This window comes from Arthrobacter sp. MYb221 (assembly GCF_002979835.1).
Taxonomy (GTDB): Bacteria; Actinomycetota; Actinomycetes; order Actinomycetales; family Micrococcaceae; genus Glutamicibacter.
The window spans coordinates 113,472-169,606 of the sequence record NZ_PCPW01000003.1 but is presented as its reverse complement, the minus strand read 5'-3'; the positions used below and the strand labels follow the sequence as shown (position 1 = coordinate 169,606).

Annotated in this window: 53 protein-coding genes, 7 tRNA genes and 1 riboswitch (2 of these 61 cut by a window edge); of the genes, 36 read left to right on the top strand and 24 right to left on the bottom strand. The window is 64.5% G+C overall.

Features of this window, described 5'->3' with window-relative positions:
* The 5 genes from CQ015_RS05345 to msrB form a co-directional block, all read right to left on the bottom strand.
* Nucleotides 1–603, bottom strand: the 5' portion of a protein-coding gene (locus CQ015_RS05345; protein ID WP_105552367.1) for a DUF3000 domain-containing protein. Its footprint begins 39 nt before the window's first position; 603 of the gene's 642 nt are visible here — the first part of the coding sequence; the start codon lies at nt 601–603; the stop codon falls past the left edge of the window.
* 55 nt (nt 604–658) lie between these two features.
* Nucleotides 659–1,720: a low specificity L-threonine aldolase gene (locus tag CQ015_RS05340; RefSeq protein ID WP_105568897.1), complete on the bottom strand. Its 1,062-nt coding sequence runs from the start codon at nt 1,718–1,720 to the stop codon at nt 659–661.
* Between the two features lie 81 nt (nt 1,721–1,801).
* On the bottom strand, nt 1,802–2,491 hold the full coding sequence (locus CQ015_RS05335) for an SDR family oxidoreductase (protein WP_181148233.1): 690 nt from the start codon (nt 2,489–2,491) through the stop codon (nt 1,802–1,804).
* Between the two features lie 10 nt (nt 2,492–2,501).
* Nucleotides 2,502–3,875 (bottom strand): DUF6421 family protein, encoded by a 1,374-nt coding sequence (locus CQ015_RS05330; protein ID WP_105568899.1) that lies wholly within the window; start codon nt 3,873–3,875, stop codon nt 2,502–2,504.
* A gap of 147 nt (nt 3,876–4,022) precedes the next feature.
* On the bottom strand, nt 4,023–4,430 hold the full coding sequence (gene msrB / locus CQ015_RS05325; protein ID WP_096286355.1) for a peptide-methionine (R)-S-oxide reductase MsrB: 408 nt from the start codon (nt 4,428–4,430) through the stop codon (nt 4,023–4,025).
* Between the two features lie 62 nt (nt 4,431–4,492).
* Here msrB and CQ015_RS05320 point away from each other — a divergent pair, with 62 nt between their 5' ends.
* Nucleotides 4,493–5,710, top strand: coding sequence for a S9 family peptidase (locus tag CQ015_RS05320; protein WP_096286353.1), 1,218 nt, complete (start codon nt 4,493–4,495; stop codon nt 5,708–5,710).
* Here CQ015_RS05320 and ybaK read toward each other — a convergent pair.
* From ybaK to CQ015_RS05305, 3 genes are read right to left on the bottom strand one after another with little or no spacing between them, the layout of a single operon-like run.
* The gene (gene ybaK / locus CQ015_RS05315) at nt 5,701–6,207 is read right to left on the bottom strand and encodes a Cys-tRNA(Pro) deacylase (protein WP_105649548.1); all 507 of its coding nucleotides are present in this window, start codon (nt 6,205–6,207) and stop codon (nt 5,701–5,703) included. The two genes, CQ015_RS05320 and ybaK, sit on opposite strands and share 10 nt — an antisense overlap.
* Nucleotides 6,208–6,243: 36 nt before the next feature.
* Nucleotides 6,244–6,678 (bottom strand): SufE family protein, encoded by a 435-nt coding sequence (locus CQ015_RS05310; protein WP_096286349.1) that lies wholly within the window; start codon nt 6,676–6,678, stop codon nt 6,244–6,246.
* Nucleotides 6,675–7,589, bottom strand: a complete 915-nt coding sequence (locus CQ015_RS05305) for a sulfurtransferase (RefSeq protein ID WP_096286347.1) — start codon at nt 7,587–7,589, stop codon at nt 6,675–6,677. Before CQ015_RS05305 ends, CQ015_RS05310 begins: the two co-directional genes overlap by 4 nt.
* A 215-nt stretch (nt 7,590–7,804) precedes the next feature.
* Here CQ015_RS05305 and zapE point away from each other — a divergent pair, with 215 nt between their 5' ends.
* On the top strand, nt 7,805–8,845 hold the full coding sequence (zapE, locus tag CQ015_RS05300; protein WP_096286345.1) for a cell division protein ZapE: 1,041 nt from the start codon (nt 7,805–7,807) through the stop codon (nt 8,843–8,845).
* 22 nt (nt 8,846–8,867) lie between these two features.
* Here zapE and CQ015_RS05295 read toward each other — a convergent pair whose 3' ends face one another.
* The 8 genes from CQ015_RS05295 to CQ015_RS05260 all read right to left on the bottom strand — a co-directional run bounded on the left by CQ015_RS05295 (nt 8,868) and on the right by CQ015_RS05260 (nt 11,217).
* Nucleotides 8,868–10,055: a benzoate/H(+) symporter BenE family transporter gene (locus tag CQ015_RS05295; protein WP_181150359.1), complete on the bottom strand. Its 1,188-nt coding sequence runs from the start codon at nt 10,053–10,055 to the stop codon at nt 8,868–8,870.
* A 146-nt stretch (nt 10,056–10,201) separates the two neighbouring features.
* The gene (locus CQ015_RS05290; RefSeq protein WP_105552360.1) at nt 10,202–10,423 is read right to left on the bottom strand and encodes an antitoxin; all 222 of its coding nucleotides are present in this window, start codon (nt 10,421–10,423) and stop codon (nt 10,202–10,204) included.
* 163 nt (nt 10,424–10,586) lie between these two features.
* Nucleotides 10,587–10,662: transfer RNA gene (locus CQ015_RS05285), tRNA-Gly, on the bottom strand.
* Between the two features lie 28 nt (nt 10,663–10,690).
* A tRNA-Val gene (locus tag CQ015_RS05280) sits at nt 10,691–10,762 on the bottom strand.
* Nucleotides 10,763–10,816: 54 nt separating this feature from the next.
* Nucleotides 10,817–10,889 (bottom strand) — tRNA-Gly (locus CQ015_RS05275).
* A 34-nt stretch (nt 10,890–10,923) separates the two neighbouring features.
* Nucleotides 10,924–10,995 (bottom strand) — tRNA-Val (locus tag CQ015_RS05270).
* 23 nt (nt 10,996–11,018) lie between these two features.
* Nucleotides 11,019–11,089: transfer RNA gene (locus CQ015_RS05265), tRNA-Cys, on the bottom strand.
* A gap of 55 nt (nt 11,090–11,144) precedes the next feature.
* Nucleotides 11,145–11,217: transfer RNA gene (locus CQ015_RS05260), tRNA-Gly, on the bottom strand.
* A gap of 194 nt (nt 11,218–11,411) precedes the next feature.
* Between CQ015_RS05260 and CQ015_RS05255 the strand changes: the two genes are divergently transcribed.
* From CQ015_RS05255 to hisF, 13 genes are all read left to right on the top strand, one after another.
* Nucleotides 11,412–12,275, top strand: coding sequence for a PD-(D/E)XK nuclease family protein (locus tag CQ015_RS05255; protein ID WP_146114023.1), 864 nt, complete (start codon nt 11,412–11,414; stop codon nt 12,273–12,275).
* Nucleotides 12,276–12,347: 72 nt separating this feature from the next.
* Nucleotides 12,348–12,911 carry a peptide deformylase gene (gene def, locus CQ015_RS05250; RefSeq protein ID WP_105552358.1) on the top strand — a complete coding sequence of 188 codons (564 nt, stop codon included), beginning with the start codon at nt 12,348–12,350 and terminating at the stop codon, nt 12,909–12,911.
* Between the two features lie 3 nt (nt 12,912–12,914).
* The gene (fmt, locus tag CQ015_RS05245; RefSeq protein ID WP_105649545.1) at nt 12,915–13,847 is read left to right on the top strand and encodes a methionyl-tRNA formyltransferase; all 933 of its coding nucleotides are present in this window, start codon (nt 12,915–12,917) and stop codon (nt 13,845–13,847) included.
* Entirely contained in the window at nt 13,844–15,358 is a 1,515-nt protein-coding gene (locus CQ015_RS05240; RefSeq protein WP_105649544.1) for an RsmB/NOP family class I SAM-dependent RNA methyltransferase, read from the top strand. Before fmt ends, CQ015_RS05240 begins: the two co-directional genes overlap by 4 nt.
* Nucleotides 15,359–15,399: 41 nt before the next feature.
* On the top strand, nt 15,400–16,062 hold the full coding sequence (gene rpe / locus CQ015_RS05235; RefSeq protein WP_105649543.1) for a ribulose-phosphate 3-epimerase: 663 nt from the start codon (nt 15,400–15,402) through the stop codon (nt 16,060–16,062).
* Nucleotides 16,063–16,094: 32 nt separating this feature from the next.
* Nucleotides 16,095–16,232: riboswitch (FMN riboswitch) on the top strand.
* A 113-nt stretch (nt 16,233–16,345) separates the two neighbouring features.
* Nucleotides 16,346–17,056: a nicotinamide riboside transporter PnuC gene (pnuC, locus tag CQ015_RS05230; protein ID WP_105552510.1), complete on the top strand. Its 711-nt coding sequence runs from the start codon at nt 16,346–16,348 to the stop codon at nt 17,054–17,056.
* Nucleotides 17,053–18,111: a bifunctional diaminohydroxyphosphoribosylaminopyrimidine deaminase/5-amino-6-(5-phosphoribosylamino)uracil reductase RibD gene (gene ribD, locus CQ015_RS05225; protein ID WP_105552354.1), complete on the top strand. Its 1,059-nt coding sequence runs from the start codon at nt 17,053–17,055 to the stop codon at nt 18,109–18,111. The genes pnuC and ribD overlap by 4 nt, the downstream gene beginning before the upstream one ends.
* A 13-nt stretch (nt 18,112–18,124) precedes the next feature.
* Complete coding sequence (locus CQ015_RS05220) at nt 18,125–18,748, top strand: riboflavin synthase (protein WP_105568905.1); 624 nt, start codon at nt 18,125–18,127, stop codon at nt 18,746–18,748.
* On the top strand, nt 18,748–19,971 hold the full coding sequence (gene ribB / locus CQ015_RS05215; RefSeq protein ID WP_105552352.1) for a 3,4-dihydroxy-2-butanone-4-phosphate synthase: 1,224 nt from the start codon (nt 18,748–18,750) through the stop codon (nt 19,969–19,971). The genes CQ015_RS05220 and ribB overlap by 1 nt, the downstream gene beginning before the upstream one ends.
* Before the next feature lie 30 nt (nt 19,972–20,001).
* Nucleotides 20,002–20,502 (top strand): 6,7-dimethyl-8-ribityllumazine synthase, encoded by a 501-nt coding sequence (gene ribH, locus CQ015_RS05210; RefSeq protein ID WP_105649542.1) that lies wholly within the window; start codon nt 20,002–20,004, stop codon nt 20,500–20,502.
* Between the two features lie 47 nt (nt 20,503–20,549).
* The gene (locus CQ015_RS05205) at nt 20,550–20,813 is read left to right on the top strand and encodes a phosphoribosyl-ATP diphosphatase (protein ID WP_096285317.1); all 264 of its coding nucleotides are present in this window, start codon (nt 20,550–20,552) and stop codon (nt 20,811–20,813) included.
* Nucleotides 20,814–20,948: 135 nt separating this feature from the next.
* Complete coding sequence (hisG, locus tag CQ015_RS05200) at nt 20,949–21,797, top strand: ATP phosphoribosyltransferase (RefSeq protein WP_096285257.1); 849 nt, start codon at nt 20,949–20,951, stop codon at nt 21,795–21,797.
* Between the two features lie 26 nt (nt 21,798–21,823).
* Complete coding sequence (gene hisF, locus CQ015_RS05195) at nt 21,824–22,594, top strand: imidazole glycerol phosphate synthase subunit HisF (RefSeq protein ID WP_096285255.1); 771 nt, start codon at nt 21,824–21,826, stop codon at nt 22,592–22,594.
* Between the two features lie 77 nt (nt 22,595–22,671).
* On the opposite strand, the gene CQ015_RS18710 is transcribed toward hisF, so the two are convergent.
* The 3 genes from CQ015_RS18710 to CQ015_RS05185 form a co-directional block, all read right to left on the bottom strand.
* Nucleotides 22,672–23,604, bottom strand: a complete 933-nt coding sequence (locus tag CQ015_RS18710; RefSeq protein ID WP_146114022.1) for a hypothetical protein — start codon at nt 23,602–23,604, stop codon at nt 22,672–22,674.
* Nucleotides 23,601–24,239, bottom strand: coding sequence for a DUF6318 family protein (locus CQ015_RS05190; RefSeq protein WP_146114021.1), 639 nt, complete (start codon nt 24,237–24,239; stop codon nt 23,601–23,603). Before CQ015_RS05190 ends, CQ015_RS18710 begins: the two co-directional genes overlap by 4 nt.
* Nucleotides 24,240–24,373: 134 nt before the next feature.
* Nucleotides 24,374–25,015, bottom strand: a complete 642-nt coding sequence (locus CQ015_RS05185) for a TIGR03085 family metal-binding protein (RefSeq protein WP_105552509.1) — start codon at nt 25,013–25,015, stop codon at nt 24,374–24,376.
* Between the two features lie 134 nt (nt 25,016–25,149).
* Between CQ015_RS05185 and hisI the strand changes: the two genes are divergently transcribed.
* From hisI to pyk, 11 genes are all read left to right on the top strand, one after another.
* A complete protein-coding gene (gene hisI, locus CQ015_RS05180; RefSeq protein ID WP_096285251.1) occupies nt 25,150–25,551 on the top strand; it encodes a phosphoribosyl-AMP cyclohydrolase in 402 nt (133 codons plus the stop codon).
* 75 nt (nt 25,552–25,626) lie between these two features.
* On the top strand, nt 25,627–27,189 hold the full coding sequence (locus CQ015_RS05175; RefSeq protein ID WP_105649540.1) for an anthranilate synthase component I: 1,563 nt from the start codon (nt 25,627–25,629) through the stop codon (nt 27,187–27,189).
* Nucleotides 27,186–27,770: a Trp biosynthesis-associated membrane protein gene (locus tag CQ015_RS05170; RefSeq protein WP_181148234.1), complete on the top strand. Its 585-nt coding sequence runs from the start codon at nt 27,186–27,188 to the stop codon at nt 27,768–27,770. Before CQ015_RS05175 ends, CQ015_RS05170 begins: the two co-directional genes overlap by 4 nt.
* 146 nt (nt 27,771–27,916) lie before the next feature.
* Nucleotides 27,917–28,165 (top strand): HGxxPAAW family protein, encoded by a 249-nt coding sequence (locus CQ015_RS05165; protein WP_105552347.1) that lies wholly within the window; start codon nt 27,917–27,919, stop codon nt 28,163–28,165.
* Between the two features lies 1 nt (nt 28,166).
* Nucleotides 28,167–28,991, top strand: a complete 825-nt coding sequence (gene trpC, locus CQ015_RS05160; protein ID WP_105568911.1) for an indole-3-glycerol phosphate synthase TrpC — start codon at nt 28,167–28,169, stop codon at nt 28,989–28,991.
* Between the two features lie 86 nt (nt 28,992–29,077).
* Nucleotides 29,078–30,340: a tryptophan synthase subunit beta gene (gene trpB, locus CQ015_RS05155; RefSeq protein ID WP_105552345.1), complete on the top strand. Its 1,263-nt coding sequence runs from the start codon at nt 29,078–29,080 to the stop codon at nt 30,338–30,340.
* Nucleotides 30,341–31,123: a tryptophan synthase subunit alpha gene (gene trpA / locus CQ015_RS05150; protein WP_096285238.1), complete on the top strand. Its 783-nt coding sequence runs from the start codon at nt 30,341–30,343 to the stop codon at nt 31,121–31,123.
* A 2-nt stretch (nt 31,124–31,125) separates the two neighbouring features.
* Nucleotides 31,126–32,088, top strand: a complete 963-nt coding sequence (lgt, locus tag CQ015_RS05145) for a prolipoprotein diacylglyceryl transferase (protein ID WP_105568912.1) — start codon at nt 31,126–31,128, stop codon at nt 32,086–32,088.
* Nucleotides 32,089–32,597: 509 nt separating this feature from the next.
* Nucleotides 32,598–37,211, top strand: a complete 4,614-nt coding sequence (gltB, locus tag CQ015_RS05140) for a glutamate synthase large subunit (protein ID WP_374955681.1) — start codon at nt 32,598–32,600, stop codon at nt 37,209–37,211.
* Nucleotides 37,204–38,673 carry a glutamate synthase subunit beta gene (locus CQ015_RS05135; protein WP_105552343.1) on the top strand — a complete coding sequence of 490 codons (1,470 nt, stop codon included), beginning with the start codon at nt 37,204–37,206 and terminating at the stop codon, nt 38,671–38,673. Before gltB ends, CQ015_RS05135 begins: the two co-directional genes overlap by 8 nt.
* 83 nt (nt 38,674–38,756) lie before the next feature.
* On the top strand, nt 38,757–40,268 hold the full coding sequence (gene pyk / locus CQ015_RS05130; protein WP_105552342.1) for a pyruvate kinase: 1,512 nt from the start codon (nt 38,757–38,759) through the stop codon (nt 40,266–40,268).
* Nucleotides 40,269–40,451: 183 nt separating this feature from the next.
* On the opposite strand, the gene CQ015_RS05125 is transcribed toward pyk, so the two are convergent.
* A tRNA-Leu gene (locus CQ015_RS05125) sits at nt 40,452–40,533 on the bottom strand.
* A 188-nt stretch (nt 40,534–40,721) separates the two neighbouring features.
* Between CQ015_RS05125 and CQ015_RS05120 the strand changes: the two genes are divergently transcribed.
* From CQ015_RS05120 to CQ015_RS05105, 4 genes are all read left to right on the top strand, one after another.
* Nucleotides 40,722–41,339, top strand: a complete 618-nt coding sequence (locus tag CQ015_RS05120) for an ANTAR domain-containing response regulator (RefSeq protein ID WP_096285230.1) — start codon at nt 40,722–40,724, stop codon at nt 41,337–41,339.
* A gap of 310 nt (nt 41,340–41,649) precedes the next feature.
* Nucleotides 41,650–42,891 carry an inorganic phosphate transporter gene (locus CQ015_RS05115; RefSeq protein WP_105552341.1) on the top strand — a complete coding sequence of 414 codons (1,242 nt, stop codon included), beginning with the start codon at nt 41,650–41,652 and terminating at the stop codon, nt 42,889–42,891.
* Complete coding sequence (locus CQ015_RS05110; RefSeq protein WP_105552340.1) at nt 42,888–43,124, top strand: hypothetical protein; 237 nt, start codon at nt 42,888–42,890, stop codon at nt 43,122–43,124. Before CQ015_RS05115 ends, CQ015_RS05110 begins: the two co-directional genes overlap by 4 nt.
* A 71-nt stretch (nt 43,125–43,195) precedes the next feature.
* Nucleotides 43,196–43,741, top strand: coding sequence for a dihydrofolate reductase family protein (locus CQ015_RS05105; RefSeq protein ID WP_105552339.1), 546 nt, complete (start codon nt 43,196–43,198; stop codon nt 43,739–43,741).
* Nucleotides 43,742–43,748: 7 nt separating this feature from the next.
* Here CQ015_RS05105 and CQ015_RS05100 read toward each other — a convergent pair whose 3' ends face one another.
* On the bottom strand, nt 43,749–44,234 hold the full coding sequence (locus tag CQ015_RS05100) for a hotdog fold thioesterase (RefSeq protein ID WP_105649539.1): 486 nt from the start codon (nt 44,232–44,234) through the stop codon (nt 43,749–43,751).
* Here CQ015_RS05100 and polA point away from each other — a divergent pair.
* The 5 genes from polA (at nt 44,233) to CQ015_RS05075 (ending at nt 52,566) form a co-directional block, all read left to right on the top strand.
* The gene (gene polA, locus CQ015_RS05095; RefSeq protein WP_105649538.1) at nt 44,233–46,935 is read left to right on the top strand and encodes a DNA polymerase I; all 2,703 of its coding nucleotides are present in this window, start codon (nt 44,233–44,235) and stop codon (nt 46,933–46,935) included. The genes CQ015_RS05100 and polA overlap by 2 nt on opposite strands.
* A gap of 101 nt (nt 46,936–47,036) precedes the next feature.
* Nucleotides 47,037–47,939, top strand: coding sequence for a polysaccharide deacetylase family protein (locus CQ015_RS05090; protein ID WP_105568916.1), 903 nt, complete (start codon nt 47,037–47,039; stop codon nt 47,937–47,939).
* A gap of 67 nt (nt 47,940–48,006) precedes the next feature.
* On the top strand, nt 48,007–49,320 hold the full coding sequence (locus tag CQ015_RS05085; RefSeq protein ID WP_105649537.1) for a GNAT family N-acetyltransferase: 1,314 nt from the start codon (nt 48,007–48,009) through the stop codon (nt 49,318–49,320).
* Between the two features lie 218 nt (nt 49,321–49,538).
* Nucleotides 49,539–51,020: a 30S ribosomal protein S1 gene (gene rpsA, locus CQ015_RS05080; protein WP_105552334.1), complete on the top strand. Its 1,482-nt coding sequence runs from the start codon at nt 49,539–49,541 to the stop codon at nt 51,018–51,020.
* A gap of 232 nt (nt 51,021–51,252) precedes the next feature.
* Nucleotides 51,253–52,566, top strand: a complete 1,314-nt coding sequence (locus CQ015_RS05075; protein WP_105649536.1) for a hypothetical protein — start codon at nt 51,253–51,255, stop codon at nt 52,564–52,566.
* Here CQ015_RS05075 and CQ015_RS05070 read toward each other — a convergent pair.
* From CQ015_RS05070 to CQ015_RS05060, 3 genes are all read right to left on the bottom strand, one after another.
* Nucleotides 52,563–54,182, bottom strand: coding sequence for an HNH endonuclease signature motif containing protein (locus CQ015_RS05070; protein ID WP_105649535.1), 1,620 nt, complete (start codon nt 54,180–54,182; stop codon nt 52,563–52,565). The two genes, CQ015_RS05075 and CQ015_RS05070, sit on opposite strands and share 4 nt — an antisense overlap.
* A 62-nt stretch (nt 54,183–54,244) precedes the next feature.
* Nucleotides 54,245–55,363 carry a class I SAM-dependent methyltransferase gene (locus CQ015_RS05065; protein WP_181150358.1) on the bottom strand — a complete coding sequence of 373 codons (1,119 nt, stop codon included), beginning with the start codon at nt 55,361–55,363 and terminating at the stop codon, nt 54,245–54,247.
* Entirely contained in the window at nt 55,360–56,031 is a 672-nt protein-coding gene (locus CQ015_RS05060; RefSeq protein WP_105649533.1) for a YigZ family protein, read from the bottom strand. Before CQ015_RS05060 ends, CQ015_RS05065 begins: the two co-directional genes overlap by 4 nt.
* A 26-nt stretch (nt 56,032–56,057) precedes the next feature.
* On the opposite strand from CQ015_RS05060, the gene coaE reads away from it, so the two are divergent.
* Nucleotides 56,058–56,135: the start of a dephospho-CoA kinase gene (gene coaE, locus CQ015_RS05055; RefSeq protein WP_105649596.1), read on the top strand. 513 nt of this gene lie beyond the right edge of the window; the window shows 78 of its 591 coding nt (coding positions 1–78); it begins with the start codon at nt 56,058–56,060; its stop codon lies off the right edge, out of view.

Genomic DNA, 56,135 nt, shown 5'->3' with positions numbered 1-56,135 from the left:
GGGAAGCGGCGGCATGCCGGCAAAAGTGCACACCATATCGGCCCAGGCGCTCAGATGTGCCCCGAGCTCCTCGCTCTGCTGCGGGGTCCAAGAAGCGCGCAGTTCGATGTCGATATGGTCTTGCTCGCCTTCCAAATTGCCAAAGGACTCTGAGATGACCCGGGTGGCGGTGCCACCGGCAGAATGGTAGGAGGCCTGGCGTTCGCGCAAGGCATCTTCAAGCCAGCTCCAGGCAACCGAGGCAAGCATCGAGTCCTGGCCCATTTCGTGATCCAGGCGCGCCCGGATGTAGCTCACGACGCGGAACTGGCCGCCCCATAATTCCTGGCCTGCCGGGTCGAAGAGCAACACGAAGCGTCCGGTCGCCAGCGGGGCTTCGGGCTGCAAAAACGGGGTGCGCGAGTACTCCTGGCCGTGCTCTCCGTGGCCGGGCCCAGAGCCTTCCAGCACATCACCGCTGAGCGCCAAGGCGAACGGCGCCAGCCGCGCCGGAGCAGGGATTTCGGTGATCTTCAATTCCTTGCGAACGGCGGCATGCGAAAGTTCGCCCAGGGCCTTGGAAAACGCCGGTGGGATAGCTGCAGAAGCACGATCGTTGGTCACAGGTCGAGTCTAAAACGCGCCGCACCGCGGTAGCGGTACGGCGCGCCGAGACGGCTCAAGCTGCGCGGTAGGCAGCCAGCAGCTCGCGAAGTTTTGCGGTGAATGCGCTGACATCTTCCTCGGTGGTGTCGAAGGAGCACATCCAACGCACGTGACCTGCTGCGCGGTCCCAATCGTAGAAGCGGAAGTGCTCACGCAGCTGATCGGATACCTCGGTAGGCAACTGCGCGAAAACCCCGTTGGCCTGGGCCGGGTAAACCAGCTCTACGCCGTCGAGCTCTTCCACGGCGGAAGCCAACTTCGCAGCCATCGCATTCGAATGCCCGGCCAATTCGCGCCACAGCCCGGTCCCGTAGAGTTCGAGCAATTGCGCTGAGATGAAACGCATCTTGCTGCCGAGCTGCATGTTCATCTTGCGCAGGTACTTGAGATCTTGGGCCAACGCGGGATCAAGGGTCAAGATCCCTTCGCCAAGCAGCAACCCGTTCTTGGTGCCGCCGAGCGAGACGATGTCGACCCCGACGTCGGTGGTCAGCTCCCGCAACTCCACACCGAGCGCGGCGGCGGCATTGCCCAAGCGTGAACCGTCCAGGTGAACCTTCATGCCCAGTTTGTGGGCGTGCTCGGTGATGGCTCGAATTTCATCCGGGGTGTAGATCGTGCCTAATTCGGTGCCCTGGGTGATCGACACCGCCAGCGGCTGTGCCCGGTGCTCATCGCCCCAACCCCAGGCCTCCTGATCGATCAGTTCGGCGGTGAGCTTGCCATCGGCCGAGTCGACCTGCAACAGCTTAAAACCGCCGATGCGTTCCGGCGCGCCATTCTCGTCGACATTGATATGCGCGGTGCTCGCGCAGATCACCGCACCCCAGCGGGGCAGCAAGGACTGCAGGGCGGTGACATTTGCGCCGGTGCCGTTGAAGACCGGGAAGATCGCGGCCTGCGCACCGAACAGTTCTCCCGCCATCGCGTCCAGCGCGGCGGTGTATTCGTCATCGCCGTAGGCGCTCTGGTGCCCGCCATTGGCGCGGGCAATTGCCTGGAGGATGCGTGGGTGCACGCCGGAGTAGTTATCGGAGGCGAATCCGCGCACCGCAGGGTCGTGGCTAAAAGTCATGAGATTTTTGGTCCTTCGTAATGGTGCTGAGCAGGTGATGTGCCCAGTGGAAAACGCTACACCAGCAGCGCCAAATCGCGCTTAGGCCTGGGCCAGCGGTAGTCGCTGTCCGTTGTGCTCGAGCGCCGCGGCGTCCAGAAGCTGCACCGCTGCCTGCGCGACGGTGTCGACGGAGGTATGCCCTGTCGGAATCTCACCGGCAGACTTGTCGCTCAGTGCCTTGACAACCCAACTCACGGCGGCTGCCTGCGGGGCCTGCTTGCTAAATAGCCGGGCGATCGCATTGATCCAGTGCTCGGCGGCGGCCTTCACCGCGCCGTAGTTCGCGTTCGACGGGGTCGGATTCGTCACCGCCTGGGCGCTGATGATGGCCAGCCGGCCGGCCTCCGAAGCCACCAGGTCATCAACGAAGGCGCGGGTGGTGTTGCGCAGCGTGGTCAACACGTTGGTGTGCAAGAAGTCCCAGTCGGAGTCTGTCTGCCCGGTGATCGACTTGCCGCCGCGCCAGCCGCCGACCAGATGCAGCAGCACATCGATCTGGCCGTGCTGCGCATGGACCTTCTCGGCCAGGTCATCGACGGCTTGGCGGTCGGCCAGGTCGCATTCGTAGCGTGCGGTGGCGAAGCCAAGGCGTTCGTCCAGGCGTGCGGCGTTGCTGCCGACCACCAGCACGCGCGCCCCGGCGTTGAGGAGTTGGCGGGCCGTTGCGACCCCGGCGGCCGAGGTGGCCCCGGCGATCAGCACCAGCTGATTGTTCTGTACTTTGCTCACGGTATCGATCCTAGATGCTGGTGGCGCCGGTCATGCCGCGGGTGGACTCGATCACCGCCGCCATTTTCTTGTTCAACGCCTCGTAGAACATCGACAGGGGGAACTCATCGTCCAGCACCTGGTCGGTGATTTCGCGCAGTGGCGCGGTCAGCGGCAAGGCTTCGGGACCCTTGGCCCACGCCGAGGCCGGGTTCGGGGTGACGGTGGCAGAGACCAGCTCATAGGCCGCCAGCCAATGGGCGAGCTTCGGGCGGTCGATGGACTTCCAGTACAGTTCGTCGATCGCTTCCCCCAAGGCCGCAACCACCTCGGGCACCTGATCCCAGTCGATGCTCAGCTTGGTGTCGGTCCAGTGCAGGACGTGGTGCTGGTGCATCCAGGCGAAGAGCAGCTGCCCGCCCAGCCCGTCGTAGTTGCGCACCCGCGAGCCGGTAATCGCGAAGCGGAAGATCCGGTCGAAGATGACCGCGTACTGCACCAGCTTCGCGGTCTGTGCTGCCTTCGGATCGCTTGCCGGGTCCGCGGCGATCTTCATGGATTCGCGGAAAGCCGTCAGGTCGCAGCGCAGCTCTTCGAGCGAGTAGAGGAAGAACGGCATGCGCTGCTTGATCATGAATGGGTCGAAGGGCAGGTCCCCGCGCATGTGCGTGCGATCGTGGATCAGGTCCCACATGATGAAGGTTTCTTCGGTCAGCTGCTGGTCGGTGAGCAACTGCGCCGCATCGGCGGGCAGCTGCAGGTTGGTGATCGCCGCGGCTTCCTTGAGCACCTTGCGGAAGCGGGCCGCCTCGCGGTCCTGGAAGATGGCGCCCCAGGTGAAGGAGGGAGTTTCGCGGATGGCGACCGATTCGGGGAAGAGCACCGCGGAATTGGTATCGTAGCCGGCGGTGAAATCGATGAAGCGCAGCGGCACGAACAGCGCGTTGGAGTAGCTGCCCGCCTCCAGCTGCGCGATGAAGTCAGGCCACATGACCTGCACCAGCACGGCTTCGAGGTGCCGGTTGGTCGAACCGTTCTGCGTGTACATCGGGAAGAGCACCAGGTGCAGGAGCCCGTCTTCACGCTGGGTCTGCGGCTGGAATTCGAGCAGCGCATCCAAGAAGTCCGGCGCGCCGAAGCCGCTGGCCTCCCACTTTTTCAGATCTGCGACCAGCGCCTGCAGGTAGTTCGCGTCATGGGCGAAATGCGGCAGCAGGTCATCGATGGCCTCGACGATGGTGCCGATCAGTTCGCCCGCGCGTGGCTGCATCGCGGCCTCGGCGAGGGAGCCGTCCTTGGACTGCAGCGTCTGGAATTCACTGGCAGACGCCTTCAGTGCCAGCCATGCCTCGTGGGTGGCGAGCATCTGTGCGGTTGCCTGTGGGCTGTGGGAGATCTGGGTCATCGTGGGGCACCTCTTCAAGTTCTTTGGTCGTTTGCGTTGCTTAGCTATCACGCTACGCCCAAAGAACAGAATTAGTGTTGCTCAGCCAATCATGACTAAGCATTCCTAATGCTTAGTGTGAGGTGCGACCCACGACGGTCAGAGCTTTTAGCCCTCCGTTTCCCGCAGGGTCAGGCTCAACGAATTCATGCAGAAGCGCAGGTCCGTCGGCGTCTTGAAGCCTTCCCCCTCGAACACGTGGCCCATATGCGAATCGCAATTCGCGCAACGCACCTCAACGCGTTTCATGCCCATCGACTCGTCGGTTATGTAGCGCACCCGATCCTCGGCCAGCGGCGCATAAAATGAGGGCCACCCGCAGCTGGCATCGAACTTCGTGCTGCTGGCGAACAGCTCCGCCCCGCAGGCGCGGCAGGCATACACGCCCTCGGTCGTGGTATCCCAGTATTCACCCGTAAAGGGTCGTTCGGTTCCGGCCTGGCGCAAGACATGGAACTCCTGCGGGGAGAGGATCTGCTGCCAGTCGATTTCGGTCTTCTTCGATTCTTCGCTCATACTGATGCAAACGAATTGCGTCGCGAGATGATTCCCGAGACCGCATTTGAGAGTATGGAATCATGGCCCGGAACATTGTTGAAACCTTAGAACCGCGCAAAACGGTGCCCGCGACGCTGATCGGCGTGGGCCTAGGCGTTGCCGCCGGCTCGTTGCTGGCCGCGAGCGTTTCCGCGCTGGCCGGGTATTTTGCCCGGCGCGTGGTCACTCCCGAAGAACGCCGCACCGGCAACGCGGTGATCCGCGAGATCGTGACCGACGCGGAAGGCCAGCTTTGGCTGCACTTCCTGAAGGATGCCGACACCGCCGATCCCGGCGGGTGCACGCTGATCTCCGAAGCCGATACCTGTGCCGCCCGGCTCTCGGCACCCCGCGCGGTGCCCGGCAAACCGCGGCTGATCGCCCGCAAGCTGGAGCATATCTACCGCGGGAGCCTGGACGGGGTGCGCCGCGGCTACCTCTCCGGGGCGATCTACGAACATCCCGAAGACCTCGGCATCGCCGCGCAAGATATCGAACTGGCGCTGGAAGGCGGCCCGGGACCGGCCTGGCTGGTGCCGGGCACCAGCCACAAGAACCTCTGGGTGATCGGGGTGCACGGGCGCGGGGCACGGCGCAACGAAACCATCCGCGCGCTGCCGGTGCTCACCGAGATCGGCGCCACGGTCCTGCTGATGAGCTACCGCAATGACGGGCTCGCCCCGAATGCGGCCGATGGCCGCTATGGGCTGGGGGATACCGAATGGCACGACGTGCAAACCGCCGTGCATTACGCCCGCGAGCACGGGGCCACGCAGATCGTCTTGCTCGGCTGGTCCATGGGCGGGGCGATCAGCCTGCAAACCGCGGACCGCTCCGAGCTGGCCCAGTGCATCGATTCGCTGATGCTCGTCGGCCCGGTGATCAACTGGGTGGACGTGATCTCCCACCAGGCGCGGCTCAATAAGATCCCGCAGACGGTGGGGCTCTTTGCCGGCTGGCTGCTGACCAACCGGGCCGGGCGCTGGGTCACCGGGCTCGCGGCGCCGGTGAACCTCAAGCGGCTGAATTGGGTGGAGCGGGCCAGCGAACTGAAGCACCCGACGCTGATCATGCACAGCCAGGACGACCAATTCGTCCCCTACGGACCTAGCCTGAAACTGGCTGCGCTGCGCCCGGACCTGGTCACCCTGCGGGTCTTCTCCGGGGCCGGGCATACCCGCGAGCCCAATAGCGACCCACAGGGATTTGCCGCCGCGATCCGCGAATTCCTCACCGAACGCCTGGCCGCTCAGCGCTGAGTGGAGATCGGCGCCAGCAGCGCGCCGAGGACCTTCACCGCATCCTGCGGGCGCAGCTGCAGGCTGAAGCCGCGCCGCCCGCCGGAAATGAAGATGCTCTCGAACCGCTGCGCACCGGCATCGAGCACGGTCGGCGAGCTCTGCCGCTGGCCGAAGGGGGAAATCCCGCCGAGCACATAGCCCGAACGGCGCTGCGCGGCCGCCTTATCGGCCATCTGCGCCTTCTTCTTGCCCAGCGCCGCGCCGACCGCCTTCAGATCCAAGGCCGCATCCACCGGCACGATCGCCACCGCCAACTCCAAGCTGGCATTCGCGCCGGTGGAGACCATCAGCGTTTTGAACACCCGATCCCCGCCGACGCCCAGCGCCGCGGCGGCCTGCGCGCCATAGCCCTCGGCCGAATCGCCCGGGCTGTAGCTGTGCGCCACATAGCTGATGCCCGCCGCGTCCAGCGCGAGCGTTGCCGGGGTGGAGGCCCCCTTCGATTTCTTCGCCATTTTCCTGTCTTTCGCTGCGCGCCGAGCCCCGCGCGGCTACGCGGCCAGCTGCTCGGAGACCTGGCGCTTGATCCGGGCGAGCATCGCGGTCATCCCACGCATCCGCAACGGCGACAACGCCCGGGACAGGCCCAGCAGCGCCGGCATATCCTCGGGAACCGCCAGGATCTCGGCGGCCGGGCAGCCATCCAGGCCGGCGGCCAGCACCGAGGCGAACCCGCGGGTGGTCGGCGCCTCCGGCGGCGCGGAGAAGAACAGGTTCACCACCCGGTCGGCGTCCACCTCGACGATCAGGAACAGCGGCGACTGGCACTCCACCACCTGCTCGAACAGTTCCGGGTGCTCGGCCAGACGCGTTGGCAGCTCGGGCAGCTCGCGGGAGAAGTCCAGCAGCAGTTCCAGCCGATCGGCCTCCGGGACCTCGGTGAACTCCTCGACGATCTCGGCCAGCGCCGGAGTCAGCGCGCTCATGCGCGGGCCCCGCGCTTGGCAGGTAGTGCGCCGCCAGCTTCGCCGCGAACGATCGGCACGCCCACCGCGTTGCCCCACTCGGTCCACGAACCGTCATAGTTGCGCACGGTCTCAAAGCCCAGCAGGTGCTTGAGCACGAACCAGGTGTGGCTCGAACGCTCACCGATGCGGCAGTACGCAACCACCTCATCGCCCGGCTTCAAGCCGGCCTCGTCCAGGTAGATGGCTTCCAGCTCCGCGCGCGGCTTGAAGGTGCCATCGGCCGCCGCGGCCCTGCCCCAAGGCACCGAGGCGGCGGTCGGGATATGCCCGCCACGCATTGCGCCCTCTTCGGGGTAGTTGGGCATGTGGGTGCGTTCGCCGGTGTATTCCTCCGGGGAGCGCACGTCGATCAGCGGGTTGCCCAGGTGCTCCAGGACCTGCGGCAGGTAGGCGCGAATCACCGAATCGTCGCGTTCGACCACCGGGTAGTCGGTGGCCACCACCGCGGGCTTGCCGGTGGAAAGCTCCCGGCCCTCGGCGATCCACTTATCGCGGCCGCCATCGAGCAGGCGCACGTCTTCGTGGCCGAAGAGGGTGAAGACCCACAAGGCGTAGGCAGCCCACCAGTTGGACTTGTCGCCGTAGAGCACCACCGTGGTCTCGCGGCCAATGCCCTTCGCCGACATCAGCGCGGCAAAGTCCTCGCCTTCGACGTAGTCGCGGGTGACCTCATCGTTCAGCTCGGTGAACCAATCGATCTTCAGGGCGCCGGGGATATGGCCGGTGGAGTACAGCAAGATGTCTTCGTTGGATTCGAGCACCACCAGGTTCTCGGCCCCCAGATTCTCGGCCAGCCAACCGGTGGAGACCAGCCGTTCGGGGTGGGCATACTGTGCGTAACTTGGGTTGTGCTCAACAGGCAGCGACATGCGCGATCACGTTCCTCATAGTTCGGTTTCCGGCCGACGCGCGAAGCGGCGGCCGCATTCTCACCTTCTAGCCTAGTCCCCGTGGCTGCGCATTCGTGTGGGGTGCGACATTCTTCTCCATTTTCGCGCCCCCGCCAAGGTAAACTGGCCGATGGGCCAAGGCAGCGGCCCCGCATCATCACCCGCACGCCAACCTAAAGGACACCTTCGAACGCATGGCCAAGATCATCCACCTGACACAGACCACACCGAACCTTTCGGTCGATGAACTGCTGGCCGGCTTCCACCCGTCCTACCGTTTCGGCGAGGTGTCCTTCGATACCTACCGCCCGGACCCGAACCAGCCCTCGCAGGCCGAAGCGGTCACCAAGTTGAGCAACTTCGCCCAAACCGTGGGCAAGAACAACGGCGGCGGCCTGTTCTCCAAGCTCTTCGGCAAGAAAACGGCCACCAAGAACGGCTACTACCTCGACGGCGGCTTCGGGGTGGGCAAAACCCACCTGCTCGCCTCGCTCTGGCATGCCAGCCCCGGCCCGAAGGCCTTCGGCACCTTCGTGGAATACACCAACCTGGTCGGCGCGCTTTCCTTCCGCCGCACCGTCGACGTGCTCAGCGAGTACAAGCTGGTGTGCATCGATGAATTCGAGCTCGACGACCCGGGGGACACCGTGCTGATGTCCCGGCTGATGCGCGAGCTCTCCGATGCCGGAGTGAAGCTCGCCGCCACCTCCAACACCCTGCCCGGGGCGCTGGGCGAGGGCCGCTTCGCCGCGGTCGACTTCCAGCGCGAAATAAAGACCCTCTCCGAGCAGTTCGACGTGCACCGCGTGGACGGGGTGGATTTCCGCCACCGTGGCCTGCCCGATGCGCCGGCGCCGTTGGAAGACGAGACCATCGAGGACTTCGCGGCCGAACGCTATGCGGATCAGACCCTCGCGGTTGATGACTTCGCCGAGCTGGTCGCCCACCTGCACAAGGTCCACCCCTCGCGCTACCGCCAGCTGCTGGCGGAAACCGACGCGCTGGTGCTGCACAATGTGGACACCATCACCGATCAGTCGGTGGCGCTGCGCTTCGTGGTGCTCGCGGACCGGCTGTATGACAAGGACGTGCCGATCATCGCCTCGGGCAAGCCGTTCAGCGAGCTGTTCACCGACGAAATGATGTCCGGCGGCTACCAGAAGAAGTACTACCGCGCGGTCTCCCGGCTGACCGCCCTGGCCCGCGAGGGGCAGGCCGGCGAGCCGGCCCTCTAGGCCTAGCGCAGCGCCAGCAACTTCATCGTCGAGCCTCGCGCTCGACGATGAAGTGCGTTAACAGCCCGGCCACCAGCGCCCAAAATGCGCCGCCGATTCCGAAGAGCGTGAGATTGCCGGCAGCCACCAGGACGGTGACCAGTGCGCTCAGCCGCCAGGACGGATCGGCCACCGCCCCGAGGAGCGAATTGCCCAGCGTGGCCAGCAGGGCCAAGCCCGCCGCCGCCTGGAACAGCCCCTCCGGAGAGGCGCTGGCCACGGAGACGATCAGCGCGCTGAGCGCCGCGAAAATGAGATAGAACACCCCGGAACTGGTGGCCGCCCGCCAGCGCCGCGAGGCGTCCGCTCCGGCCTGCTCGCCCGCCGCGAGCGCCGCGGTAATCGCCGCCAGATTAATTGCATGCCCGCCAAAGAAGGCGCCGAGCGAGGAACCTGCCCCGGTGACCAGCATCGAGGAGCGCCACGGCAACGCATAGCCGAAGGACCCGAGCACCGCGACCCCCGGAATATTCTGCGAGGCCATGGTCACGATGAACAGCGGCACGCTGATGCTCGCGATCGCCTGCCAGGAGAATTCGGGGGAGACCCACTGCAGGTGCGGCAGCAGCTCAAGCTGGCCCCACAAGCCGGTGCGTGCGATATGCCACAGCCCGAAGCCGAGCGCGGCCAGCATGCTCAGCGCGACGGCGAACTTGGGCAGCAGCCGCAGCCCGAGGAAAAACACCAGCAGGATTCCCAGCGCCGGGACCGGAATCGTGCCCAGGGCGGTAAAAGGCGTCAGGCACAGCGGAATCAGCACGCCGGCGAGCATGCCTTGCGCGATCGGCACCGGAATGCGCGTGAGCAGCCGATGCAGCACCGGAACCAGCCCGGAGAGCATGATCATCACGCCGCCGACGATGAACGCGCCCACCGCCTGGGCAAAGCCGAAGGCCCCGGGAGCCAGCGCCGCGAGCATCGCCGCACCGGGGGTGGACCACGCAACGCTGATCGGCACGCGGTGGCGCAAGGACAGCACGATGGTGCTCAGGCCCACGCACAGGCAGAGGATCAGCAAACCGGAGGCCGCCTGCCCAACGGTTGCGCCTACCTGGAATAACCCCGCCAGCACCACCGCGAAGGATGCAACAAATCCCACCATGGTGGTGATCAAACCGGCGATGATCGCCTGGGCTATGCCATCGGCCTGAGTCGCAGTGCTTCGAGTCATACTCATTTTCTACAGGCTGCGGCTACCCCTGCGGTAATCGCCGCACGTCACGGCCCGAAGATGACGTTAAAACAAGAAAGGCACCGACCAGCGGTCGGTGCCTTTCCAAGATGCTCGGGCAAGGCCAAAGCACAATCACAAGGGGATTAGCCCTGGTTGTTCTCGCCTTCGTTTTCCTCGGCGTTGCCACCGAGTCCACCTAGGAAGTCTCCGGCGCCCTGCTGGACCCCGTCAACCTGATCAGCGAACTTGCCACCGGTCTTGTCGTCGACAAAGTCGCCGGCCTTTTCGATGCCTTCTGAAACCTGATCCGGGTTCTGCTTCGCGAATTCCTCTGCCTTGCCACGCAGATCATCAAATCCTGCCATGCTGCACCTCCATTCGACGGTGGGAACCCCTTTTAGCTCCACAACTGCTCTCCACACTAAAGCGAAACGGCCGCGCAGGGAAGTGTTGGAGCAATCCCGGGCGTGTTGTTCATCTGGAAGTTAAACAAAAATGGGAATCACTTGGAGTGATTCCCATTTTTTATGGAGCGGTCAACGAGGTTCGAACTCGCGACCTCAACCTTGGCAAGGTTGCGCTCTACCAGCTGAGCTATGACCGCATGAATACCAGTAAAAACCAATATCCAGTGCGCGATACTGGGATCGAACCAGTGACCTCTTCCGTGTCAGGGAAGCGCGCTACCGCTGCGCCAATCGCGCCGAAGGATTCCGAAGAATCTCGACAGAAAACAAAGTAAAACTCTGATTTCTCAGAGCGGACAACGAGGTTCGAACTCGCGACCTCAACCTTGGCAAGGTTGCGCTCTACCAGCTGAGCTATGTCCGCATATTTGAGTCTTGATCCGAAAACCAAAACTCCGTGCGCGATACTGGGATCGAACCAGTGACCTCTTCCGTGTCAGGGAAGCGCGCTACCGCTGCGCCAATCGCGCAAAAAGATTTTTACCTCTTTGCGAGGTGGGGACGGGATTCGAACCCGCGTAAACGGCTTTGCAGGCCGCTGCCTCGCCTCTCGGCCACCCCACCATACTCGGCCGAAGCCGAGCTGACTAATGTTACTTAGTCGATGAATCTTTCTGCGAGCGGACAACGAGGTTCGAACTCGCGACCTCAACCTTGGCAAGGTTGCGCTCTACCAGCTGAGCTATGTCCGCAAAAAGTGCTTGTTTTCGCGCCGTTTCCGTTCGCTCCAACGAGTAAAAACTCTATACGAGTTTCCGCAAGCTGCCAAATCGAGAGCGTGAGATCTGGTTCACAAGCCCGGAAACCCGCGGAACTACGCGGAAAATTAGTTATTCTCGTGCGGACTAGGAGCAAAGCGTCCGCGGCCCGTGCCATGATCGTGTGCATGACGTCACCAAAACTTGCGATTCAAACCGATCTAGGACGAATGTACAGCCGTCAGGTGGGAGGAGAAGCCACGGTCCCGTCGATCACCACGGTGATCGGGATGGACAAGATGGATCTTTCTGGCTGGGCCGGATATATGGCCGCCAAGTCCCTATCCGAAGATCAGCGTTTGTCCGATGCGTTGTCGCAACCGGGCAAGATGCGTTCGCTGGTGCGCGACTCCGCGGCCGCCGCAGAACGCTACCGCGATGCCGCCGCCGAACGCGGGGACCGCGTGCATAACTACGCAGAGCACTTTGCGTTGCGCGCGCTGGGCAAGCCCGATGAACTAGCTGCCGTGCGCTCGGCCCTCGAGGCCAACGACGAGCTGGGCTTCGCGACGCACTTCGAAAAATGGTGGGAACAGTACCAGGTGGAACCGCTGGCAACCGAGGTGACCGTCTGGAACGAAAGCGTAGGTTATGCCGGAACCATCGACCTGGTCGCCCGCATCGGAGGGAAGGTGTGCCTGCTGGACTACAAGACGAAGGGCAGCGATCGCGAGGGATTGGTGAAAACCCCGGACGACAAGGTCATCATGCAGCTCGCTGCCGCGGCCAAAGCCGAAGAGCGTGTAGCGGACGCCGAGACGGGCAGCTGGGAGCCGTGGCCCTACGGCACCGATTCGATGCTGCTCGCGGTGGCCCTCGGGCAGAGCGGTACCCGGACTTTCATGGCGCCACCGGCCGCCTTGCCCGATTATTGGTCCAAGTTCTATGCGCTGCGCCGCAATTGGGAGGCGCAGTTCAAAATCTCCAAGGCACGAGCCGCGCTGGTCGAGATCACCCCGCCACCTCATGCCTCGGGGCCCGTGGCACCGTAGACTGGTGTGGTTAGTGTCGGTCCGCCCGAGACTGAGCGATAGTTGACCAACCGAGAGGGAGCCACACGTACCATGGCGATTTTGGGAATTCGGATCATCGGCGATCCCGTTCTACGCACACCAGCGCAGGAGGTGACCGAGTTTGGACCGGAAATTCAAAAACTGGTCGACGACATGGAGCAGACCATGGAAAACGTTGACGGTGCAGGCCTCGCCGCGCCCCAGGTCGGGGTCTCGCTGCGCGTGTTCACCTACCAAATTGGCAAGGAACGCGGACATATCATCAACCCGGTGCTCGAACTGAGCGAGGACTTCCAGCCCGACGAAATCGAAGGGTGCCTCTCGATCCCGGGTATTTCCGCTCCGGTGCCGCGCCGCCGCCAGGTGGTTGCCAGCGGCGTGGACAAGTTCGGAAAACCGGTCCGCATCGCCGGCGAAGGGATGCTGGCGCGCTGCGTGCAGCATGAGACCGATCACCTCGACGGCATCCTCTTCCTGGATCGCTTGGCCCCCGAGGAGAAGAAGGCCGCCTGGCGCACCTTGCGTGCCGGCAACTACGAACAGACCGCCACCGCCACCGTGGCGCAACGCGCAGGATTCCTCGGATCCAGCTTCGGCGCCGGAATGGGGAACTAACCCATGCGCATCCTCTTCGCCGGCACCCCGCAGGTCGCCGTCACCTCGCTGGACCACCTGCACGCCGCCGGTTTTGACATCGCCGCCGTGCTGACCCGCCCCGACGCCCCGCTGGGACGCAAACGCGTGCTCACCGCCTCGCCGGTCGCCGCCCGCGCCGAGCAGCTGGGCCTGCGCACCATCAAGTCGAATAAGATCGACGCCGAGGTCACCGGGCAGCTGGCCGAGCTCAACCTGGACGCCGCCGCCATCGTCGCCTTCGGCGGGCTGGTTCCGGCCGCCGCGCTGAACGTGCCCAAACACGGTTGGATCAACCTGCACTTCTCGCTGTTGCCCGATTGGCGTGGCGCCGCCCCGGTGCAGCACTCGATCATCCACGGCGATGACATCACCGGCGCGGTGACCTTCCAACTGGAAACCGGGCTGGATACCGGCCCGGTGTTCGGGCAGGTCACCGAGCGGATCGGCGAGCTGGACACCGCCGGGATCATGCTCGATCGGCTCAGCGAATCCGGTTCCACCTTGCTGGTGCAGACCCTGCAGGCGCTTGATGCGGGTCAAGCGGTGGCGATACCGCAAAGCGGATCGCACACCTATGCGCCGAAAATTACCGACGTCGACGCGCAGTTGGACTTCACCCGCACGGCCACCGAAATCCGTCGCCGCGCCCATGGCACCAGCCCCTTTCCGGGCGCCTGGGCCACCGCGGATGAGGCACGCTACAAATTCGGCCCGCTGCGTGAGCGGCGCGAGATGGCCGAGCTGGCACCCGGCGAGGTGCACATCGAACCGGGCAAGCACCCGGTGGTTTATGTGGGCACCAGCACCTGGGCGCTGGAACTTTCAACCATCCAGCCGCCAGGCAAAAAAATGATGAACGCCTCCGACTGGGCTCGCGGCGTATTGACCCAGGGAACGAAAGTGAGCTTCGCATGAGCGGGCACGAACCAGTAAACGAACCACGACGCAATGAATCCGGCCGCACCCGCAACCGCGGCCAGGGCGACCGCCCGCGCAAGTACAGCCAGTCCGCCCCCGGCCAGCGCAAGCGTGCGGCCGATCCGGCCCGGCTGGTGGCTTTCAAGGTATTGCGCGAGGTCTCCGCCAAGGACGCCTACGCCAACCTGGTCCTGCCCAAGCTGATCCGCGAGCACCAGCTGGAAAAGCGCGATGCGGGATTCGCCACCGAACTTGCCTACGGCGCACTGCGCTCCCAGGGCTTCTACGACGCAATCCTCACCACCTTGGTGGACCGGCCGCTGGCCGAGCTGGACCCGGCGATCCTCGACGCCCTGCGCCTGGGCGCCCACCAGCTGCTGGCCATGCGCGTGCCCAAGCACGCCGCGCTCGATGAGACCGTCTCGCTGGCCCGCGCGCAGATCGGCGCCGGGCCCTCCGGGCTGATCAACGCGGTGCTGCGCAAGGTGAGCGTGAAGGAACCCGAAGAGTGGATCGCGCTGCTGACCGCCGCAGCTGGCAGCGCGTCCGAAAAGCTGTCGATCGAGCATTCCCACCCGGACTGGATCGTCCGCGCCCTGCGCGGCGCGCTCATCGCCGACGGACGGGATGCCGCGGAGCTGCCCGAGCTGCTCCAAGCAGATAACCTGGCTCCGGTGGTCAACCTGGTCGCGCTGCCCGGGCTGGGCACCCTGGAATCGGCCCTCGAAGCCGGCGCCGAGCCGGGCACCGTGGTCGAGGCCTCGGCCACCTACAAGCACGGGGACGTGGCCCGGGTGCCCGGAGTGCGCGAAGGGACCGTGCGCGTGCAGGATGCCGGAAGCCAGCTCATGGCCCGCGCGCTGGCCGCGGTGGAACTCCCGGTGGACGGCGAAGACAAGTACTGGCTGGATCTGTGCGCCGGCCCCGGCGGCAAGGCCGCGCTGCTCGGCGCGCTCGCGGTGCAACGCGACGCGCGGCTCACGGCGAACGAACCCACCGAACACCGTGCACGGCTGGTCGAGCAGTCGATGTCCGCGGTCCCCGCGGACTACTGGATGGTCACCACCAAGGACGGCCGCGAGTTCGGCACCGCCGACTTCGCCGGGGACTACGACCGGATCATGGTCGATGCCCCCTGCTCCGGGCTCGGTGCGCTGCGCCGCCGCCCGGAATCGCGCTGGCGCAAGCAGCCACGGGACATCCCGGAGCTGACCAGCCTGCAGGGCGAACTGCTTGCCGCCGCCTTCAACGCGGTCCGCGTCGGCGGGGTCATCGGATTTGTGACCTGCTCGCCGCATATGGCCGAAACCCGGCTGGTGGTCGAAGATTTCCTGAAGTCGAACCCCGCCGCCACGCTGCTGGACACCGGGGCCGCGGTGTCCGCCGTGGCCCTGGATGGCACTCCCGCCGCCGGGCACGAGCTGGCCGGCGGCAGCACCGCCCAGCTGTGGCCGCATATCCACGGCACCGACGCCATGTTCATGGCGATCATCACCAAAAGCGCGTAGCCCGCGCGCCGGAATCCAGCGCCCACCCCCAAGGAGCACCGATGAGCAACCCGCGTATTAATCCGTCGATCTTGTCCGCCGACTTCGCGAACCTGGCCAGCGAACTGGCGCGCATCCACACCGCCGACGCGGTGCACGTGGACGTGATGGACAATCACTTCGTGCCGAACCTGACCCTCGGGCTGCCCGTGGTCGATGCGCTTGAAAAGGTCAGCGACCTGCCCATCGACGTGCACCTGATGATCGAAGACGCCGATCGCTGGGCCCCGGAATACGCCCAGCTGGGGGTGGACTCGGTCACCTTCCACGCCGAGGCCTCCGCGGCGCCGATCCGCCTGGCCCGCGAACTGCGCGCGGCTGGTTCGAAGGCGGCGATGGCCCTGCGCCCGGCCACCGCCATCGAACCGTACCTGGATATGCTCGGCGAGCTGGACATGGTGCTGCTGATGACCGTGGAGCCGGGCTTCGGCGGGCAGAAGTTCCTCGACCTGGTGCTGCCCAAGATCAAGCGCACCCGTGCGGCCATCGCCGGAACCGGCAAGCCGATCGCGCTCCAGGTGGATGGGGGCATCTCGCGGGATACGATTCTGCGCGCCGCCGAAGCCGGAGCGGACGTGTTTGTCGCCGGTTCGGCCGTCTACTCCGCGCCGGAACCGGCGGCGGAAATCGACGCATTAAGAAATCTTGCACGCATCGCGCATTAAAATATGCCAAACTAGTCACTAGTAAACACGAATACGTGCTCCGGGGTCGGTGTAAGTCCGAACCGGCGGTTATAGTCCGCGACCCGCAACCAAGGCCACAAGCCAAGGAAGCGGTTGAGCCGGTGAAATTCCGGTACCGACAGTTAAAGTCTGGATGGGAGAAGCACGGGTTTGATTTGCCATGGCCTAGCCAACCGTTCCGCTCGAGCGAGCCGAACGAACGCCTGGCCATAGGCCCATCAACTGCACACCCCCGGAGCCGCCGCTTCGAGAAGGGTGAATGATGGATATTCTGCGGTGGCTCATTGAAGCTTTTAACTCACAAATTGCGATCGGCTCCTCGGCACTTCTGGTGCGCGAAGTCGTCGGCAATATCTTTGGCCTAGCCAGTGCGCTAGGCGGCATGCGCCGCAAGGTCTGGGCCTGGCCCGTCGGCATTGTCGGCAACCTGCTGCTCCTGACGGTCTTTTTGGGCAGCATCTTCGACACCGGCTACACCGCCAACCTATGGGGCCAAGCCGGACGCCAGATCATGTTCATCGCCGTGTCATTCTATGGCTGGGTGCGCTGGAAGCAGGCCCGCGACGGGGTTGACGGCGGCCACGCGGTCACCCCGAAATGGGCCACGACCAATGAACGCATTGGCTTGATCGCCGTGCTCATCGTCGGCACCATCGCGGTGACCCCGCTGTTCCGGATGCTCGGATCCTACGATCCGGTGTGGGCCGACGCGTGGACCTTCGTCGGTTCGCTGCTGGCCACCTATGGCATGGCCAAGGGCTGGGTCGAATTCTGGCTCATCTGGGTGGCCGTGGACGCGGTCGGCGTGCCGCTGCTCTTCTCCGCCGGCTACTACGCCAGCGCCTTCATGTACCTGTTCTACGGCGGCTTCACCATCGTCGGCTTCTTCGTCTGGATGAAGGCGAAAAAGGGCGAAAAGCCGCAGATCGAAACCGAAATGCTAGATCCTACGATCAAAGGAAAGCAGCCATGATCGGGCAGAGCGAATTGGACCAGGCGCTGCGCACCGCGCTGGAAGCGGCGCAACGCGGAGCCCGCGGCGCAAATCCGCTGGTCGGCGCGTGTGTGCTCGACGGGGCCGGGCGCGTGATCGCCACCGGATTCCACCTGGGCGCCGGCAACCCGCACGCGGAGATCGATGCGCTGCGCCGGCTGGGCCGCATGGACCGCAGCCAGGCGGCGGAGCTGACCATGGTGGTCACCCTGGAGCCATGCAACCACCGCGGGCGCACCGGCCCCTGCGCGCAGGCCATCGCCAACGCCGGCATCGGGCAGGTGCATTACGCGATGAGCGATGAAACCGCCACCGCCAGCGGGGGAGCGGACTACCTGCGCTCGCGCGGGGTCGCCGTCAGCCAGAGCGAGCAGCATCTGGCCGCCTGGGAGTTGAATCACCGCTGGTTCCGCGCCAAGGCGCAGGGCCGTCCGTTCATCACCGTGAAAACCGCGCAGTCCCTGGACGGGCGGATCAACGCCCCCGACGGCAGCAGCCAGTGGATCACCGGAGACGCCTCGCGCAACCACGCCCATGGGCTGCGCTCCCGGGTGGACGCGATCGTCGTGGGCACGAATACCGTGATCGCCGACGACCCGCGGCTGACCGCGCGCACCGCCGCCGGGGGACTGCACGAGCACCAGCCCTACCGATTTGTGCTGGGCCACCGGGCGCTGCCCGAGGACCTGGCGCTGGCCTACGATGATCGTTGGGAGCAGCTGCGCACCCACGAGGTCAACGACCTGGTCAACCGCGCCACCGAACTGGGCTTCAACCACCTGCTCATCGAGGGAGGTTCGATCATCGCCTCGGCATTTATCGAGGCCGACCTGGCCGATGAGATCTACTGCTACCAGGCACCGGTGATCATCGGCGCCGGCGGCACCTCGGTGAATATCGGCTCGGTGACCACCCTGTCCCAGGCCCGCCAGTTCAGGCTCGACGCCCACCAACCCGACGCGCTCACCCGCCTCGGCGCGGACGTGCTGATGCATCTGGAACCGTTGCCCGAGCGCACATCCCACACACTTTAAAGGACCCCAAAAAATGTTTACCGGAATTATCACCGGCACCGGCACGGTGCTGGGCATCGAGAACCACCCGAACGAAGATCTTGCCGTGCTCACCTTGAAGGCACCGGGCCATACCGAGGCGCTGGGCCTCGGCGGCTCGCTGGCGGTCAACGGCGTCTGCCTGACCGCCACCGAACTGGAGGGCGAAACCCTGAGCGTGGACGTGATGGGCGAGACCCTGCGCCGCACCAGCACCGGGGAGCTGCGCGCCGGCTCGATCGTGAACCTGGAGCGCTGCACCCCGGCCGGCGGCCGGCTCGACGGCCACGTCGTCCAGGGCCACGTTGATACCGTCGGCACGGTGCTGGCCCGCGAAGATCACGGCCAGTGGACCACCTTCCGCATCGGGCTGCCCGATGAATACGCCCCGCTCACCGCGGAAAAGGGCTCCATCGCGCTGGACGGCATCTCGCTGACCATCACCGCGGTCTCCGCGGCAACCGCCACCGGAGCCCACTGGGTGGAGGTCGGCATCATCCCGATCACGCTGGAGGAGACGACCATGGGTTCCCGCCAGGTCGGCGACGCCATCAATATCGAGGTGGACGTGCTCGCAAAATACGTGGCCCGGCTGAACGCGTTTGGAGGCGGCAAGTAATGGCCCGCAAGGAACTGGACTCGATCCCCACCGCCCTGGCCGCCCTGGCCGCGGGCAAGGCTGTGGTCGTGGTGGACGATGAAGACCGCGAAAACGAGGGCGACATCATCTTCGCCGCGCAATTCGCCACCGCCGAGCTGATGGGCTTCACCATCCGCTACACCTCAGGGGTCATCTGCGTGCCGCTGGAGGCCCAGCGCGCCGACGAGCTGGGCCTGGCCCCGATGGTCGGCATCAACCAGGATTCCAAGGGCACCGCGTTCACCGTCTCCTGCGACGCGGTCAGCGGAATCAGCACCGGAATTTCCGCCGCCGACCGGGCCGTCACCTCCCGGCTGCTGGCGGACCCCGCCGCCGAGGCGGCACAGCTCAGCCGCCCGGGGCACATCTTCCCGCTGCGTGCCGCCGCCGGAGGCGTGCTGGAGCGCCGCGGACACACCGAAGCCGCGGTGGATCTCTGCCGCGGTGCGGGCCTGGAGCCGGTGGGCGTGATCGGCGAGATCGTCAACGACGACGGCTCGATGATGCGCCTCGATGATCTGCGTGACTTCGCCGCGGCCCACGATCTGCCGCTGGTCAGCATCGAGGACCTCGCCCGTTGGCGCCGGGTCAACGACGAAATCTCGCTGACCGAAGCCGTTTCGCTGCCCACCCCCTTTGGCACCTTCAGCGCCCGGGCCGCCAGCGTGGAGGGCCACGAGCACATCGTGCTCAGCCACCCGGCGCCCACGCTGGAGGGGGCCACGAATCTGGTGCGCATCCACTCCGAATGCCTCACCGGCGACGTTTTCGGGTCCTACCGTTGCGATTGCGGCGAACAGCTGCATGCGGCGCTGGAGCAGATCGCCGCCGAGGGCGGGCACCTGGTGTACGTGCGCGGCCACGAGGGCCGCGGCATCGGCTTGTTCAACAAGCTGCGCACCTACGCGCTGCAGGAAACCGGCGTGGACACCCTCGACGCGAACCTCCACCTGGGCTTCCCCGCCGACGCGCGCGAGTACTTCGCGGTCGCCGCGATCCTGAAGCACCTGGGGATCGATGAGATCCGCCTGTTGAGCAACAACCCGGACAAGCAGGCCAAGCTCGCCCAGGCCGGGGTGGCGGTGACCGAATTGGTGCCCAGCCGAATCGCACCACGCAGCGAAAACGAAAGCTACCTGCGCACCAAGCAGGCCCGGTTCGGCCATGACCTGCAACTGCCGAACACCAAAACTAGCTTCTAGAACAGCAACGCAAACCTTAAGGAATATCACATGAGCAAGCATGGAGCCCCGACAAATGTCGCCGATGAGCTCAAGGCGCTGAACTTGTCGGGACTGAAAGTCGCGATCGTTGCCGCCAGCTGGCACGAGATCATCATGAACGGCCTCATCGACGGCGCGCAGCGAGCCGCGCGCGACGCGGGGATCGAGAATCCGAGCCTGATCCGCGTGCCCGGCACCTTCGAACTCCCGGTGGCCGCAAGCGCGCTGGCTAAGTCCTACGATGCGATCATCGCCCTCGGCGTGGTGATTCGCGGCGGGACCCCGCACTTCGACTATGTCTGCCTGGCCGCCACGAACGGGCTGACCGACGTTTCGGTGAACACCGGCGTACCTGTCGGATTCGGCGTGCTCACCTGCGACGACGAGCAGCAGGCGCTGGACCGCGCAGGCCTGGAAGGTTCCAGCGAGGATAAGGGCTACGAAGCCTTCTCGGCCGCTGTGATGACCGTCGCAGCGCTACGCCAATGGCCGCTTGGGACGTCACAATAGGCATGGAAAATTCGGGCACCAGCCGGAAAAACGCTAGTCTTGTAGACGTGAAAACTTTTGACGAGCTCTTCAGCGAACTGTCGCTCAAGGCCCAAACCCGCCCGGAAGGCTCTCGTACCATCACCGAACTTGATTCCGGTGTCCACGGCATCGGCAAGAAAGTTGTCGAGGAGGCCGCCGAAGTTTGGATGGCCGCCGAGTACGAAAGTGACGAGGAAACAGCCGAGGAGATCTCCCAGCTGCTCTACCACTTGCAGGTTTTGATGATTGCCAAGGGTCTGTCCTTGGCCGACGTTTACAAGCATCTATAGCCGTCGCGCTGCTGCGACCGGGTCATCGCACCCGGTCGCAGGCACCGCTCGGCGGCAGTAACAACGGCCAATTAAATCCTTGGCGCTTGTTTTTGGCTTATCGCCCGGCGCCACACTCATGAAACGAGTAAATAAATGCTTCGCGTAGCCCTGCCCAACAAAGGCGCCCTCTCCGAAATCGCCTCCACCATGTTCAAGGAAGCCGGCTATCTCCAGCGCCGCGACACCCGCGAACTGGTTCTGGTCGATGAAGAGAACAACGTTGAATTCTTCTACCTGCGTCCGCGCGATATCGCCGTCTATGTAGGCCGCGGCATCCTTGACGTCGGAATCACCGGTCGTGACCTGTACCTCGATGCAGATGTCGACGACGATGTCGAGGAGCAGCTATCCCTTGGCATCGGCAAGTCCGCTTTCCGCTTTGCTGCCCCGGTCGGAGCGTTCAACTCCGTCGAAGAGCTCAACGGCAAGCGCATCGCCACCAGCTATGACATTCTTCTGGACCACTACCTGAAGAAGCAGGGGATCGATGCGAGCGTCGTCCGCCTGGATGGTGCGGTTGAGTCCTCTGTGCGTCTCGGTGTGGCCGATGCGATCGCCGATGTGGTCGAAACCGGAAACACCATCAAGGCCGCCGGCATGGAAATCTTCGGCGATGTGCTGCTCCAGTCGGAAGCGGTGCTCATCGGACGAGTCGGCCACAAGCCGGCCGGTCTTGACCTGCTGATCCGCCGCTTGTCCGGCGTGCTGGTCGCCCGCCAGTACGTCATGCTCGACTATGACATTCGCCGCGTTCAGGTCGAAGAGGCCTGCGCGCTGACTCCCGGGCTGGAATCGCCGACCGTTTCCGACCTGGCGAACTCGGACTGGTGCGCCGTGCGCGCCATGGTGAAGAAGTCGCAAACCAACAACATCATGGATGAGCTGTACGACGTTGGCGCTCGCGCGATTCTGGTCAGCCAGATCCACGCCTGCCGCATCTAGTTACGCCACCCTAGGAGATTCAGCTCATGAGCGTAGCAATCCGTGTTATTCCATGCCTCGACGTCGATGCCGGACGCGTCGTCAAGGGAGTTAATTTCGAAGGCCTTCGCGATGCCGGGGACCCGGTGGAACTTGCCCGGCGTTACAACTTGGCCGGTGCCGATGAACTCACCTTCCTCGACGTGACCGCTTCCAGCTCGGACCGGGAGACGACCTTCGAGGTCGTTCGCCATACGGCCGAAGAGGTTTTCATCCCATTGACCGTTGGCGGCGGCGTGCGCGCGGCGGAGGATGTCGATCGCCTGCTGCGCAATGGCGCAGACAAGGCATCGATCAACACCGCGGCGGTGGCTCGGCCAGACGTGATCAACGAGATTACCGAACGCTTCGGTTCGCAGGTCTTGGTGCTTTCCCTGGACGCCCGTCGGACCAACGATCCGTCGATCGCCTCGGGCTATGAGGTCACCACCCATGGTGGCCGCACGGGCACCGGCATGTGCGCGGTTGCGTGGGCCAAGGATGCAGCCGAACGTGGCGTGGGCGAGATCCTGCTGAACTCGATCGATGCCGACGGCACCAAGGACGGGTTCGATCTGGAAATGATTCGCGCCGTCCGCGCGGCCGTGAAGGTTCCGCTAATCGCCTCCGGCGGTGCAGGAAAGCCGGAGGACTTCCCGCCGGCAATCGAAGCCGGAGCCGATGCGGTGTTGGCTGCTTCGATCTTCCACTTCGGTCCCACCGACATGATCGCTAAGGTCAAGGAGAAGATCCGCGAAGCGGGCTATCCGGTACGCTAGGTATTAAACAACTAATGGGTCAGTTCATTTTGAACTGGCCCATTTTTGTGTCCGCAAGATCGCAGCCTCGGCAAATGCTAATCCGTGGCGATGAGTTGCTTCTTGGTTCGCCAGACATCAATTTCGATAGGCTCGCTGGGCACGGCGGCTTGTCCCGGGATTGCCTGCCACGGGCCGCCATCGACGCTGAATTCTCCGCGGAACAACGTGGTGAGCCCGACACCGTAGGTGCCCGTTTCTGTGTAGGAATGGCTCGTCGGTGTTTCATCTCGAAGGGTATGCTCCGGTGCTGGCTCGCCTGGGAAATCCAGGTTCCGGGTGTTTCCATCACCATAATTCCAATTCCAGCCGATGGGAATCGCCCGGATTCGTACAGGAGTTTCTAGAATATTCGAGTTGAACGTCTGGCTCTGTCCTTCAGCCCAAAAATGAGAGTGCCCGTTTCGAAGTGAAAAATTTTCTGGATTGCTTAGCATCTGTGAGGCTGTAATTGGAAATGACCTGAATTGCTCGGGTGTAATCATAATTTCAACTATAAAATCTTCACTTGGAATATCTGGATCGAAAGGATCGCCCGGACAAAGCCTATATGTTCGGATAACGAGTCCGGATTCAATACCCTCGACACCGATAATTTGTCTTAGTATTGGGAAAGATCCATCTGGACAGGCAGTCTGATCCGGGTTTGAATCGCATCCTCTAACGGTTTCGAGTCCAGGAATGCAGGTGTCGAAATCTCGGATTTTATATTTGGGGGCATTGCGTTTTTCAATTAACTCAGGATCGGTTGGTCTGTACCATCCCTCGTCGTCGGATGTCTCCTGATTATTGTCATTTTCAGGACATTTCCAGTAGTGTGTGATTTTCTGTTTGTCAATTTTGTTGACCTTTATGCAATTTCCCAAATTGTCCGCTGCAAATTCATTGCTGTCCAACGAAATTAAGGAAGTTGGACTTATAAGGATTGCAATGGCGGCCGCAGATGTACCAGCGCGACTGGTAATACTCATGATTCGTCGTCCGCGACGAGAAGTTTCAATACGACCCAACCATTGTCGAATTTGAGTTGCAATGTGGCTAGCGAAGGCGTAGTTGCTTCGTAATGCGCGATTGGATCATCGGGAATAGTGTAAGTTTTTGACTCATTTATATGGAAATTGAGAGTTACAATGGCCAAATTATCTGCGGACTTGTATGAATCAATCACCATAAAATCATAAGTTCCCCCAACTTGCCACTGGTCTATTGCTTTACTTTTATCTGCTGGATCAATTATTCCCTCGCCGCAGAGTTGGCACTGACGTGAAGTTACCTTTTTCAACTGATCTGCGTTGTTAGTTTCGCCGACGTAGTTCATTAGCTGAAAGTAGTATTCAGCGAATGCTTTTGCCCCTTTTTCGGTGTTTTTATGAGCTAATGCCGAATATTCCGGGAGGACTACATTTTTCGCGGGCCCTGTTGCGGTTGCCGGCTCGTATTTCGGCTTCGCCGGGGACGGGCTTGGCATGGTGGTTTTCGATTCTTGCACCACCGGGTTAGATGACTCCGTGGTGTCCGGCGGGGAGGCGCCACCCGCGCAGGCCGTAACCGTCAATGCACAAGCCAAAACGACAGATTGTGCCACTGCAATTTTCCGAGTGTTCATGTGAACTCTCCGAGCATGTCGAGGATCGCGTTTGAGCGATATCCTAGACCCCTCGCGCAGTTATTGGGAGAGCATGCGAGAAATGTGTGGATAACTCGAGGCCGTCAGGCCGAGCCAGGAATTAGTGACGAGCGCTAGATCGAGGGATGGTAGCCGCGGATAATCTGCAGCGCGCTTTGACCGGCCTCGAAGGTCACCAGGGCTTCATCGGTGCGTCCCGAGGCGTACATCATCAGCTCGGTGACCGGGCCGTTGATGGATACGGCGTTGGGAGCCTTCTTCGCTACGTGGCGTTGCCCATCCGGACGGCACAGGATGATGCCCACGGGCGCCTTGCGGAAGAACAAGCGCGAGGTCTTGATGAGCGATTGCCACAGCAGCTCCGTGTACTCCTTGTCCAGTACCCGGGGAGCCCACTGGGTGCGCGCACGGCGCACGTCTTCGGTGTGGATGAAGAATTCGTTGAGGTTCAGCGCCTTGTCCAGCTTTTCGAAGGAAAAGGGGGAGTAGCCCTTGGGCCCGGCACGGAAACGGCGCACCAGGGCCGCATACCGTTCGGGGGTTTGCGCGTCGTCGGCGAGTTCTTGCAGGCGCACATCGAGTTTCGTGGCGAGCGGCTTCAGCACGACGCCGGCGCTGAGCAGAGAATTTTCGCGGAGGACTAAGTGCGCGGCGAGGTGGCGGGTCTGCCAACCGGCGCACAGAGTGTCGGCGCTGGGGCCCGCTGCTAGCAGGGTCTCGGCCAACGCCAATCTGGAAGCTTGTACTAGGTGCATCACTTCTGAAACTAGCACGGGTCGGCGATTGATGGGCGTAATCATCCGCGGGTGTCGCCAAGCGGTTGCGATTGGCTCTAAGCGGTGCGTCACGCTCGGGAGCTGAACGCGGGAGACCCAGTATGCTAATGGGGATGTCTACTTCTCAGAGCGGCTCGAATCCGAGCCCCGAACCAGAAAACCTCGACCCGCAGATCGCGCAGCGCCTGAAGCGCGATGCGAACGGGTTATTCGCCGCGATCGTGCAGCAGCATGACACCGGGCTGGTGCTCATGCTTGGCTGGATGGACGACGAAGCGCTGCGCCGCACGCTGTCCACCGGGCGAGTCACGTTCTACTCGCGCTCGCGCCAGGAATACTGGCGCAAGGGAGATACCTCGGGGCATGGGCAGTACCTGAAGTCCGCCGCCCTGGACTGCGACGGCGACGCGTTGCTGCTGATGGTCGACCAGGTGGGAGCCGCCTGCCATACCGGCACCGAGTCCTGCTTTACCGACCGCCAGCTGCCCGCCACCGTCGGCCACCGCCCCGAATAGTCCGGGCTTGCAGCCCACGAGCGCCCCGGCAAGCATCGGGCGTCCGCAAAGTTTACGCGTTTGAAAAGAAGCTGAATGAAAACCCTAGGCAAGATTTCCCCTTCCCGCGAGGCCTTTTTGGCCATGGCACCCAACCGCCGCGTCATTCCGATCACCATCTCGGTGCTCGCCGATTCGCTGACCCCGATCGGCTTGTACCGCTCGCTGGCCGGTGGACGGCCCGGCACCTTCCTGATGGAGTCCGCCGCCCCCGGCGGGGTGTGGAGCCGGTACTCGTTCGTGGGGGTGAACTCGCCCGCGACGCTGAGCACCCGCGGCGGAGAGGCCTACTGGCAGGGGCATGTGCCCGAGGGGCTGCCCACCGGCGGGGTGAGCGTGGACGTCCTGCGCGACACCGTGCGCGCGCTGCATACCGAACCGGTCCCGGGCATGCCGCCGCTAACCGGCGGCATGGTCGGCTTCATCGGCTGGGAGTGCGTGCGGCACTGGGAGCGCCTGCCCAATCCGCCGGTTGATGACCTGAACATCCCCGAACTGAGCATGAACCTGGTCGCCGACATGGCCGCGCACGACGCCACCGAGGGCACCGTGACGCTGATCGCCAATGCGATCAACTTCGATGGCCGCGAAGAGCACGCCGAGGCGGCCTACGATGCCGCGGTGGCGCGGCTGCAGAAGATGCTCGACCAGCTCGGCACCCCGCTGGACTCCACGGCCATCACCCTGCAGGGCACCGACGTGCCGCGCGAAACGCTGATGGAAGCGGTCAGCCACTCCTGGGCCGAAAACGAGTATTTGGAGGCGCTGGCGAAGGCGAAGGTGGCCATCGTCGACGGCGAGGTGTTCCAGATTGTCGTCTCGCGGCGCTTCGAGCTGGAGACCAAGGCGGACGCGCTGGACGTCTACCGGGTGCTGCGCGCGACCAACCCGAGCCCCTACATGTACCTGTTCAACTTCGAGAACGAGGACGGCGAACCCTTCCAGATCGTCGGCTCCTCCCCGGAGGCGCTGGTCACGGTCAACGACGCGCATGTGGTCACCCACCCGATCGCCGGATCCCGCCCGCGCGGGGCGAACTACGAGGAAGACCAGCTGCACGAGAAGTCGCTGCTGGCCGACGAGAAGGAACGCGCCGAGCACCTGATGCTGGTGGACCTCTCGCGCAACGACCTCTCGCGCGTCTGCCAGGCCGGCACCGTGGAGGTCACCCAGTTCATGGAGGTGGAGCGCTTCAGCCACATCATGCACCTGGTCTCCAACGTGGTCGGCAAGGCCCGGGAGGACGTGGACGCCTACGACGTGCTCGCCTCCACCTTCCCGGCCGGCACGCTCTCCGGGGCGCCCAAACCCCGGGCGCTGCAGCTGCTCGACGAGTACGAGCCCTACCGCCGCGGAGTGTACGGCGGCGTGGTGGGCTACCTGGACTTCGCCGGCGACATGGACATGGCCATCGCGATCCGCTCCGCGCTGCTCAAGGATCACCGCGCCTACGTGCAGGCCGGCGGCGGCATCGTGAACGATTCGAAATTCGCCGACGAAGCGTTGGAAACCGTCAACAAGGCCGCCGCCCCGCTGCGTGCGGTGTGGGCCGCCGGCTCGATGCGCCCAGCCAATACCGAAACTGGTGGAACCAAGTGAAAAAACATCTCACCGCCCGCAATACCGCCCTGCTTGGCATCCTCGGAGCGCTGGCCGGACTGTGGACCGCCACCCGCACCTGGGTGGTGGTCCAGGTCGAATCCGGCACCGTGCAGGTCCCGGAGATCGTCGTCGACGGGTCCACCGCCGCCGCCTCCGTCACCGCCCTGTGCGTCGCGGTGCTCGCCGGTGCGCTTGCGCTGCTGATCGCCGGGAAGATCGCCCGCTACCTGATCGGGCTGATCACCCTCTTGGCCGGCATCGCGGTGATCGCCGCCGGAGTCCAAGCGGTCACCAACCCGCAGGCGGCGGCCGCCGGCGCGGTGGCCGAGGCCACCGGGCTGACCAGCGGCGCCGGGCAGTACACCGTTTCGCTTTGGCCGTCGCTGACCGTGGTGGCCGGGGCGATCATCGTGCTGCAGGGAATTCTGGTGCTGATCTATTGCGGCGGGTGGAAGAAGAGCTCGAAGTACGACCGGGAGGTTTCCGCGGCCCCCGCGGCCAAGGACGCGCAATCGCGCGGGATCTCCGACTGGGAGCAGCTCTCCAAGGGCGAGGATCCCACCAGCGGCAACCAGTAGGTGATTCGGCCCACCGGGACGCAACGAAGCGCCGTGGAATAGGCCATCATCAAGTCCAAGTGGCAGAATAGTAAGCGAAGTCCATCGCGCCGACCGGTCCACCGGGGCGGCGCGCAACCTGAAGAGCAAAAGGGAGACATCCAGCAATGTCGCAGAACACCGAGATTGACCCGGTCTACAACGAAGAAATCGGCCACGGCAACTCGATCGCAGCCTGGGCCTGCGTCGGCACCATGATCGTCGGTTCGATCGTCGGCGGCGTCGCCTTCGCGTTCCACAACTCGGCCATCGTCTACGCGGGCGCGGGCATTATGGTGCTCGGCCTGATCGTCGGCTGGATCATGAAGAAGGCCGGTTTCGGCGTGGGCGGTTCGCGCAGCGGAGCAGCGCACTAAATTGACTGTTCTTGATGACATCATCGCGGGCGTCCGGGAAGACCTGGGCGCCCGTCGCGCCATCACCAGCCTCGCGCAGGTGAAGGCCGCCGCGGCCGCCATGCCGGCGGCCCGCGACGGCTTCGCGGCCCTCGGCGGCCAGGCCGGTCCCGCCGCGCGCGACACCATCCTGCGGGTGATCTCCGAGGTGAAGCGCAAGTCCCCGTCCAAGGGCGCGCTGGCGCAGATCCCCGAACCGGCGGAGCTCGCCGCGGCGTATGCCGCCGGCGGCGCCTCGGTGATCTCCGTGCTCACCGAACAGCGGCGCTTCGGCGGTTCGCTGGCCGATTTGGACGCGGTCCGCGAGGCGGTCTCGATTCCGCTGCTGCGCAAGGATTTCACCGTCGACGAGTACCAGATCTACGAGGCCCGGGCGCACGGCGCGGACCTCGTATTGCTCATTGTTGCGGCGCTGGATGATCAAACGCTCTCCAGTTTCCTAGAATTGACCCACGAGCTGGGAATGAACGCACTGGTGGAGACGCACACCGAGGAGGAAATCGCGCGGGCCGTAAAGGCCGGGGCGAAGATCATCGGCGTGAACGTGCGCAACCTGAAGACCCTCGAGGTCAACGTGGACACCTTCGGCGCGTTGGCCCCGTTGCTGCCAAGCGACGCGGTGCTCATCGCCGAGTCGGGTGTCGAATCGGCCGAACAGGTGGAAATCTACGCTGCGGCCGGGGCGGACGGAATCCTCGTCGGGGAGGCGCTGGTCAAGCACGCGGACCCGCAATCCACCGTCGCGGAGTTCATCGCGGCGGGTACCGCAGCCAAGCCGGCGCGCTAGGCGAGCCGAACCCAGATCTTCGGTGCCCGGCCAGGGCCTGCTTCCTGGCCGGGCACCGCTAAAAAATTCAAGAGAAGAGGGAATCGATGAACGCATCGGATGACTCGCTGAAACATGCCAGCGGACCGTATTTTGGGCAGTACGGCGGACGCTGGATGCCCGAATCGCTTATGGCGGCCATGGATGAGCTGAACGAGACGTTCGAGGCGGCCAAGGCCGACCCGGCGTTCATCGAAGAGGTCAAGGAGCTGAACCGCAGCTACTCGGGCCGCCCCTCGCTGCTGACCGAGGCGAAGCGCTTCTCCACCGAGGCCTGCGGCGGCGTGCGCGTATTCCTCAAGCGCGAGGACCTGAACCACACCGGCAGCCACAAGATCAACAACGTGCTCGGCCAGGCGCTGCTGGCCAAGCGCATGGGCAAGACCCGCATCATCGCGGAGACCGGAGCCGGCCAGCACGGCGTCGCCTCGGCCACCGCAGCGGCCCTGATGGGCCTGGAATGCGTGGTCTACATGGGCGCCGAGGACACCCGCCGGCAGGCGTTGAACGTCGCGCGCATGCAGCTGCTCGGCGCCACGGTGATCCCGGTGACCGTCGGCTCCCAGACGCTGAAGGACGCGATCAACGAGGCGCTGCGCGACTGGGTCGCCAACGTGGGCACCACCCACTACCTGCTGGGCACCGCCGCCGGCGGGGCCCCGTTCCCGGCCATGGTCCGCTACTTCCACGAGGTCATCGGCGAAGAAGCCCGCGAGCAGATCATCGCGCAGGCCGGCCGCCTGCCCGATGCGGTCACCGCCTGCATCGGCGGCGGATCGAACGCCATCGGCATCTTCCACGGCTTCCTCGACGACAAGGAGGTGGAACTCTACGGTTTCGAGGCCGGCGGCGACGGCGTGGACACCGACCGCCACGCCGCGACCATCACCCTGGGCAAGCCCGGCGTGCTGCACGGGGCGAAGAGCTACCTGATGCAGGACGACGACGGGCAGACCATCGAGTCGCACTCGATCTCCGCGGGCCTGGACTACCCGGGCGTCGGCCCGGAGCACGCCTACCTGGCGGATATCGGCCGCGTGCACTACGAACCGGTCACCGACACCGAGGCGATGGACGCGTTCAAGATCCTCTGCCGCACCGAGGGCATCCTGCCGGCGATCGAATCCGCGCACGCGCTGGCCGGCACCATCCGGCTGGCGGCCCGCAAGATCGCCGAGGGCGCGCAGCCCGAGGAGACCATCATCATCGCAAACCTGTCCGGCCGTGGGGACAAGGACGTGTCCACTGCCGCGCAATGGTTCGGCATGCTCGATTCCGAGGCCGCCGAGAACACCCCGGAGGGCAACTAAATGTCGCGTGTCACTAGTGCAGAAAAGATCGCCGCGGCGCGTGCCGAAGGCCGCCCGGCGCTGATCGGCTACCTGCCCGCGGGCTTCCCGGACGTGGAAACCAGCATCGAGGCGGCCGTCGCGCTGGCCGAGAACGGGGTGGACGTCATCGAGATGGGCATCCCCTACTCGGACCCGGTGATGGACGGGCTGGTCATCCAGGAGGCGACCAACCACGCGCTGGCCAATGGCTTCCGCGTGGCACAGATCTTCGACATCGTGCGCGGGATCACCGAGCGCACCGACGCCGCGGTGATGGTGATGACCTACTGGAACCCGGTGCTGCGCCTGGGCGTGGACGAATTCGCCCGGCGCTTCGCCGAAGCCGGCGGGGCCGGGCTGATCACCCCCGACCTGGTGCCCGACGAGGCCGCCGAATGGCAGGCCGCAAGCGAGAAGTACGACCTGGAACGGGTGTTCCTGATCGCTCCGAGCTCCACCGAGGCGCGCGTGAAGCAGACCGTCGCGGCCTCCTCCGGGTTCGTCTACTGCGTTTCGCTGATGGGTGTCACCGGGGCGCGCAGCGAGGTTTCCTCCGCCGCGCAGGCCGTGGTGGACGCCGCCCATGCCGCCGGCGCCGCGAACGCCTGCGTCGGGCTCGGCGTTTCACGCCGCGAACACGTCACCGAGATCGGCGGCTACGCCGACGGGGTGATCGTGGGCACCGCGCTGGTCGCCGCGCTGCGCGACGGGGGAGTGCCCGCCGTGGGCCGCCTCGCCGCGGAGCTGAGCGGACGGGCCTAGGCATGCTCCCGGTCTCCATCCCGTCTCCGCCGGAGGAATTCTCCAAGCTCTCCCTGGGCCCGCTGACCATCCACGCCTACGCGCTGTGCATCTTGCTGGGCATCGTGCTGGCGCTGTGGCTGACCGGGCGGCGGATGCGTGCCCGCGGCGGCGACTCGGACCTGCTCTGGGACATCGTCATCTGGGCGATCCCCTTCGGCATCGTCGGCGGCCGGCTCTACCACGTGCTGATCACCGACCCGATGTACTACTTCGGGCTCGGCGGGCAGCAAGCGCACTGGGCCGAGATCCCGCAGCTCTGGCTGGGCGGACTGGGCATCATGGGCGCGGTCTCGCTGGGCATCGTCGGCGCCTGGATCGGCTGCCGGCGGAGCGGGGTGCGGCTCTCGGCCTTCATCGACGCCGTCGCCCCCGGCGTGCTGCTGGCCCAAGCCGTGGGCCGTTGGGGGAACTGGTTCAACCAGGAACTCTTCGGCGCGCCGACCACCCTGCCCTGGGGACTTGAAATCGACCCGGAGCACTATAACTTCCCGGCCTCGCTGCCGCCCGAGACGCTCTTCCACCCGACCTTCCTCTACGAATCATTGTGGAACCTGCTGGGCGTGGTGGTGCTGCTGGCGCTGGACAAGAAGTTCGCGCTGCGCCGCACAGCGTTGTTCTGCTGCTACGTGATTTGGTACGGCATCGGCCGGACCTTCACCGAGTCGCTGCGCCTGGACGCGGCGGAGATCATCAGCATCGGCCCGCTGTCCCTGCGCATCCACCAGTGGCTGGCCATCGCCCTGGTCGTCTTCGGCTCGCTGGCGCTGGCCTACGTGCTGGCGAAGCTGCGCGGGGAAGGCAAGGATTCGCTCTTCCTGCCCGGGCGCGAGCCGGCGGCCCGCGCCGCGGCGGCGGGCACCGACGCTCCGTCGAGCAACACCGAGCGGCAGATCATGAAGGACGACGAGCAGCCGCCGGGCTGATCGCGGAGCTGCCTCCGCACCTCCAACGGGGATCGAAAAACACCAGCGCGTGTTTTTTCGGTCCCCGTTTCGGCGTTAACGCGGGACTTTTTTGCCCCTCGGGTGGGCGGTACGCAATCTGCGCGAAACATTTAAAAATCGGCTCAACCCCGGGCGAAACAATGGAAAAGGCCAGCATCACCGCGAATAAACCTGCTTTTTAGCTGGCGCTGTGCGTGACCGTTTTAACATTTTCGAAACAAAACCGCGCGAAAGCGGGAAACATAGGGGGCGTAAGGTAAATCTACGCACCTCTCCGGGAGTCCACACCCCATGACCCGGGCGAGGCGCAGGAACCACAACGCGGTGGATCCTTCAACCTTCGAAGCAGCGCACCCGCTCGGCCCCACCCCGCCGGCGGCGCAGCTGGCCACGAGGTTAAGGCGACCGGTGGCTGACGCACCTTCGAGAATCCCCAAGGTGGGACCCGGTTCGCCTTTTCCGCCGCATGAACCACGAAAGGCACGCTCATGAGCATGACCGGAGTCCAGTTGAACGCCTCGCCCGGATTTGGCGAGGCCGCCCCCTCGCCCTATACCCGATTCGCGGCAATTCCGCCGGCGCAGGGTTTATACGACCCGAGCGCCGAAAAGGATGCCTGCGGACTGGCGATGATTGCATCGCTGAAGAACCACCCAACTCATGAGATCGTCAGCCACGCGCTGACCGCGCTGCGCCGCCTGGAACACCGCGGGGCCATCGGCGCCGACGAGGGGACCGGCGACGGAGCGGGCATCCTGCTGCACCTGCCCGATGCCTTCCTGCGCGCCGTCACCGAATTCGAGCTGCCCGCCCCCGGGAGCTACGCGGTCGGCATGGGCTTCCTGCCCGCGGCGCAGAACGAACTGGAGTTCGCCAAGGCCGAACTCGAAGAGCTCGCCGCCGAAGAGTCGCTGACCGTGCTCGGCTGGCGCACCGTCCCGGTGGATCCGGAAGTACTTGGCGCCTCCGCCCGTGCGGTCATGCCGCATATCACCCAATTCTTCGTCGCCTCCAGCGCGGCCTCCGGCGAGCTCGACTCCCGGGCCCTGGACGCGGCAGCCTGGCGCATCCGCCGGCGCGCGCACAATAAGATCGGCGTCTACTTCGCCTCCTTCTCCGCGCAGTCCATCGTCTACAAGGGCATGGTCTCCACCGCCCAGCTCGAGCCGTTCTTCCCGGATCTGTCCGACGAGCGCTTCACCAGCCGCTGCGCGATCGTGCACTCGCGCTTCTCCACCAATACCTTCCCGTCGTGGCCGCTGGCCCAGCCGTTCCGCACCATCGCGCACAACGGCGAGATCAACACCGTCAAGGGCAACCGCAACTGGATGCGCGCCCGCCAGTCGACCCTGGAATCCGAGCTGCTCGGCGAGGTGCCCGAGGAGCTCTTCCCGATCTGCACCCCCGGCGCCTCGGACTCCGCGAGCTTCGACGAGGTCGCCGAGATGCTGATGCTCTCGGGGCGCAAGGTCACCGAGGCGATCATGATGATGATCCCGCAGCCCTGGGAAAACGACACCCAGATGGACGCCGACCTGCGCGCCTTCTACCAGTACCACTCGATGCTCATCGAACCGTGGGACGGCCCGGCGGCGGTCTGCTTCACCGACGGCCAGCTGGCCGGCGCGGTGCTGGACCGCAACGGACTGCGCCCGGCGCGCTGGTGGGTCACCGACGACGACCTGGTGGTGCTCGCCAGCGAGGTCGGCGTCATCGACATCGCCGAGGAGCATATCGTCTCCAAGGGCCGCGTGGCCCCGGGCAAGATGTTCGCGCTGGACCTGAATGCCGGACGCATCGTGGATGACGCCGAGATCAAGGCCGAGGTCGCCGCCGCGAAGCCGTGGCGCGAATGGGTCGGGACGAATATCAAGTCCCTGGAGGAGTTCCCGGACCTGGAGCATGTGCGCCACAATTCGGCCTCCGTGCTGCAGCGCCAGCTGACCTTCGGCTACACGGCGGAGGAGCTGCGCATGCTGCTGGCCCCGATGGCCAGCACCGGAGCCGAGCCGCTGGGCGCCATGGGCACCGACAGCCCGATCGCCGCGCTCTCGCAGCGCCCGCGGCTGCTCTTCGACTACTTCACGCAGTCCTTCGCCCAGGTCACCAACCCGCCGCTGGATGCGATCCGCGAGGAGCTGGTCACCTCGATGCGCACCTCCATCGGACCCGACGGCAACCTGCTCTCCCTGGACCGCGTGGCGCAGACGCAGATCGATCTGGACTACCCGGTGCTGACCAACGACCAGGTCGCGAAGATCGTGAACCTGCGCGACGCGTCGGGCGCCAAGTACTCGCTGAAGGTCCGCGGGCTCTACCGCCCGGCCGGCGGCGAATCCGAACTGCGGGCCCGGCTGCAGGAAATCTGCGAAAAGGTCTCCGCCGCGGTGAACCGCGGGGTGCGCTACATCGTGCTCTCGGACCGCGACTCCTCCGCGGCCTGGGCTCCGATCCCGTCGCTGCTGCTGACCTCCGCGGTGCACCACCACCTGCTCAAGAGCTCGACCCGCACCCGCGTGTCGCTGATCATCGAGTCCGGCGACGCCCGCGAGGTCCACCACATCGCGCTGCTCATCGGCTACGGCGCCAGCGCCATCAACCCGTACCTCGCGCTGGAAAGCGTCGAGCAGCTGGCCGAGGAAGGCTCGCTGCCGGGCATCACCGGGCAGGTGGCCGCCGCGAACCTGATCAAGTCCCTGGGCAAGGGGGTGCTGAAGATCATGAGCAAGATGGGCATCTCCACGGTGTCCTCCTACTGCGGGGCGCAGACCTTCGAGGCCGTGGGGCTCTCCCAGCGCGTGGTCGACCAGTACTTCACCGGCACCGCCACCAAGCTCTCGGGCATCGAGCTCGACGTCGTCGCCGCCGAGGCCGCGGCCCGGCACGCCCGGGCCTACCCGGAGCATTCCGGGGCGAGCCAGCCCAACGAGCTGGAGGTGGGCGGGGAGTACCAGTGGCGCCGCGAAGGGCCGCCGCACCTGTTCGACCCGCAGACCGTATTCCGCCTGCAGCACTCCACCCGGACCCGCCGCTACGACGTGTTCAAGGAGTACACCAAGGCCGTCGACGACCAGGCCTCGGAGCTGAAAACCCTGCGCGGGCTGCTGAAGTTCAACACCGAGTCCATCACCCCGATCCCCATCGACGAGGTCGAACCGGTCAGCTCGATCGTGAAGCGCTTCGCCACCGGGGCGATGAGCTACGGCTCGATCTCCGCCGAGGCGCACGAGACCCTGGCCATCGCGATGAACCGGCTGGGCGGCAAGTCCAACACCGGCGAGGGCGGCGAGGATCCCGAGCGGCTGCTCGACCCGGTGCGCCGCAGCGCCGTGAAGCAGATCGCCTCGGGCCGCTTCGGGGTGACCAGCCTGTACCTGACCAACGCCGATGACATCCAGATCAAGATGGCCCAGGGCGCGAAGCCCGGCGAGGGCGGCCAGCTGATGAGCCAGAAGCTCTACCCGTGGATCGCCAAGACCCGCCACTCCACCCCGGGCGTGGGACTCATCTCCCCGCCGCCGCACCACGACATCTACTCGATCGAGGACCTGGCCCAGCTGATCCACGATGCGAAGTGCTCCAATCCGGCGGCGCGCGTGCACGTGAAGCTGGTCTCCGAGTCCGGCATCGGCACCGTCGCGGCCGGCGTGGCCAAGGCGAAGGCCGACGTCGTGCTGATCTCCGGGCACGATGGCGGCACCGGCGCTTCGCCGATGAATTCGCTCAAGCATGCGGGTACCCCGTGGGAGATCGGCCTGGCCGAGGCGCAGCAGACGCTGATCCTCAACGGGTTGCGCGACCGCGTCACCGTGCAGGTGGACGGCCAGCTGAAAACCGGGCGCGACGTGCTCATCGGCGCGCTGCTCGGCGCCGAGGAATTCGGCTTCGCCACCGCCCCGCTGGTGGTTTCGGGCTGCATCATGATGCGCGTGTGCCACCTGGACACCTGCCCGGTGGGCGTGGCCACGCAGAACCCCGCGCTGCGCGAACGCTTCAGCGGCAAGGCCGAATTCGTGGTGAACTTCTTCGAGTTCATCGCGCAAGAGGTCCGCGAACTGCTCGCCAGCCTGGGTGCGCGCACCCTGGAGGAGGTCATCGGCCGGGTGGAGCTGCTCAGCGGCGCGCAGGCCGGCGCCCACGACAAGGTCCAGTCCCTGGCCCTGGGCGCGATCACCCACGTGCCCGACGTGGAACTCACCGCACGCCGCCGCCGGATCGGCCAGGACCACGGTCTTGACAAGCATCTGGACCAGCGGCTCTTGGCCGCGGCCGCGCAGACCCTGACGGACCGGATCCCGGTGGTGATCGACGCGGACATCGTGAACACCGACCGTTCGGTGGGCACGCTGCTCGGCCACCACGTGACCAAGACCTTCGGGCTCGAGGAACTGGCCGCGGACACCATCCGGGTGAACCTGGCCGGGCGCGCGGGCCAGTCCCTGGGCGCCTTCCTGCCCGCCGGCATCACCCTCGGGCTCTCCGGCGACGCGAACGACTACGTCGGCAAGGGGCTCTCGGGCGGACGGATCGCCATCCACCCGCCGCGCACCACCCTGTCCAACCCGCAGGACCAGGTGATCGCCGGAAATGTGGTCGGCTACGGCGCGACCAGCGGCGAGATGTTCATCAACGGCATGGTCGGCGAACGGTTCGCGGTGCGCAACTCGGGCGCCACGATCGTCACCGAAGGCATCGGGGAACACGGCTGCGAGTACATGACCGGCGGCCGGGTGCTGATCCTCGGCGCCACCGGACGCAACTTCGGCGCCGGGATGTCCGGCGGCATGGCCTGGGTGCTGGACTTCGAGGAGAAGAACCTGAATCCGCTGGCCGCCGCGGCCGGCGATCTGCTGGTCCGCGGAATCAACGACGATGAGGCGCAGGCGATCCACGCGCTGCTCACCGAGCACATCGCGCTGACCGCCTCGCCGCAGGCGCAGCGCCTGATCCTGGATTGGGAGCAGACCCGCCAGCGCTTGACCAGCATCATCCCGCGCGATTTCGCCGCGGTTGAAAATATCCGTGCCGAAGCGGCGGCCGCCGGAGAGAATCCGGATTCGCCGCAGGTATGGGACAAGATTTTGGAGGTGACCCGTGGCTGATCCACGCGGATTCTTGAAGGTGACCGAACGCGTCACCCAACCCAAGCGCCCGGTGCCGGTGCGCCTGATGGACTACAAGGAGGTCCTTGAGCGCCAGCAGGCAGGCACGCTGCAGGAGCAGGCCTCGCGCTGCATGGACTGCGGCATCCCGTTCTGCCACCAGGGCTGCCCGCTGGGCAACCTGATCCCGGAGTTCAACGACCTGACCTACCGCGGGCGGATGGACGATGCCGCGGCCCGGCTGCTGAGCACCAACAACTTCCCGGAACTGACCGGTAAGCTGTGCCCCGCCCCCTGCGAGGCGGCCTGCGTGCTGAGCATCAACCAGCCCGCGGTCACCATCAAGCAGGTCGAGGCCGAGCTGGCCGAGCATCTGATGGACGCCGGCGACTTCATCGCGCAGCCGCCGGCGCGCCACACCGAGAAGCGCGTGGCCATCGTCGGTTCCGGTCCGGCCGGACTGGCTGCCGCCCAGCAGCTGACCCGGGTGGGCCACACCGTGGCGGTCTACGAGCGCGACGAGCAGATCGGCGGCCTGCTGCGCTTCGGCATCCCGGACTTCAAACTCGAAAAGCAGATCATCGACCGCCGCCTGGACCAGATGCGTGAGGAAGGCACGATCTTCCGCACCGGCATCGAGATCGGCAAGGAGATCAGCTGGGATCAATTGCGTCGCGATTATGACGCGGTGATCGTCGCCACCGGCGCCACCATCCCGCGGGAGCTGCCCATCCCGGGCCATGACCTGGATGGCGTGCACCACGCCATGGAGTTCCTCACAGAGAACAACCGCGTGGTGGCCGGAACCCTGGACGCTGCGCGCATCGATGCGAAGGGCAAGCACGTGATCGTGCTCGGCGGTGGCGACACCGGATCCGACTGCATCGGCACCGCGCTGCGCCAGGGAGCCGCTTCGGTGACCACCTTGGCCATCGGCCAGAAGCCGCCGACCGAACGCGCCGACACCCAGCCGTGGCCCACGATGCCGCTGCTCTTCGAGGTGCAGTCCTCGCATGAGGAGGGCGGCGAACGCAGCTATCTGGCCTCGACCGTGAACTTCGTTTCCGGCGAGGGAGCCGAGCAGAATAAGGTGATCGGTGTTACAGTTGCAGAGACAGAATTCGTTGCCGGCAAGCGCCTGCCGAAGCCTGGGACGGAACGCGTTATCAAAGCGGATCTGGTTCTCCTGGCTCTTGGCTTCACCGGTCCGGAACCTTCCGGGCTCGATGAGCAGCTCAGCATCGAATTCGACAACCGGGGCAACGTCGCCCGAGATGGCTACTACATGACGAACTCCGAATCGGTGTTCGCCGCCGGAGATGCCGGTCGGGGGCAGTCGCTGATCGTCTGGGCTATCGCCGAAGGCCGCGCTTGCGCCGCCGGAGTCGATAAGTTCCTGATGGAAACGACGAACCTTCCTGCACCAGTTGCTCCAACAGATAGAGCCATCAGCATCATTTGAGTGGCATAGGCTTTGATGCGGCGAACCCAAACGGGTTCGCCGCATTTTGCCTATGCAAACATGAAAGGCATTTGGCTGACGGTATGAGACGCGCAAAAATTGTGGCAACATGGGGCCCGGCCCTAGCGAGCTATGAAAACACCGTAGCGGTACTTCAAGCGGGCGTAGACGTCGCCCGACTGAACATGAGCCATGGAGACTACTCCATGCATGCTCAATCCTTGGCAAACGTACGTAACGCGGCGACCGAGGTGGGGCGCGCGGTCGGCATTTTCGCAGACCTGCAGGGCCCGAAGATCCGCCTGGGTCGTTTCAAGGACGACGCCAAGTACATCTTGGAAGTCGGCGAAGAATTCACCATTACCATCGAGGACATCCAGGGTACTCGCAACCTGTGCTCGACCACCTTCAAGGGCTTGCCAACCGATGTGAAGCCGGGGGACTTCCTGCTGATCAACGACGGCAAGGTGAAGCTCAAGGCCATCGAGGTCACCGACACCGAGGTGCGCTCCGAGGTCGTGGTCGGCGGCGAGGTCTCCAATAACAAGGGCATCAACCTGCCCGGCGTTGCGGTCAACGTGCCGGCGCTGAGCGAAAAGGACGAGGACGATCTGCGCTGGGCCATTCGTGCCGGCGTCGACATGATCGCGTTGTCCTTCGTGCGCAATGCGAGCGATATCGAGCGCGTGCACGAAATCATGGACGAGGAAGGCCGCCGCCTTCCGGTGATCGCAAAGATCGAGAAGCCGCAGGCAGTTGCCGCGCTGGAAGAAATCATCAACGCCTTCGACGCGATCATGGTTGCCCGTGGCGACCTGGGCGTGGAGCTGCCGCTGGAAGATGTTCCGGTGGTGCAGAAACGTGCGGTGGAGCTCGCGCGCCGCTGGGCCAAGCCGGTCATCGTCGCCACCCAGGTGCTCGAATCGATGATCGAATCGCCGACCCCAACCCGTGCCGAGGCTTCGGACTGCGCCAACGCGGTGCTCGACGGCGCCGACGCGGTGATGCTTTCGGGGGAGACCTCGGTGGGCGCCTACCCGGTGGAGACCGTGGAAACCATGTCGCGCATTATTTCCTCCACCGAGCAGCACGGGCTGGATCGCATTCCACGTCTCGGCTCGCAGCCGAAGACCCGTGGCGGCGCGATTACCCGTGCGGCCGTGGAAATCGCCGATCAGCTCGACGCGAAATACATCGTCGCCTTCACCCAGTCCGGTGACTCCGCACGACGCCTTTCGCGCCTGCGCCCGAAGCGCCCGGTGCTGGCCTTCACCCCGCTGCAGCAGACCTACAACATCATGACCCTGATGTGGGGAGTGCAGGCACGCCTGGTGGCCTACGCGGACCACACCGACAAGATGACCGCACAGGTCGATGAGCAGCTGCTCAGCGAAGGCCTGGCCCAGATCAACGATCTGGTCTGCATCGCTGCCGGTTCCCCTCCGGGGCAAGCCGGTTCGACCAATTCGCTGCGCGTGCACAAGGTCGGGGACCTGGCTGATGCCGGTCAGCTGGTCGACGGCAAGCCAATGCCGGCGCGCGAAGTTGTCGGGCCATGGGATCCTGCGAACGTTTCGACGCCCAAGGATCTCTAAGCCGTAGCTTTGAGCCAACAAAAGTGAGCCTGCCCGCAAGATCGTTTCATCGATCCTGCGGGCAGGCTCATTCGCGTTTGGAACCAATCCATCCTCGCTGCGAGATGCATCACAGGGGCGAATAATTAAAAGAAAAAATGCCGCCGGAGAGAGTTTTCACTTTCTCCGACGGCATTCATGATGTGCCCAAGGTGGGACTCGAACCCACACATCTTTCGATACCGCATTTTGAGTGCGGCGCGTCTACCGATTCCGCCACTTGGGCGAGCACATTGACGAGTTTACTAGAGGTTTCGTAGATTTCCTAATCGATAACCTCGCGTCATCGCCCTAATAAGGGTACATGCAAGTAGGCTTAGATACGAAACGGGAGCAGCGCGGCTCGCCGCGAAATACATCTTGAATTCTGCCGGCTAACGAGGCAGGTACGCAGACCACTAAGGAAGGCGCCCTATGAGCGAGCTACCAGAAATTACCAAAATCCCTTCCGAGGCGCCTTCCGCGGCGCGACGCGTGCTCGTAGCCGAAGACGAGACGCTGATCCGCCTGGATATCGTTGAGATCTTGCGCTCCGAAGGCTATGACGTGGTGGCCGAGGTCGACAACGGCCAGAGCGCGCTGGAGAAGGCGCGTGAGTTGAAGCCGGATCTGGTGCTGATGGATGTAAAGATGCCGGTGATGGATGGCATTACCGCCGCCGAGTCGATCGTCAAGGAGCGCATCGCCCCCGTCGTGCTGCTCACCGCATTCAGCCAAAAGGAATTGGTGGAGCGGGCGCGCGAAGCCGGCGCCATGGCCTACGTGGTCAAGCCCTTCACCCCGGCCGACCTGACCCCGGCGATCGAAATCGCGATTTCGCGCAACGACGAGCTGCGTGCCCTGGAGTCCGAGGTCAGCAACCTCGCCGAGCAGTTCGAGACTCGAAAGCTTGTGGACCGGGCCAAGTCGCTGCTCATCACCAAGATGGGGTTGACCGAACCGGAAGCATTCCGCTGGATCCAGAAGACCTCGATGGACCGTCGACTGAGCATGCGGCAGGTCGCGGACACCGTGATCGATCAGGTTAAGTAGCCTCCCGCCATTGCCTGCGGCGCAGCGAGCCGCGCGAATGTGCGCCAAGCCACCTATGGTTTGGCGCACATTTTCTCTGCCCGCAAAAGCGCGATCCGGCATGAACGCGGTAATTGCCTACTTGGGCACCAAAAGTTCATGCGGAATTTGCCCGGGGTTGGTTGACTGGCCGGATTGACGTATCTGTTCAGGGGCATAAGATTGAAATTGCGCTTTGAGCCCAATCCCGCACGCCATCATCTTCGCTGGATTTTGCAGCTCTCGGCCCAAGTTCTTTTTCCTTGCCGTTCGACCCTCAGGCTGGTATTCAATGGATTTGACGCTAATCGTCGTCCTGGTCATCGCCTTGGCGTTGTTTTTCGACTTCACCAATGGTTTTCATGACACGGCCAATGCGATGGCCACCCCAATCGCAACCGGAGCAATCACTCCAAAAAAGGCTGTAGCTCTCGCTGCGGTTTTGAACCTCGTCGGTGCTTTCCTCTCTACGGAGGTAGCCAAGACGATTTCTGGCGGCATTATCAACGAAGATCCCACCACCGGCGTGCAGATCATGCCGGAAATGATCTTTGCGGGACTTATGGGCGCGGTGATCTGGAACGTATTCACCTGGATGCTCGGCCTGCCTTCAAGCTCCTCCCACGCCCTGTTCGGTGGGCTGGTTGGCGCCGCGATCGTCGGTGCCGGGTTCGGCGCCATCGACTACGGGGTGTTGCTCTCCAAGGTGCTTCTGCCGGCATTGTGCGCCCCGCTGATTGCGGGCATTTCCGCGTATCTATGCACGAAGCTTGCGTACTCGATCACGAAGCGGCAGAACGGCGCCTCGCCTAAACGCGGAGGCTTCCGCTACGGACAGATCTTCTCTTCCTCGCTCGTGGCGCTGGCGCACGGCACCAATGACGCGCAGAAGACCATGGGTGTTATCACCCTGACTCTGGTCGCTTCGGGGATGCAGAGCGCCGGCACCGGCCCGCACCTGTGGGTCGTTGCAACCTGTGCGGTGGCCATTGCCTTGGGCACCTACACCGGTGGCTGGCGCATTATCCGCACCATGGGTTCGGGGCTCACCGATGTGAAGCCCGCGCAGGGCTTCGCCGCCGAGGTTTCGACCGCCTCGGCAATTCTCACCTCATCGCACCTGGGCTTCGCCTTGTCCACCACGCAGGTGGCATCCGGCTCGGTCATCGGTTCCGGCCTGGGACGCAAGGGCGCAGAAGTGCGCTGGGGCACCGCGGGCCGCATTGCCCTGGGGTGGCTGTTCACCCTTCCGGCGGCCGCCATCGTTGGCGGTGCCGCCGCGGCGCTGACCCATATCGGCGCAGTCGGCGTCGGGATCGTCGCCGTCGTCGGCGTGGGAACCCTGCTGCTGTTCTGGTACATGTCCCGCAAGGACCATGTGGGGCACGATACCGCGATGTCCGACATCGATAATTCGGGAGCCGCGGTCAATATCCTTTCGAAGAAGGAGCGTCGCGCCCGCGCCAAGGCCGAAGCAACGGCGGCCCGGAAGCTTGCGCAGGAAGCCATGGACAAGGAAGCGGATATCTCATGATCGAATGGTCAGCTTTTCTCATCGTCGCGCTGGTCAGCTGGGTAGCTGCCATGTGCATCGTCGTCGCATACTCCTTTGGCGTGCGCCTGCTGGCGGTGGCCCGCGACGAGCACCGCAATACCCAGGTTAATAAGTACGGCGCCTACCTCTGCTTCGGACTGTGCGGGCTGATCGTGCTCTTCGGCGTGGTGCTCATCGTTCCGCAGCTGAGCGAAGCGATCTTGGGCCTCTAGGCATCCGGCACGCCCGGTGGGCGGCAAAAACTAGATATTGCCTTCGATGGAGGCACCCCTAGACTGGAGCTATGACTAGCTTCAAGTACTACGTGGGTGCCTCCATCGACGGCTTTGTGGCCGATCAGTCGGGCGACACGCATTGGCTACGCCCATTTACCGAGCTGCCCGGCTACCAGGCCGACCTTCGCGAGTTCTTCGACAGCATCGGCGCGGTGGTCATCGGCGGCAAAACCTACGAAACGATCGTGCGGGATATCGGCGAAGGGCACCTGCAATGGCCATTCGGCGCGAAGCCGGTGTGGATCTTCACGCACCATGAGCTTCCCTCGTTGCCCGACACGGACCTGACCTTCATCCGCGGTGAAATCAGTTTCTGGAGCCGTGACATTGCCAAAAGCGCCGGAGCCGGAGATGTCTGGCTCGTGGGCGGTGCGGATCTGGCCGGCGGCTTTATCGAGGCCGGAATGCTCGACGAACTCACCGTGGTGACGGTGCCGGTGTTCCTCGGCGGCGGGGTGAACATTTTCGGCCGCGATGCCAACGCGCAGCTATCCGGACTGAAAATCCGTGAACTCGGCGACGATATATTCGCCGCAAGCTACGCCGTCTCCTAGCGCTCGGCTAGCCCTCGATGGGCAGGAGCATATTGGTGATTCGGGCCGTGGCCACGCGTTGGCCTGCCTCGTTGGTGATGACGATCTCATGGGTGGTGATGCGCCGGCCCAAATGCAGCGGCGTGCACACGGCGCTGACCAAGCCCTGGCGCGCGGCCTTGTGGTGGGTGACATTCAGGTCGACTCCTACCGGGTTTGCCTTGCCCCGTGCGTGCAGGGCGGCAGCCATCGAGCCCAAGGTTTCGGCCAGCGCGGCGGATGCCCCGCCGTGCAGGATGCCCACCACCTGAGCGTTTCCTGCTACCGGCATGGTCGCGCAAACTCGATCGGCGCCAAACTCGGTGAAGTGGATTTCAAGCTTTTCGACCAGGGTGCCCACCCCGTGTCCCTGGAGAAAAGGCCACATCGCCTGCGGGACACCATGCCTAGTCAACTGCTGGGCAAAGGGGTGTGCTGAAGATTGCTCGTCGTGAGAAGTGAAATTGTCGCTCATGGCAACTAGGCTTTCAGGTGTGAGCGAAACTACCAAAACGACATTCACGTCGGACAAGAAACTTCTGATCATCGACGGACACTCGATGGCCTTCCGCGCGTTCTATGCGCTGCCAGCCGAAAACTTTGCGACAAGTACCGGCCAGCACACCAATGCCGTCCACGGATTCGTCTCCATGCTATTGACGATGATCCGCCAGCAGAAGCCCACGCACGTTGCGGTGGCCTTCGACCTGGACACCCCAACGTTCCGTTCCCTGGAATACACCGAATACAAGGGCGGACGAAATAAGACTCCGGAAGAATTCTATGGCCAGATCGACCTGATTCAAGAGGTCATGAAGGCGATGAACATTCCCAGCATCACCCTTGAAAGCTTTGAGGCCGACGACATCCTGGCCACCCTGGCAACCCAGGGCGAAGCGCAGGGCTTCGAAGTCCTTGTCGTCTCCGGTGACCGCGATGCCTTCCAGCTGATCACCGACAAGACCATGGTGCTCTATCCGAAGAAGGGCATTAGCGATATCCCGCCGATGGACGCCGAAGCGGTAGAAACCAAGTATTTCGTGCGCCCCGAGCGCTACTCGGATCTGGCCGCGCTGGTGGGGGAGACCGCCGACAACCTGCCGGGCGTGCCCGGCGTGGGACCGAAGACCGCCGCGAAATGGCTGAACCTCTACGGCGACCTCAACGGCATCCTGGAAAATGCCGACGCGATCAAGGGCAAGGTCGGCGAGAGCCTGCGCGCCCACCTGGACAACGTCACCCGCAACCGGCGGCTGAACCAGTTGCGCCACGACCTGGACCTGCCGGTGACCCTGGACGAAGCCGAACTGGTCGCGCCGAACCGCGACGAGATCGAAAACCTCTTTGACGCCCTGGAATTCAACACCCTGCGCAAGCGGCTCTTCGATCTCTTTGCCGCGCAGGAGGACGAAGAGCAGCCCGAAGCGGCGGCGTTCGAGCGACTTGAAGCGAAGGATGCGAAGGCACTGGGCGAATTCATCGCCCAGGGCGAGGGAGCGCCGATTGCGGTGCAAGCGGCGGTGACCGCGGGCGAAGCCGTCGGGGTGGCACTGTTCCGTGAGGGCAAGGCGCTCTGGCTGGAACTGTCCAGCCTGGGCGAAGACACCGAGAAGGTGCTTGCCGGCTTCCTGGCCGACGCGCAGGCACCGAAGATCTTCCACGACGCGAAACTCGCCATGCACCGGCTCTACGAGCGTGGCTTCCGCGTCGCCGGCCTAGGCGATGACACGTTGATCAGCGCCTACCTGATCCAGCCGGACCGGCGCAGCCACGAGCTGGTGGATCTGGTGCAATACCACCTGAAGTACACGGTACCGGTGCTCAAGCCGGCGAAGAAGGGCGAACTGGATCTGGGTCTCACCGCGGACCTGATCGAGCCGACGCTGGCGCAGGCACAGGCGATTTTTGATCTGTCCGCGTTCCTCGCCACCAAGCTCGCCGAAAAGCATGCCGCGGAGCTGGCCAAGGACATGGAGCTGCCGCTGATCGACGTGCTCTTCGAGATGGAGCGTGCGGGCATCGCGGTGAGCCGGGAACGCCTGGACGAGCTGCACGCGCACTTCACCTCGCAGGTGGACCAGGCCACCAAGGAAGCCTACGATTCCATCGGGCACGAGGTGAACCTCTCCAGCCCGAAGCAGCTGCAGGTGGTGCTCTTCGAAGAGCTCGACCTTCCGAAAACCAAGAAGATCAAAACCGGTTTCACCACCGATGCCGAATCCCTGCAGGATTTGCTGGTCAAGACCCAGCACCCGTTCCTGGTGGCGTTGATGGCGTACCGCGAGGCGATCAAGCTGCGCCAGACCGTTGAGGGGCTGCTCAAATCGATCGGCGACGATGGCCGGATCCACACCACCTATGCGCAGACGGTGGCCGCGACCGGACGCTTGTCCAGCCTGAACCCGAACCTGCAGAACATCCCGATCCGCTCCGAAGAGGGCCGGCGCATCCGCGACGTGTTCGTCGTCGGCGAGGGATACGAAACCCTGCTGACCGTGGACTACTCGCAGATCGAAATGCGTATCATGGCGCATCTGTCCGGCGACGAGGGCCTGATCGAGGCCTACCAGAGCGGCGAGGACCTGCACCGGTTCGTCGGTTCGCATGTCTTCGATGTGGCCCCCGAAGAGGTCACCAGCGAGATGCGTTCGAAGGTGAAGGCGATGAGCTACGGCCTGGCCTACGGGCTGAGCTCCTTCGGGCTGTCCAAGCAGCTGAAGATCTCCGTCGACGAGGCGCGCACGCTGATGAAGGACTACTTCGCACGCTTTGGCGCGGTGCGCACCTATCTGCGTTCCGTCGTCGACCAGGCGCGCAAGGACGGCTACACCGAAACGATCTTCGGCCGCCGGCGCTACCTGCCGGAGCTCAACAGCTCCGATCGCAGGCTGCGCGATATCGCCGAACGCGCGGCGCTGAACGCGCCGATCCAGGGATCCGCCGCGGATCTGCTGAAGGTCGCGATGCTGAACATTGCCAAGCTGCTGGCCGAGGGGAAGTACAAATCCCGGATGCTTTTGCAGGTGCACGATGAGCTGGTGCTGGAAATAGCCGCCGGTGAACTCGACGCGGTGCAGGAACTGGTGACGGGCGAGATGAGCCGGGCCGCCGAGCTGAAGGTCCCCTTGGACGTCCAGCCGGGCATCGGCAAGTCCTGGCATGAGGCCGAGCACTAAGAGCCCTGCTCCCGAAGCGAAGCAAACACCGCGGGGCAGGGGCATCTGATGGTGCACCTGCCCCTCGGTGCGAACCACTGTGCATGATGGAAGAGACGAACATGGAACAGCGCTCGCGCCGCTGGGCTTTGAAGGCCGGAGCCTTGGGCTTCGGGGCAGCCGCAGCGGGGCTGCTTAGCAGCTGCGCTGCACAGGTGCCCAAGGGTGCGTCGGAATCGATGGCTGCATCCTCGCCTGCTTCGACAACCAGTACCCCTGCAACCAACGCGCCCTCGTCCGTTGCCAGCCCCGCGCAGCAGTACCCCACGCGCGCGCAGATCATCGAGCAATTCAAGAATGCTCCGGCAGGCGAGTTCGGTTTGGAGGCCAAGGGGATCGAACTGGCGATGCCCACCGGGAAAAATAGGGTGGCGCTGACCTTTGACGCCTGCGGGGGAGCGCATGGTTCGGCTATCGACCATGCCCTGATCGATGCCTTGCGCGAGCGCGAGGTGCCCGCAACATTGTTCGTCAACCAGCGATGGGCCAGGAGCAACGGCAGATACTTGGCGCAGCTGGTAGACGATCCATTGTTTGAAATCGCAAATCATGGAACCTCGCATGTTCCATTGACCATAGATGGGCAAGCGGCCTACGGAATTTCCGGAACTCGTTCGGTGGGCGAAGCCTACGACGAGGTCATGGGCAACCAGCGGTATCTGAACGATGAGTTCGGGGTGGCGGCGCGGTTTTTCCGATCGGGCACCGCGCATATGGATGAGGTCTCAGCGGCGCTGTGCCGCCAGCTGGGACTGATCCCGATGAACTTCACGGTGAATCTGGATGCGGGCGCGACCTTCCCGGCAGCAACGGTGGCCGCACAATTTCAGTTGCTGAAGGACGGCGGCGTGGGGATCGGGCATTTCAACCAACCGGCGTCAGGCACGGCCCGGGGGATCGCTCGCGGACTGGCTGGTGCCCTCCAGGACGGACTGGAGTTCGTTAAGCTCTCCGAAGCCTGGTGAACCCCTTGCGCCGCACCGGCGCTAGCATAGACTGTGATCAGCCACATATTTCCTGCCGAGGAGCACGATGGAATTAGCAAGCAAGCCGAAGCTGGAAACCCGGACCTACCAGGCCACCGTCCGCAGCCCCGAGCTCGATGAATCGATCAAGCTGTTCCACCAGGCCACCGGGATCGGCTTCTATGAGCAGCTGCCCGAAGAGAACCAGTGGTCGAACTACCTGGATCTGACCTACGCGCTGAAAATGCGCTTTTCACTGGTGTTCGATCCAGCTGCCGAGCCGCACTCGCGACATGCCGCGCACCCGGTGCACACCTATGGCGCGTTCCCAGGGCTGCTCAATGCCGGCGGCCAGGCGCCCGTTGCAGCGCACAAGATTACTGCGGTCACGGTCGCTCCGAGCTATCGGCGGCGCGGAATCCTGTCGAGGCAGATCACTGCCGACCTGGCTTATGCCCAGCAGGCGGGATTCCCGATTGCGGCGTTGACCGCGTCGGAGGCGACCATTTACGGGCGGTACGGCTTCGAGCCAGCCACCTACCAATGCCGATTCACGCTCAAGTGCGCCCACGGGGTCAAGCTGCGGGTGCAGGTGCCTGGACAGGTGATCGACATCGATCCGAAGCAGTTCGGAGCCGAGTATGCTGCGCTGGCCGTGCGTGCGCTGGAGCAAACCTTCGGTTCCGTGGACAGCACCGAGTACGACAACGGCTTCGCCCTGGGACGCTGGGACACTTGGGAGACCTTGGATAAGCCGAAGAACCTGCGCTTCGCCGCTTATTACGACGGCGCCGGCCAGCTCGGTGGTTTCGCCGCCTACAAGTTCGGCGGATGGGATGAGCCCAAGGCAAAGCTGGTCGTGCAAAAGCTGGTGGCCACGAGCGACGCCGCCCGCTTCAAGCTCTTCGAGTACCTGGGCAAACATGACCTGGTCGAGGAAGTGCACGGCCAAGGCCCTGTGGCGGATCCACTGCGCAATGTACTGGATAACGTGCGGGACTACCAGGTGCGTTCGATCGATGATGTGCTGTGGCTTCGGGTGCTTGACGTTGCCGCTGCCTTCGAAGCCCGCGGCTACCAGCGTGACGGCCGTCTGCTGTTGTGCGTGAATGATCCGATGAACCTGATCTCCGGAACCTACCTGTTCGACGTGTCCGATTCCCGCGCCACGGTGAGCCGAATCGAGGAAGGGCAGGCCGAATCCGATCTGCCGCGGGTGGCGCTGTCGGAGCGGGATCTGGCTGGACTGTATCTGGGCACTGTTCAGCTGGACCTCCTGCTTGCGTCAGGACGCGCTGAACTGGAAGGCGGAGGAACAGCAGGGCCGTGGCTGGACTTATTCAGCACGGCTTGCGAGGGATTCACTCCGCACGGTTTCTAGTGGGACGGGTCGCATTAACCGGCAGATATGACGAAGTTCACAAAACGCTTGCGAGGATGTTGGCGGGTTACGCTTTGACCCGCCGTGTGCTAGGCGCGTAGACTTGAACAGCGTGCCATGGCTTTGTCGTGTCCGCATTCATGTTCTACCCCCTTCGAAATTCCGGGACTTCCGGGGTTTCGACTGATCAAATCTATCCACATCGGAGTCCCTACTACATGACCATCACCTCGAACGAGAACAGCAGCGCACCAGTTGTCGCAATTAACGACATCGGATCCGCTGAGGACTTCTTGGCCGCAGTCGATGCCACCATCAAGTACTTCAACGATGGTGACCTCGTCGAAGGCACCGTCGTCAAGGTTGACCACGACGAAGTTCTGCTCGATATCGGTTACAAGACCGAAGGTGTCATCCCTTCCCGCGAGCTTTCCATCAAGCACGACGTTGACCCAGGTGAAGTTGTCACCGTTGGCGACAGCGTCGAAGCCTTGGTCCTGACCAAGGAAGACAAGGAAGGCCGTCTGATCTTGTCCAAGAAGCGCGCTCAGTACGAGCGTGCCTGGGGCGACATCGAGAAGATCAAGGAAGAAGACGGCGTCGTTACCGGTACCGTCATCGAGGTTGTCAAGGGTGGCCTCATCCTGGACATCGGCCTGCGTGGCTTCTTGCCAGCATCGCTCGTCGAGATGCGCCGTGTGCGCGACCTGGCTCCGTACATCGGCCAGGAAATCGAAGCCAAGATCATCGAGCTGGACAAGAACCGCAACAACGTTGTGCTTTCCCGCCGTGCATGGCTCGAGCAGACCCAGTCCGAGGTCCGCTCGACCTTCCTCAACAAGCTGGAAAAGGGCCAGGTTCGTCCGGGCGTCGTTTCCTCCATCGTCAACTTCGGTGCATTCGTGGACCTTGGCGGCGTAGACGGTCTCGTCCACGTTTCCGAGCTGTCCTGGAAGCACATCGACCACCCATCCGAGGTTGTCGAAGTTGGCCAGGAAGTCACCGTCGAGGTTCTCGAAGTCGATCTGGACCGCGAGCGCGTTTCGCTGTCGCTGAAGGCTACCCAGGAAGATCCTTGGCAGACCTTCGCCCGCACTCACGCGCTGGGCCAGGTTGTACCAGGTAAGGTCACCAAGTTGGTTCCATTCGGTGCGTTCGTTCGCGTCGAAGACGGCATCGAAGGCCTTGTCCACATCTCCGAGCTTGCAGTGCGCCACGTTGAACTGGCCGAGCAGGTTGTCTCCGTGGGCGACGAGCTGTTCGTCAAGGTCATCGACATCGACCTGGAGCGCCGCCGCATCTCGCTGTCGCTCAAGCAGGCTAACGAAGGCGTGGACCCAGAGGGTACCGAATTCGATCCAGCTCTGTACGGCATGGCCGCAGAGTACGACGAAGAGGGCAACTACAAGTACCCAGAGGGCTTCGACCCAGAGTCGAACGAATGGCTCGAGGGCTTCGACACCCAGCGCGCCGCTTGGGAGGCACAGTACGCTGCCGCTCAGGAGCGTTGGGAAGCTCACAAGAAGCAGGTTGTTGCCGCAATCGCTGCCGACGCAGAAGCAGAGCCTGCTGCTGCCGGCGAAACTGCCGCAGCTGCTGCTCCAGCATCGTACTCCTCGGAGGCTCCAGCCACCGATGCAGGCACCCTGGCTTCGGACGAAGCACTGGCTGCCCTGCGCGAGAAGCTGACCGGCAACTAATTTCTGTTGCTGCGCTGAGCTTAGCGTCAAGCTAGGCAAGTACTGAGAGGAAAGGTCCAACCCGCTCCGGGTTGGGCCTTTCCTTCATTTAACTGCTCTTTTCCAGATGCGGTTCATCCAGGCTGCGTAGGGGGCGTATTGAAGATCAACCCAAAGGTGGAGTGCAAGCATAAAGTCCGGCCTATAGACTAAATCATTGTTAGCGGGTAGTCGAGGCCGGTGAGGATAAGCAATGGCTCAGTTGAAGGCGAGATACGCCTCGGAGGGAGTGCGGGCGGCGCAAAGCAAGCCTGTGCCGTTCTACTCGGTGACCGAGGAAGAGTGGCGCAGCATCCCGCGCGACATCCCCAATGTGATCGTCCTGCTCGCGAGCTGGCTGCCGCTGATCGCGTTGAACGTTTACCTGTTCCGCTTCGCCTACCGCGATCGGGAAGAGCTCGAACTGGGCGGACTGCTGACCTTCTCGGTGATCGCCGCATGCGTTGCGGTGATGTGGGCCGCCTGCCGGATCGCGCCCTGGCTGGCTTTGACGGCGACGGCCGCGCTGTATCTGATCCTGCAGCCAGTGGGTGTGCCGCAGCTGGTGCTGCTGGGCAGCGGCGCCTTCTTCGGGCTGCTGGCGCTGACGGGACTGTTCAATCAGCTGCGCTTTATCGCCAGGTTGCGTCGTTGGCGTGCTCTTTCAACCTCCACGGTCGATATTCCGCCCGAGCAGCGCTCGCGGTTGCACGCCTACCGGCAATTGCCGAAAACGTTGTGGTATCTGGCGCTGGGCTCGATGATCTACCCCTTGCTGAAGCTGGTCTGGCAGTTTTTCACCGATGCGAAGCAGGTGGTCAACGCGCTGGATCGGGATCGCATCGACTCCCTGGTCATCGGAGTCATGGCATTGGCTCTGTGCCTGGTCGTGGTGCTCGTGCGGTTCATCGAACAACGGCTGGCCGGGCACCTTGCACTGGAGATCCCGCTGGCCCGGGGATATGGACCGCTGAGTTTCACCGCGGTGGGCAAGGTGGTGCCGGCCGAGCCGCTGTCCGGGGGCGGATGCGACTGCACGGATCCGGGCCGGGAGCCCAAGACGCTGGAATACGGGCAATTCGCCGAATGCCTCGATAACTGCCGGGTGCATGGGATCGCGGCGGTTAATAACTTGAGCCCCGCCGAATTCTTGCGCGTGGCCGATCAGCCATGGGTCTGGGGCGAGCATGTCAGCGACCGTCTGGTGCGGCGCGGGGACCGGATGGTGATCGCCGGGCTCAGCGGCTGGGACTCGATGCCGGTGCGTTTGGAGGTGCGTACGGTGTTCGGCCAGGGCCGCCAAGCGGCCGCGAACTACCTGCCGCGCCGGGCCGCGGAACCGCGCAAACGCCAGGCGCGTGGACTGCATTGGCGCGATGGAGCGGATAACACCATGCAGGTCGAACAGTTTGACCCGGCCGCAATGCCGGAGTTCGAGCGGATCTCCTTGGCTGGCGCCGGGATCGATGGCTATGCGGTGCGGGTGCGCAGCAAGCGGCCGTTTATCTGCGGGCACCCGGTAGGCTAGGCCGCGCGGCGGGCATTGATGCTGTTGCGTTGCGGAGTCTGCGTCGGATCGACGAATTTGGGCAGGATGACCTGCGGGACGCCGCCGTTGGAGGCAACCTTCAGCACTCCGGCATGCACGTCGTGATGATGCCCGGTGCACAGGCAGCAGCCCAGGTACACCGCGGTGGGTCCGCCGTTTGACCACCACCAGATGTGGTGGAGTTCGCAGTGCTCGGGCGGCACGGTGCAACCGGGCACAATGCAGCCACGGTCTCTGGCTTTGATCGCCCGGCGCATGTACTTGGGGAAATTTCGTTGTTCGCGGCCGATGTCCAGGATTTCTCCGCGGCCGCCGAGCACCAGGGGAATGATCTTCGCTTTGGCCAGGGCCTGTCTCAGGTCGGTGGGCCGCATTTCAAAGCCGCTGTCGGTCACCCCGTGGGTTTTGGCCAATCCGGTCAGCTCCGCCAAGGTCAGATGGACCATGATGGTGGGCTGAACCACCGGGATCTCGGGGTCCTCCGGGGCGAGCGCCTCGCCGGGTGTGCCCGCGGAGGGCTTCTGCGCGGTGCGGGCGGTCAGCAGCCGGCTGAGCTTCTGGCTATTGACCGTCAACAGGTTCATCAGCCCCTGCAGTCGGCGCCGGGCGACCGTCGCCTCCACCAGCGGGTTCCAGGTACTCGCCGCGGCCTGTTCGTCGGAGACGAAATCCGGGTGCTCCGGGATGGCGCCCGATGCGTGGGCCGATTCGACTTGGCGGCTGGCGGCGCCGGCCTCGGTGCGCGGATTGTCCGCCTGCGAAAGCAGCGATTCGAAGGCATCGGCGTCCAAGGCGGAGAGCCGGACCTGGTAGACGATGAGCCCATCCTTTTCACCCTGGCGGTAGATTCCGGCAGCCGACTCCGGCTCGAGCTCGGCAGCAGTGGCCTTGGCGGACTTGATCAGCTGGTTCAACTTCTTGGACCGGGTTTTCGGTTCCGGCTCCTCCAGCAGTTCCACGGCGGCTTCTTCGACCAGCTGCCCGCTGGCATCCTGCGCACAGGCCGTGCCGGGTGCGTCGAATTCTCCCGGAACCGGTTCGAGCTTATGCAGCCGGCGGGCGGCGCTCAGCGTTTCGCGAGGGTCGGCGCGGCGGGTGGCGAAGCGTTGGGCGAGGCGGGGGAATTGCGCCGGGCAGCGGTTTCCCTGCTGGTCGAATTGGCAGATGACCAGGTGCGCGTCCTCCACCCGGCGGCGGGCCTCGAAAATGTCGAGGTTCAGCCAGGCGGCGAGGAGTTCCGTCGCGCCCTTGTAGCTGGGGCGGGACTCGGCGAAGGCCGGGGCGGTGGCGTAGTCGATGGCCTGCGCGCGCAGCGCGTCGAGGGTGGCGATGTCCAAGCGGTGCGCGCCGCTGGCTTCGACCAGGTGGGCGCAGTGGGTTTGGGTGCGGACCGCCTCATGGGCCAGCCGTTCGGTGTGCGTGCTCAGGGCCAGCGCGGCCCGCGGGTCGGTGAGCGTGGTGCTGGCGGTGCGCAGGGCGGGCAGGATATCGGCGGCGAGCGAGGACAGGGTCAGCAGCTCGGGGGTGGAAAGTTCCCCCGAGCCGGCCAGCTGCGCTTGCAGATCCGCGACGGTCTGCTCGATCCTCGTACTCATGGCTCCAGTGTGCCCGGGGCGCGGTCCGAAGCGCGCGGCCGGGTTCCGGGGTGTGGATAAGGTCAGCGGCGGCGAACGGAGCGGGTGACGGTGAAGGTGGAGTTGCGGGCGAGCTGCTCGGTGGGGCCGATGCGCCGGGCGAGCTCGCCGCGGTAGCGCAGGTGCGAGTTGAAGACGCAGAGCAGGATCCCGCCCTCGGCCAGCACGCGGGCCGCCTCGTCGATCAATTTCAGCGCGATGCCGGCGTGGACCGTGTTCCCGATGTGGAAGGGCGGATTGAGCGTGACCAGCGTGGCGCTGGCCGCGGGGTGCCGGGCCAGGCCGTCGTCCTGCACGGCGCTGATCCGTCCTTCGAGCCCATTGGCGGCGGCCGAAAGCCGGGTGGAGGCGACCGCCGAGGCCGAATGATCCGAGGCGTCCACGCGCAGCGCGCGGTGGGTGAGCGCGGCGTAGACTCCGATGGAGCCGTTGCCGCAGGCCAGATCGAGCAGCGTGGCATGGTCGGAGAGCTCCGGCAGGTTCTCCAGCAGCAGCCGGGTGCCCGGGTCCAGGCGTTGCGCGCCGAAGGTGGCCGCCCCGGCGCGCAGGGTGAATTCGGTCCCGTTCACCGAATGCGTGGCCGCGAGCGGGTAGGCGCCCGACGGTGCCCCGGGCAAGGGGGTGTGCACGGTGAGCACGCGGGCCTTCTGCCGGGCGTGCGAGACCTCCAGGGCGGCGAAGCGCTTGGCCAGCAGCTCGTTCATCGTGCGGTTCATATGCTTGAGCATGCCGCCGGCGTGCACGATGGTGTGCGCGTCGCACTGTGCGGCGATGGCGGCGGCCTGCTCGTCGAGCACATCCAGCCCGCGCGGCAGGCAGAGCAGCACCAGGGTCGCGCCGCGGGCTACCTCATCGAGCGCGCGGAATTCCAGACGGTCCGCCCAGTCCGGGGCCAGCCGTTGCAGGTTCGCGCTGATCGCCCGCGCGGAGGTCAGCGAGTCGGTGTGCACCTGCACCCGGCTTGCGCCGGAGGCCAGCGCCCCGAGGGCCAGCGCGCCGTAATGGTCCCCGATCACGGCCACCGTCTCCGGCCAGTGCGTGACGGTGTCCAGGATCAGCCGGTCCGCGGCATCGGCGGCGAAGAGGTTCTCCGCCTCGATATCGGGCCAGCGGCGCAGCTGCGCCAGGAGTTCGCGGCTCATAGGTCCACCCATCTGGTGTCGATCGGGCGCAGCATTCCGGCGCCGGAGGTCAGTGTGGCGATGGCGGTGCGCAGCGCCTGGGCGTCACCGGGCTCGTCGTTGATGCCGATACGCAGCACCGCGTCGGTCTCCCGCCAGAGCGTGTCGCCCAGCTGGTAGCCGGCGGAGCGCAGCTCGTTTTCCCAGCAGGCGGCCAGCGCATGCGCGGCGGGCAGCTCGAAGAGGCGCAGCCGTTGGCGGGTGCGCAGGGCCGCGTGGTTCAGCGCCTGGGAGACGGAGTCGGAATAGGCGCGGACCAGGCCGCCGGCGCCGAGCTTGATGCCGCCGAAGTAGCGCACGCAGACGGCGAGGACATCGGAGAGGTCAGCGCCCTGCCCGGTATCGCGTTTGGCCAGCGCCTCGAGCATCGGGATTCCGGCGGTGCCCGAGGGCTCGCCGTCGTCGTTTGAACGCTGGGTCATCCGATCCGGGCCGATGATGAACGCGCTGCAGTGGTGGCGGGCGTCGAAATGGGTTTTGCGCAGCGCCGCGAGATGCGTCCGGGCGGCGGCCTCGGATTCGACGCGGAAGAGGTAGGTGATGAAGCGCGAACGCTTGATCTCGACCTCGTGCACGCTGTCGCCGCCGAGCGTGGTGTAGCGGGTGGCGGCGGAGTCGTTGGTGTTCATCGTACTTAGTTTATAGGGTGGTAGACATGATCCATGTGGGACTGACCGGCGGCGTGGCTTCCGGCAAATCGGCAGTGGCGGCGCGTCTGGTGGAACTCGGCGCG

Bases quoted from the DNA above. Each gene is read 5' to 3' on its own strand.
- rpe (WP_105649543.1), top strand. From the start codon at position 15,400: ATGAGCAACCCGCGTATTAATCCGTCGATCTTGTCCGCCGACTTCGCG.
- lgt (WP_105568912.1), top strand. From the start codon at position 31,126: ATGCTCCCGGTCTCCATCCCGTCTCCGCCGGAGGAATTCTCCAAGCTC.
- CQ015_RS05240 (WP_105649544.1), top strand. From the start codon at position 13,844: ATGAGCGGGCACGAACCAGTAAACGAACCACGACGCAATGAATCCGGC.
- zapE (WP_096286345.1), top strand. From the start codon at position 7,805: ATGGCCAAGATCATCCACCTGACACAGACCACACCGAACCTTTCGGTC.
- CQ015_RS05065 (WP_181150358.1), bottom strand. From the start codon at position 55,363: ATGAGCCGCGAACTCCTGGCGCAGCTGCGCCGCTGGCCCGATATCGAG.
- msrB (WP_096286355.1), bottom strand. From the start codon at position 4,430: ATGAGCGAAGAATCGAAGAAGACCGAAATCGACTGGCAGCAGATCCTC.
- CQ015_RS18710 (WP_146114022.1), bottom strand. From the start codon at position 23,604: ATGAGTATTACCAGTCGCGCTGGTACATCTGCGGCCGCCATTGCAATC.
- CQ015_RS05185 (WP_105552509.1), bottom strand. From the start codon at position 25,015: ATGCACCTAGTACAAGCTTCCAGATTGGCGTTGGCCGAGACCCTGCTA.
- CQ015_RS05070 (WP_105649535.1), bottom strand. From the start codon at position 54,182: ATGAGTACGAGGATCGAGCAGACCGTCGCGGATCTGCAAGCGCAGCTG.
- hisG (WP_096285257.1), top strand. From the start codon at position 20,949: ATGCTTCGCGTAGCCCTGCCCAACAAAGGCGCCCTCTCCGAAATCGCC.
- CQ015_RS05165 (WP_105552347.1), top strand. From the start codon at position 27,917: ATGTCGCAGAACACCGAGATTGACCCGGTCTACAACGAAGAAATCGGC.
- hisF (WP_096285255.1), top strand. From the start codon at position 21,824: ATGAGCGTAGCAATCCGTGTTATTCCATGCCTCGACGTCGATGCCGGA.
- CQ015_RS05075 (WP_105649536.1), top strand. From the start codon at position 51,253: ATGGCTCAGTTGAAGGCGAGATACGCCTCGGAGGGAGTGCGGGCGGCG.
- CQ015_RS05110 (WP_105552340.1), top strand. From the start codon at position 42,888: ATGATCGAATGGTCAGCTTTTCTCATCGTCGCGCTGGTCAGCTGGGTA.
- CQ015_RS05175 (WP_105649540.1), top strand. From the start codon at position 25,627: ATGAAAACCCTAGGCAAGATTTCCCCTTCCCGCGAGGCCTTTTTGGCC.
- CQ015_RS05220 (WP_105568905.1), top strand. From the start codon at position 18,125: ATGTTTACCGGAATTATCACCGGCACCGGCACGGTGCTGGGCATCGAG.
- fmt (WP_105649545.1), top strand. From the start codon at position 12,915: ATGCGCATCCTCTTCGCCGGCACCCCGCAGGTCGCCGTCACCTCGCTG.
- CQ015_RS05090 (WP_105568916.1), top strand. From the start codon at position 47,037: ATGGAACAGCGCTCGCGCCGCTGGGCTTTGAAGGCCGGAGCCTTGGGC.
- ribH (WP_105649542.1), top strand. From the start codon at position 20,002: ATGAGCAAGCATGGAGCCCCGACAAATGTCGCCGATGAGCTCAAGGCG.
- pnuC (WP_105552510.1), top strand. From the start codon at position 16,346: ATGGATATTCTGCGGTGGCTCATTGAAGCTTTTAACTCACAAATTGCG.
- CQ015_RS05085 (WP_105649537.1), top strand. From the start codon at position 48,007: ATGGAATTAGCAAGCAAGCCGAAGCTGGAAACCCGGACCTACCAGGCC.
- CQ015_RS05115 (WP_105552341.1), top strand. From the start codon at position 41,650: ATGGATTTGACGCTAATCGTCGTCCTGGTCATCGCCTTGGCGTTGTTT.
- ybaK (WP_105649548.1), bottom strand. From the start codon at position 6,207: ATGGCGAAGAAATCGAAGGGGGCCTCCACCCCGGCAACGCTCGCGCTG.
- CQ015_RS05255 (WP_146114023.1), top strand. From the start codon at position 11,412: ATGACGTCACCAAAACTTGCGATTCAAACCGATCTAGGACGAATGTAC.
- def (WP_105552358.1), top strand. From the start codon at position 12,348: ATGGCGATTTTGGGAATTCGGATCATCGGCGATCCCGTTCTACGCACA.
- CQ015_RS05340 (WP_105568897.1), bottom strand. From the start codon at position 1,720: ATGACTTTTAGCCACGACCCTGCGGTGCGCGGATTCGCCTCCGATAAC.
- ribB (WP_105552352.1), top strand. From the start codon at position 18,748: ATGGCCCGCAAGGAACTGGACTCGATCCCCACCGCCCTGGCCGCCCTG.
- CQ015_RS05320 (WP_096286353.1), top strand. From the start codon at position 4,493: ATGGCCCGGAACATTGTTGAAACCTTAGAACCGCGCAAAACGGTGCCC.
- CQ015_RS05105 (WP_105552339.1), top strand. From the start codon at position 43,196: ATGACTAGCTTCAAGTACTACGTGGGTGCCTCCATCGACGGCTTTGTG.
- trpA (WP_096285238.1), top strand. From the start codon at position 30,341: ATGTCGCGTGTCACTAGTGCAGAAAAGATCGCCGCGGCGCGTGCCGAA.
- CQ015_RS05290 (WP_105552360.1), bottom strand. From the start codon at position 10,423: ATGGCAGGATTTGATGATCTGCGTGGCAAGGCAGAGGAATTCGCGAAG.
- CQ015_RS05305 (WP_096286347.1), bottom strand. From the start codon at position 7,589: ATGTCGCTGCCTGTTGAGCACAACCCAAGTTACGCACAGTATGCCCAC.
- CQ015_RS05120 (WP_096285230.1), top strand. From the start codon at position 40,722: ATGAGCGAGCTACCAGAAATTACCAAAATCCCTTCCGAGGCGCCTTCC.
- CQ015_RS05295 (WP_181150359.1), bottom strand. From the start codon at position 10,055: ATGACTCGAAGCACTGCGACTCAGGCCGATGGCATAGCCCAGGCGATC.
- CQ015_RS05310 (WP_096286349.1), bottom strand. From the start codon at position 6,678: ATGAGCGCGCTGACTCCGGCGCTGGCCGAGATCGTCGAGGAGTTCACC.
- CQ015_RS05330 (WP_105568899.1), bottom strand. From the start codon at position 3,875: ATGACCCAGATCTCCCACAGCCCACAGGCAACCGCACAGATGCTCGCC.
- polA (WP_105649538.1), top strand. From the start codon at position 44,233: ATGGCAACTAGGCTTTCAGGTGTGAGCGAAACTACCAAAACGACATTC.
- CQ015_RS05060 (WP_105649533.1), bottom strand. From the start codon at position 56,031: ATGAACACCAACGACTCCGCCGCCACCCGCTACACCACGCTCGGCGGC.
- trpB (WP_105552345.1), top strand. From the start codon at position 29,078: ATGAACGCATCGGATGACTCGCTGAAACATGCCAGCGGACCGTATTTT.
- CQ015_RS05100 (WP_105649539.1), bottom strand. From the start codon at position 44,234: ATGAGCGACAATTTCACTTCTCACGACGAGCAATCTTCAGCACACCCC.
- CQ015_RS05190 (WP_146114021.1), bottom strand. From the start codon at position 24,239: ATGAACACTCGGAAAATTGCAGTGGCACAATCTGTCGTTTTGGCTTGT.
- hisI (WP_096285251.1), top strand. From the start codon at position 25,150: ATGTCTACTTCTCAGAGCGGCTCGAATCCGAGCCCCGAACCAGAAAAC.
- gltB (WP_374955681.1), top strand. From the start codon at position 32,598: ATGAGCATGACCGGAGTCCAGTTGAACGCCTCGCCCGGATTTGGCGAG.
- ribD (WP_105552354.1), top strand. From the start codon at position 17,053: ATGATCGGGCAGAGCGAATTGGACCAGGCGCTGCGCACCGCGCTGGAA.
- pyk (WP_105552342.1), top strand. From the start codon at position 38,757: ATGAGACGCGCAAAAATTGTGGCAACATGGGGCCCGGCCCTAGCGAGC.
- rpsA (WP_105552334.1), top strand. From the start codon at position 49,539: ATGACCATCACCTCGAACGAGAACAGCAGCGCACCAGTTGTCGCAATT.